Genomic DNA, 57,671 nt, shown 5'->3' on the forward strand with positions numbered 1-57,671 from the left:
ACTACTTGCTTCTTGTTAAAAGTGGGGCGAAACCTCTTTATTAGGAGTGATACGAAAATAGTAAAAACAAATGCTAGTTCATAGGCTAAAGGTGCCCATAGAAACAATCTCCCTTCCCCCATTAGCATCATCATAAAAAAGATTGGAGCCATCGCTATATGTAAAATACCATAAAATAACCATGAATCAGCCCCGTAAAAACCGCCGCTAATGATCATAAAAATCGCCCAAAATACAGCAGTATAAGCTAGTGGAAGGAAGAAAAGAAGACTGAGCCGGCTATTATCATCTGTTTTGAGCAGTGTTTTACTTGCAATCCCACCAGCAATACAGCCACCGATGATAAGCGGCGGAATAATATTAATTAAAAAATTGTCTGTTGTAATAAGCAGTGTGATAAACGAAATACCAAGTGGAACTACACCAAAATACAAAAACATTTGCAGCATATTTTTCCCCATAGAATGCCCCTCCAAGAAATCTTATTATATGTACTTAGTGTAACATTACACTTTTTTATATTATTTTACAACACTTCCGTTTAATGGAATTTTGGTAGCGTACTTGCTCCACTTATTCGGACAGCGCTAGCTGGATTTTGCCCTTAACTGTCTGAATGCACGGCTGATTCGGACAAGCCGGGCTTGGTTTTGCCCTTTACTGTCTGAATGCACCGCTGATTCGGACAGTCGAAGCTTGTTTTGGCCCTTGACTGTCTGAATGCACCGCTGAATCTAACAAGCCGAGCTTGGTTTTGCCCTTCACTGTCCGAATGCACACCTGATTCAGAAACAGCTAGCTTAATTTTGCCAATACTTGTCCGAATGAGGAAATCCTAAAAAAGAGTCCAATTCATATTTTTGAATTGGACTCTTTTTTATAGTGTTATTTACTTAAATGAAATTTTCACCGTATAACCAAGGTTTCCAAAGAATTCTTTTAAAACCTTTTCAGCGTTTTTTTCTGCTGTCTGCAGAAGTCCAATGGCTTTTGATTCTGCTAGGATTTCTTCTTGCGCTTCTGCAGCGAGGTTAAATCCTTCGTCCCACTTTGTTTCGCTTCGGAATAATCCTTCATCTGAGAAGGTTTTCACTTGATCCATCTGAATCGCAGGATCTTGAATGAAGGTGGCATGAGGAAGTATGATTTCCATTCGTCTTTCCTTTTCATCTATTTTCAAATCATCTGAGGTTACTGCTTTGAGATCAACTCCTGCAAGCACTGTAGCTGGAACAACTAGTAATAATTCTCGTTTCGTACCTGGGATATCGACAGAAATATCCTTACCAAATAACTTATTATCCTCTTGTTCCATAATCACCTTCACATGTGCTTCTGCCGTTGCTAGAACTGCTAAATCTTGCACCTGTTCTACGAAAGTTGTACTTTCTTTACTAAAAGTGCTGCCTGTAAATACCCACGCACCTGTTAGGATGAGTGCCAGTAATATAAGGATAATAAAAATATTCTTTAAACCTAGTAATCTTATGAATGATTTCCTTGAAAAAATAGAACTCTTGTATCTATTTTCAACAGCATACGCTGTCGCTGTTTCTTCTATACCTGCCTTCATTTCTTCCGCTGCACGTTCAATTTCTGATCTATTTGCCATGAAGTAAATCCCTCCTGAGATACCTATTTTACTATGTTTTCAAGGGGACTGTCATATCCAGCTTTTGTAAAAGAAGGATTTTTATATGAAAGATAGAATAATATAAATTCTAATCTTTTATTTGGAGGAAGAGCTTAGTGGTATTTAAAAGTAATTTATCTACAAAGGTAAGGCTGCGAGATCTGCAGTTACCGGAAGATTATACTCATATAGCTGTGCTGTTTAACTCAATTGAACCTGGTTCTGTAACCGTTGAAGCTCTAGAGGATGAAGATCGCCATATTCCTCAAAAATCTACTCTTACTTTAAATGATAATGGTCTTCTAATAGGTTTTGGGAGAATCAGAGTATTAGCGGAAAACACAAATGGACAGGTAATTGGTTATGGTGCTTCCTGGCGGGCTCCATGGAGTGATCCTGGTGAACTTGCGAGTTCTTTTTGCGTTCATCCGGATTTTCAAAGACAAGGTGTTGGAGAACTGATTCTTTCTCATCTCGAAAATTGGGCAGCAAGTCATAAAGCATCTGTCTTACTTTCTGAAGTAAAGGATTGGATTCCAGGTTCCCTTCCCTTTGCACAGAAGCATGTTTTTTTGCTGGATGCGCATATTTTTGAATTAAGGTTAAACTTGACCCAGCTAGACCTGACCAAATTTGCAAACTCCATAGATAGATTAATAGAATCTGGAATTACCTTTGTTACCTTAGCTGATATTCCAGGTGAGGTGTCAGAAAAGAAATTATATGATTTATATGTAGAAACATCTAAAGACAACCCAGGGCAATCCGGAAACCTTCCTGCTTTTCCGGAGTGGCGAATGGAGGCACTTCCAGAAGATTGTTCGAAAGGAAAATGGGTATTTATCGCTCTTGATGGAGACCATTTTGTTGGTGTGTCTACCCTATTTAGTACGGAGGAGACTGGGGTCATGTATAATGATTATACAGGGGTGAGCAGAAACTATCGTAGCCGCGGAATTGCCAAGGCGCTAAAACTGCTTTCCATTCAAGCAGCTCTAAAAGAAGGGTCTCATACGATCACAACGGATACAGAAGCGGGAAATGAATCCATGCAAAAGCTTAATAGAGGTTTAGGCTATTTGCCTGGTAAAGGACATTACCGTATACTCAAACCTTTACTACAGGAGGGTTGACTTATGGAGAAGCTGCAATTTTTATACAAGCTCAACCTTATTCCTTCATTATTAGATGAAGCCAATTGGACAGAAAGAGAAGAAGGTATTGTTAAGCATCATTTCGAGGTGCTTCAAGGGTTGTTGCAAGATGGAAAACTAATCTTAGCAGGCAGGACATTAAATATGGATCCATCCGGGATGGGTATTGTTATTCTCGAAGTGGAGTCTGAAGAAGAAGCAAGAGAACTGATGGAAAATGACCCGGCTGTAAAAGAAGGAATCATGGAAGCAGCACTTTTCCCGTACCGAACAGCGTTAATAAGAAAGTAATAAAAGGCTGGCGTTAGCCTAACCGGTTCAAATTAATCCAGCAGCCATTCAACCAATTACAAAAAAAAAACGAATCTCACATTATCTTTGAGAATCGTCTCTAAACAAGCTTACCATGTACTCTAATTCACTTTTAGTCCATTGTTTTTGAGCAAATGCTGCTACAGCCATGTATTTTCCGTAAGTATCCATAAATTTCCCAATTGCCTTTTTCATTTTATTACCACCTTTGTAAAATTTATATCCTTATTATTTACATAGGCGTCATTTTTTACAAAGCGACGGAAAACGGAAACATTTGCCATAAAAACGATAACATATTCAATGTAAGCGTGAATCATCACCTGTTTTCTTATCATTTCACTATTTTTCAATAGTTTACATTAAAAGGAAAATGACTAGGGAGCATTCCCTAGTCACTTATTTTGATGATATTGCCGAATTAAAAAGCTTTGTATAATGAAAAAGTAACCCTAGCAGCCCGCCAACAATACTTGGGAACAGCCAGCCTAATCCATTCGTGTAAAGCGGGATGAAAGTGAGTGCTGTCGAAATGGAAGCTGCTTCAATACCGGCAGTTGTTAAACCATCATATATACTAACCATTCCCGCACCAATGATTGCACCTATATAAACAGCCCTCGACACTGGTATATAAGATTGCAATAGTGATAATAAAATCAGGACAATCGCAATCGGATAAATACTGATTAGCAGCGGTATAGATACAGAAATTAATTGACTTAACCCTAGATTCGCCATTGTAAAGCTAAATAAACAAAGAATGGTCACGACAACAGGATAGGAAAGTCTAGTAAAACGTTGACTTAGATACTCACCACATGCAGCAACCAGACCTACAGAAGTGGTTAAACAGGCTCCGGTAATAACCAGCGCAAGAATGATCGACCCGAATGGTCCGAATAAAAGTGATGTCACAGAAGAAAGAATAGCCCCTCCATTATCCTGGATTCCAACACCCTCAACAGAGGTGGCCCCAATAAATGATAACGATATATAGACAAATGACAACCCAATCCCTGCAATGATCCCTGCCTTAATCGTATAAGAACGAATAACAGATGCTGTGGTTATTCCCATTTCCTGTACACGATTAATTACAACAACCCCAAATACAAGAGCAGCAATGGCATCCATCGTTAAATACCCTTCTACAAACCCACCAAAAAACGCTCCGTCCCTGTATTTTCCTGCCGCCTCACCAATGGAACCAATCGGAGAAGCAAATCCTCTAATTGAAATGACAACGATTAACAGTAAAAGTAACGGAGTAAGAACTTTTCCTACACGATCAACTAGCTTTGCTGGATTAAGTGCAAGCCAAAAGGTAATAAGGAAAAATATGAATGTTGAAATAAATAAGCCCATGCTGCTTTCGTTTGGCAGGAATGGAGCAACACCAATCTCATACGTTACCGTTCCGGTACGCGGTATTCCGAATAATGGCCCAATTGTTAAATAAATAATAACCGGAAAGACCTTTGCGAATGTGGGATGTACTCTATTGGATAAGTCATTTAAATCCCCGCCTGATCTTGCGATGGTAAAGACAGCCAAGACAGGCAGTCCAACACCCGTGACTAAAAAACCAATGATAGCTGATAATAGGGATTCACCCGCTTGCTGACCAAGTAATGGCGGGAAAATTATATTCCCAGCACCTAAAAATAAGGCGAACATAAAAAAGCCCAAGGCTATGATTTCTTTTAATGGTAATTTCCGTTCCATGTGATGCTCCTATCTATCAAATAATATTTCATAGTTCATTATTTCAGAAAAATAAAAAGTTAATTAAGTAAATTTCTATAACATTAACTATATTAATATACAAAATATCATTGCAAACTGCAAAGAATTTTTAAAATAGTTGTTCAATTCCTAATGGAAACTACTCCATAAAAAATACACTTTACAAATGTAATAAAGAGACACCAGGTCCATCACCTGGTGTCTTTGCAATTATTTCGATAACAATGCTAAAACAGTATCTAATAAGACGTTTACCCCTTTTTCACACTCTTCCCACGAGGTGAGTTCTTCTTCACAATGGCTTTTTCCATTAAAGCTCGGTACAAATAACATCGCGGACGGTACAAGGCTGGCAATAAATTGTGCGTCATGCCCTGCACCGCTGACCATTCTTTTATGGCTATATCCCAGCGACTGTGATGACTTTTCCAATTGGTTAACGATTTCAGTATCAAACCAAACCGTATCCCGCTCCCATAGTTTCGTTGTTGTTACCTCACAGCCTTCATTTAAGCCGCGATTTGGAAGATCTTCAACAAATTCTTTAAATGCCCCTACAATCTCAGGATTTTTGTGTCTCGCTTCTAAAGAAAATACTACCTTATTTGGAATCACGGTATGAATACTTGGGTACACGTTTACCCTGCCGATTGTAAATACTAATTCTTCATCTAATGGACCTAATACCGTGCGGATTTCATTAATTAGATTGTTGGCGCCAAAAAGAGCATCTTTTCTCATACTCATCGGCGTGGTTCCTGCGTGATCGGATTCACCTGTGATTTCAATATCATAGCATGCCATGCCGACCACACATTCGACTACACCAATCGACAAAGCTTCTTTTTCAAGGATAGGACCTTGTTCAATATGCAATTCTAAAAAAGCAGTACCCTCTTTTAGACGATTCTCAGCTTCCCCTTCATACCCAATCGATTTAAGTGCTTCCTCAAATGTAATCCCTGCTGAATCTTTCTTTTGCAGCATCACATCTTTATCAAATTTACCTGAAAGCACACCTGATGCCATCATCGAAGGCTCAAATCGAGCCCCCTCTTCATTCGTAAAATTAACAAGTGTTATCGGAATTTGAGGTATAATTTTATTTTCTACAAGTGTTCTAACTACTTCTAAACCAGCTAATACTCCCAGCACACCGTCAAACCTGCCGCCTTTTTTAACCGAATCCAAGTGGGAGCCAATCAGTATTGGAGGCAAATTCCTAGCACCTTCTAGTGTTGCGTACATACAGCCCATATCATCAACCTTGACGGTTAAGCCTAACTCTTCACAGCATGACCGAAAAAAATCTCTAGCTAAACGATCCTCATCTGATAATGCCAGACGAGTTACGCCATTATTCTCAGTCCTGCCAAAGTGCGCAAACCGTTCAAGCTCATTCTTTAATCTTTCCCCATTAATTAAAAGCTTTTGCCTCTGCATGTACATCTCTCCTTTTAAATGGTGATAGTGTAGTCAGGGAGCCTTGTATTGTATTATATTTATGTAAATATTCAGTTAATATTAATTATAACTATTCTATAATGTCTGTCATTAGACAAAGTATCAATTTATTTCATCTTTTTGTTTTATAGTTTGTAATGCGAAGTTGCAAAAAAATGTTTATATTTTACCTTTTATGTATAACCTATGTTCGAATGTGGACTAGAAGTATATATGGAGGTATGGTAATGTCAGAGTTAGAACCTTTAGAGTACCAAACAGGAGCACCTATACTGGATTACGATATTATTGAAATTAAGAACACGGCCAATGGGTTTGAGGTCCTGCTCGATATTAATTTAGACAGTGGCTATTCATTATCAAGGACTACCCTGGAAATTACTCATGAGGATTTACAAGGTTATGATACAAACGAAATTGAAGAGGGCGTTAAATATGCATTAGGTTTTTTTGAGAAAGAGGTCCAATAACCTTTCTCAGAAAAACGACTTGCAGCCTTTCTTCAACCATGATGGAGTGGTTATATGCCAAAAGCAAAAGCAAAAAGTGGAATAGGTAGAGGAACAGGTAAAAAAGGCTGGAATCGTTGGCAGGCTGGTGCAAACAAAGCAAAAAATGCTAAGCCATATGTCAGCAAAGGGACTAAAAGAGCGGACTCTAATAAGGCACCCGATCAAACCGACTGATGTCACCCAAGCAGTTAATCAAACGTTTGATTAGTTTACCAACTGATTTAATCAAACGTTTGATTAGTTTTTTTAACCCTGTTCAATTGTATACTGTTGATCCTTTATTTCATTATTGGAAAATACACGTTCCACATAATGTATTTCTTTTTCAGACATTAATAAAACGGTTGAGCTTCTTGTACCGTAATTTTCACTCTTTATAAACATTGGTGAAAGCATTCTCTCCCATTCCAATGATACGCCAGTACTAGGAAGGTTTTCATCTGGAGCTTGATCCGCCTTTTGAAGTAGATTTAAGAGGTCCTCTACTAAGTCGCTCTGTTGATTGTTTATAATCTCAGTTAACCCAGCTTTGCCCATTTGCACTTTCGGCCATTCCGTATTTAATAAATGATTGCTGACACCATATATCCCCGGCGTTAACTTCTTTACCTCCTGTCCGACATTGGAATAATAGTATAAATGATCTCCATCTCCCGCCAGCAAATTGTACCCAGGATACACGTCATTATTTCTTGCCAGACTCTTCATATATCCTATCATATCTTTGTACTTCAGTGCGTTTGATACAAGTTCTCCTCGTGAACGTTTTCCAGCGGTCACTTCATTTGGATCCCTATAATTCGTTAAAGCAGCAAACCTGCCTTGTTTAGTAATACCCATCCATGTACCGAATTTTTCTAAATCCCTTCCTGCGAGAATTTCAGGAGCATCCTCCCAAAAATGAGCAGGTGCTGTTGGTCTTTGATAAAACTCATCTCGATTAGCTGCAACTATTAGCTTGTATTCTGGATGGACATTATAAGCAAATAATATTAAACACATGCTATTCACTACCTTTACCCTGAACTGTTTATTCAATTCTATATCATTACATAAAAGGAATGAAGTTAAAAAACTCCCTTGACCTGAAACGCGTTTCATATAATATGATGATTTTGCTAGGCTCTGCAACGCCTAGTCGGCGTAACCATAAACGGGCGTAACGACTGCGTTGCATTTGCTTATGTTATTAAAAAACAAAAAGTAAAAACACCCCTCTCAGGGGTGCTCTCAAATAGTTATTTTTTCTTAGCATGTTTTCGCATATCGAAGGCAACTGCCACGATGATGATAGCGCCTTTTACGATAAATTGAATGTATGGACTTACGCCGAGGAAGGCTAATCCGTAGTTTATAACTTGGAAAATTAGCACCCCTGTGATGACCCCCGGTACAGTTCCAATCCCGCCTGATAATGAAACACCGCCAACTACACAGGCTGCAATTGCGTCTAACTCATACATATTTCCAGTATTATTCGTTGCACTGCCAACACGGCCTGCTTCTAATGTACCTGAGAATCCATATAATAAACCAGCGATCATGTAAATGATGATAATATTTTTTGCTACGTTAACGCCTGATACCTTTGCAGCTTCAGGATTTCCACCAATTGCATACATATTTTTACCAAGTTGTGTTTTATTCCAAAGCACCCAAATAATGATTGAAAATGCAATCGCATATAAAATCAGGTATGGGAATTCATATTGACCTAATTTAATTCCTTTTTGCGCAAATGTGGTAAAGCTTTCACTTAAACCGCCAATTGGCTGTGCTCCATATGGAGGACGGTCGAAGTAAATGGAGGTAATTCCATATACACCGATCATCATACCTAAGGTTGCGATAAAAGGCGGTACATGAAATTTTGAAACTATAAATCCGTTTAAAGTCCCAAATAACCCCGTTACCAACATTGCAATAATAATCGGAACAAATAAAGGTAATTCCGGTAAGTTCGGATACATTTTATAGGCATAATCCCCAGCTTGCAGTAAGGACGCTGAAACTACCGCTGCAAGTCCGACCATTCGTCCGGCTGATAAGTCTGTTCCGCCTAAAATTAAGATACCTGCTATACCAAGTGCGATAATGATCCTTGAGGATGACTGACTTAGGATATTAATTAAGTTCGTCATGGACAAAAAGTCAGGAGACGCAATCACAATCCCAATAACTAGCAGAATCAAAAATACATAGATAACATTATCAAATAGCCATTTTGTAATAGTAGATCTTTTAGTGGCCTGAGTATTCATTTTAATATCTCCTCCTAATACAACGCTGCCAATCGCATGATCTCTTCTTGAGATGTTGTCTTCGTTTCTACGATTCCAGCTGCTCTTCCATTACTCATTACTAAAATTCTGTCTGTTACGCCAAGCAGTTCAGGCATTTCAGAGGAAATCATGATTATCCCTTTTCCATCAGCTGCTAATTGATTAATCAGTTGGTAGATCTCAAATTTTGCACCAACGTCTATACCCCTAGTTGGCTCATCCAGCAATAATACTTCCGGTTTTGTAAGCAGCCAGCGTCCAATAATTACTTTTTGCTGGTTACCGCCCGAAAGACTTCCAATCGGAGTTTTTTGCGAAGGCGTTTTTACCTTCATTGAATCGATTACCCACTTCGTATCATCATGGACTTTGCTTTCTGATAGAAACAACCCTTTTCGATACTGAGGAAGGTTGGCAATAATTGAATTGAAGCTAATGCTGAGCTGCGGATAAATCCCCGTTGTTCTTCTTTCTTCTGTTACCAATGCAAAGCCATTTTTTATGGCATGCTGTGGTGACAGATTTTGAACAACTTTTCCATTTAATTCAATACTTCCTGATTTTACTCCTCTGATTCCGAACAGTGCTTCCATAACCTCTGTACGTTTGGAACCAACCAAACCGGCAATACCTAATATCTCCCCTTTTCTTAAATCAAAGTTGATAGTAGAAAATGACCCTTCTGTTTCGGCAGTTAAATCTTTAACTTTAAGGGTTACCTCCCCAGGTTGATTGATTTTAGCCGGGAAACGCTGTGATAAGTCACGGCCAACCATTAACTTAATGATTTCATCCGTTGTTAATTCTTTGGCACTTTTGGTTGCAATATACTGACCATCACGCATGATCGTCACTTCGTCGGAGATTTTTAAAATTTCTTCCATTTTGTGTGAAATATAGATAATCGCTACGTTTTCACTTTGCAATTTTTTTATAATCGTAAATAAATGATTTACTTCCTTTTCTGTAAGGGAGGAAGTTGGCTCGTCCATTACGATCAATTTGGAATGATACGAAACAGCTTTTGCAATTTCTACCATCTGCATTTCAGAAACAGATAAGGTACCTACCTTACTGCGAGGATCAATGTTAATATCTAGGCTTTTGAAAATGGCGGCAGTATCTTCATACATTTTCTTTTCATCAATAAAGATCCCTTTTTTCGGATATCTCCCCAGCCAGATATTGTCCATCACATTTTGCTGACGGACTTGATTCAGTTCCTGATGGACCATCGAAACTCCGTTTTCAAGTGCCTGCTTTGAATTGGCAAACGAAACTTCTTTCCCGTCCAACAGGATTTTCCCTTCATCCATGGAATAAATCCCGAATAAACACTTCATTAAGGTTGATTTTCCTGCCCCATTCTCACCCATTAAGGCATGTACTGTACCAGCCTTTACTTTAAGAGAAACGTTTTGCAGCGCAATGACGCCCGGAAACCTTTTTGTTAAATTAACCATTTCAAGTAAATTTGTCGTATTTGCCTTTGACATGCTTAAACCTCCTTGCCAAACCATTTAACATGCATTTTTAAATATGAAAACTTTGTCAGCCTTGCTTTTAATGGAGTCCTAAAATTATTGCCCCGAACGAAGGAAAAGCAAATTCTTTTCCTTCGTTCGAGGAGCGCCATAGGGGTTAGGTTATGCCCCCGGACAGGCGCTTCTGCCTTTCTACTTATATGCGTCTTTACCAATCTGGATATTGTCTTTTGTGATCTCGATATAAGGTACACGAACCGCCTTGGAATCGTCTAATTTCCATTCTGTTCCTTCTAATACGTCCTTACCGTTGGCTGCATTGGCAGCAAGTTGAACAGTTGCAGCACCTTGGTTTTTCGCGTCATTCAAGATAGAACCAACCATTTTTCCCTTTTCAATCATTTCAAGTGCTTCTGGGATTGCGTCTACACCTACAACTGGCATAAACTTATCACCTGAGAAGTAGCCTGCTTTTTCAAGAGAAGCGATGGCACCTAATGCCATACCATCGTTATTAGCAATAACAAATTCGATCTCATCGTTGTATTTTGCAATCCAAGCGTCCATTTTTTCAGTTGCTTTTGTCGCATCCCACATACCAGTGTCCATTGCTAATTCTTCTACTTCAATTCCTTTTTCCTTAACTGTATCAACAGCAAACTTCGTACGCGCTTCTGCGTCCGGATGACCCGGTTCACCTTTTAATAGAACGTATTGAAGCTTACCATCACCGTTTTTATCATACTTATCTTTATTTGCTTCCCAAGCCTTAGCGATTAATTCACCTTGAAGAATACCAGATTCAGATGAAGTCGTTCCTACATAGTAAGCTTTTTCATAGCCTTTTAATACAGATGCATCTGGCTCTTTGTTAAAGAAGATAACCGGAATGTCCTTCACTTTAGCCTTATCAATAATGGTTTGTGCTGCTTTAGGGTCTACTAGATTGATAGCTAAAGATTTTGCTCCTTTTGCGATAAGTGTATCGACTTGTTCAACCTGCTTTGCTTGGTCATTTTGAGAGTCATTCAACATTAAGTTAACTTTTCCGTCAGCTGCTGTTTCCATCGCACGACGAACGTAGGACATGAAGTTGTCATCGAATTTATAAATGGTTGCACCTACTGCTGGAAGGTCGCTGTCCTTGCCTTTTCCAGAATCTCCAGAACTGCTCGTTGTGCTGCCACAGCCTGTTGCTAATAGAATGCTAGAAGCAACTGTTAAAGATAGAATTAACCCTTTTTTCTTTTTAAACATGTCATCCTTCTCCTTTTGCTAGTTAGTAAAGACTCAGGTAAACTTCGCTTACCTTCACCTTCTTGAAAGCCCTTACACATATGTTAGCACCTGGAGTTTTCGTTCAGTAGCTGTAACCTATAGCACTAATTTGCGATTTACTAGATTTTTTTGTTACCTAGCAAAAAAGACCGATTCAGTCACGAATCCGCCTTTACAAAAATAAAACTATTAACTTACTGTTTCTTTCCGAAATTCAGTTGGGGATAGGCCCGTTTGTTTTTTGAATACCCGGCTAAAATAATTCGGATCTTTATAGCCGACTGAATAGCATATTTCCTTTAAGCTCTTTGAAGCATCCATCATTTCTATTTTTGCCTGCTTAATCCTTATTTCTGTTACATAATCAATGAAGGTCATCCCAAACCTGTCTTTAAATAATTTGCTTAAATAATAGGGACTCAGTTCCACATAGTCTGCTACTTGTTCCAGCGTAATGGAATTGGCATAATGTTTTTCAATAAAGTCCTTTGCCTTATGAAGCATTCCCTTTGCATGACTGTTTCTCCATACTTGAATATGTTGTACGACAGACAATAAATAGGCTTTACCCCTATCAAACATCGCACTAATATCCTCTGACTCTTTTATTGTTAAGGATTCTTCATACCTTATCCCTAAATCATGAAGCATTCTCGAAATAAGTATGAACAATTCATCAAATGATTTTTTTACCATAGGAGCTTTTAAACCTTCATTATCAATAAGCTTCGCTGTAAACGAGTCAAAAATAAACATGGCTTTGTTTAGATCTCCCTGTCGCAAGGCATCCAGCAGCTTTTTCTCAACTTCCAGAATATCCGAGGTTGATGGTAACACTAAGGCCCCTTGTTTACCTCCAAATAAATACTTTCGATTAGGTGTTTTTAATAGCTGATTTAGTGCCGCTGCCGCTTCATGATAGGATTTATTAAGTTCATGGACATGACAGTATGGAAGACCAATCCCTATTCTTAAATCTGCATTAACCGGACTCTTTTGGAATTGATTGAGTACATAGTCAATAACAGCTTGGGCATTCGTTTTAAAATGTGCTTTTTCAGTTGTTTGTCTGCATAAGAATAACACCGGCACTTGGCTTTCTTTCATAGGTCCCACTAATACTTCTTGGTTTTTATTGGAGGATTTAAAAACCTCCTTAAGCCACAAATACCAGTTTTGCTTTTCATATGTCAGGAGTTCTCCCTTTTCCGGCGGCAAAAGGGAGAAAAGCATAATATAACCAGAGGTTATCTCTACTCCTAACAGCTGGCTCCATTCATCAAACGTAATATCTTGAACGGGGTTCAAGATGAGTGATGACACCCACTCTTTTTGGGCAATTGACACAGCACGTTCTAGACTTTCCTTTAAGCTCAGCTGTTCTTCCATCTGCTTGCGTTCCCCTAAGATTTCAGAAGAAACCCGCTGTAAGCTTTCAAGAATGTCCTGTTTTCTGCTAGGTTTAAGGATATATTCTTTAACTCCCTGCTGCATAACTTCCTTTGCATATTCAAACGTATTAAAGGCTGAAACCATGATAAATCGGATGTTTTGATCACTGCTTTTGATTTCCTTGACTGCTTGAACACCGTCTATTCCGGGCATTTTTATATCCATAAAGATAATATCCGGTTTATGTTCTCTAGCCATTTCAATTGCCTTTCTGCCATTAGGGGCTTCACCGATTACCGTTACGTTCTCTGAAGAGTTGTTTATTATTTTTGTCAATGCCTTTCGCTCTAGTACCTCATCATCCACAATTAGAATTTTCAACAAGCTCTCTTCCCCCTATTACCGCGTCTGGAATAGTCAGTCTAAACTTTGTGCCTTTACTCAACTCTGATTGGATTTCAATAATGTCTTTTTGACCATAAAAAAGCTGAAGCCTGCGAATCACATTTTTTACCCCAATACCAGTCGAATGGCCCTGTGATTTATCCGACTTATACACTTCTTCACCTTCAGTTCCTGTCACATAGTTGAGCAATCTATTTTGAGTGATTTCATCCATGCCATCTCCGTTATCGACAATTTCCACATGAATTCTATGATTACTTTTGTAAATATGAAGCCGGATTTCTCCGTTTTCCTCATACGATTCAACACCATGTATAAAAGCGTTTTCAATTAAGGGCTGAAGGGTTAGACTAGGTATTTCTCGATCCAAACAATCCTCATCTATGTCTGTGATAAATTGAATCCGATCCCCAAACCTTGTTTGCTGTATAAAAAAGTATTCTTTAACAATCGCCACTTCATCTCGAAGGGTGGCAGCTTTATTCAAATCACCGCCCAGGTTATATCGCAGCAGAGTGGCAACAGATTCAATTAATCTCGAGGTATGCTCCGCTTCCTCAAGATATGCCATCTTTGAAACCGTATTCAAAGTATTGAATAGAAAATGCGGATTGATTTGATTTTGAAGACTTCTTAACTCTAATTCTTTTAAAAGCTTATCCAGTTCTGACTTCTGCTTAATTTCTTTTACATACTGCCTTAGGTTTGAGCGCATTTGGTTAAACGTTTCAGTTAATAGCTTGAATTCATCCTTGGTGGTTATTTTAAGATCCTGGCCAGATAAATTTCCCTTTGAAATTTGCTTGGCTGCTTGAGATAAACGTGTAATTGGTTTTGTAATCCCGCCAGATATCCACAGCGCAATTAAAGTACTCAGAAAAAAGGCAGCAGCAAAAAGGGATGCAGACATTAGCTTATAATAGTGATTTTGCCGTTCCATTTCATCATATAATTTTTGATAGTCGGTAAGTTTATTATTTAAGAGAGCAAGAGTGCTTTCTTGAAGGAATCCTGCTATTTTTACAGCCTCATTAAGATGGTGCGAATACTCATTAATATCATCTTTATGGAAAGCTGTCACTGTTGCATCACATTCTTCAAGGTAACTATCAATCATATTAAGATAATTTATCACAGTGATATCATTGGATTTCATTTCTTTTTTAAAGAGCATTTGGTCTTTAATTAACCTAGACTTTTCCCTGTTATAGGCTTTTAAATAGGAATTTTCCTTTTCTATTAAATATCCCTGCAAGTTTTCTGTAATCAAATTTGTCCTTTGAGAAATTTCATTTAACAAAAGAAACCGTTCAAAACTATCATCATATTCATTGACAAGGTTTTCACTGCTTTTATAAAAAAAGAACCCCACTGAAGTTAACAAAACAACCAGGACAATAAAATAAAGCAGCAATTTTGCTCTAATTCGAAATAACATTAATACCCTTCCTCCCGCCTGCCTAAATGACTTACAGGCAAATCCGCTGCTCTCAATATGCGAGTATTAGTATGCACTACCGGAGGAACCGTCTTACCTTCAATAAGATCAATCATCATTTGTACCGCTCGATAACCCATTTCATATGGTTCCTGAACGACAGTTGCTTTAATGGTGCCTTTTGATATGTAATCAAGTGTTTCAGGCAGCGTATCAAATCCAATAATATAAACTGTATCAGTTTTTTTATACTTATCTACTACTTGGGCTATTCCAATCCCATCTAGAGCACTTGTCCCATAGAAAGCATTAACCTCGGGATAATCCTTTAAGATTTGGTAAGCCTTTTCAGCAGCTCGAACTCTACTAATTTCTGATTCTTCCACCGTAATAATCTTGATTCCCTGTTCAGACTTCACAGCGTCCTGGAAACCTTGTACGCGCAGCTGCTGATGATTGGCATAAAAACTGCCTGTAATGATGGCAACATTCGCTTGACCCTTTGTATCTTCAATCAGTGCTTTACCTGCCAAATACCCTGAATAGTAATTATCTGTTCCAATATACGCCATGCGGCTGCTATTGGAAGCGTCCGTATCGATGGTAATCACGGGAACTCTTTCTACAACCCGATTAATGAGCGGGGTAAATTGCTCGTCGCTTAGGCCTTGAGTAATAATTCCATCCACTTTAGATGCCATTGACATTTCAATCGTTTTTAGGTGTTCGTCGATATTGGCTTGCTTTGGACCAGCATACTCCAATAAAACACCGTATTCCTTTGCAGCCTTCTGAGCCCCTTTTTCTACCATCCGCCAATAGTCATTATCCAGCTCCTCGGGAACCAGCACAAAATGATAGTTATATTCCACCATGTTTTTATCTTCTTCAGGCAAATCATGAGACATAACCCTATAACCATAAAACACAGAAAATGCACAGCTCACAAGAAAAAACATAACCCCAAACGTATACGCTGCCACCGTTAACCTGCTCATAAACAACCCCATTATCTTCACAATCTAGATAACTAAAATTATACGAAACATACCAATATTCGACAATGCCAAATGGTGCCTGTCACCATAAAAACACAAATGTCCACCAGTGGTGGACATTTGTGTTTTTATAGGCTGCTGTCTCTTATGATGAGTTGGGTGGAGATGGTGATTTTTTTGGCTATTTTTCTGCCTTCGATTCTTTCTACTAAGGTGTTGACGGCTGTTTCACCCATTAGTTCGGTGTAGACTTTGACGGTGCTTAAGGATGGAAAGACATATTTAGAAATGCTGATGTCGTTTATCCCAATAATGTTCACACGACCCGGGACTGGTATCCCTTCCTCCAATAATGCTCTAAGGGCTCCTACTGCAAGAGAATCATTTGCGGCAAAAAAAGCAGTCGGCAAGTTTTCGCCATGTTCGTGAATCGCCTTTTTCATCAGCGTATGCCCATCGGAAACAGTGAATTCCCCTACGTACATAAAGGATTCATTCAACCGGCCTTTTTCTGATAAATAGGATCTGAAGGTTACCTCTCTTGGATCTTCGATAGCCGATGTTTTATCTTTGAATACTTCTCTGCCGCCAATAAAACCAATATTCTCATGACCTTGCTCCAAATAATGATGAATGACCTTTTTCGTCGCTTTTTCAAAGTCGATCACAATCGAATCGAACCGTTCTTCATCAGGGGATGTATCCACAAAAACGATATGATTTGTTATCGAGGCCATATCTTTTATTTGTTTATCACTAAACTTTCCAATTGCGATAAGACCTTGGATGTCATCCTTTTTTATATCCTCATAATTGTCTTGAAAATACTTTGATACAGAAAAGCCCATTTGTCTGGATTGATTCTCGACACCCAAACGAATTGACATGTAATATAAATCTTCCAGTTCTTCTTTTTCTGTATACCACTGCACAAGCGCAATTTTTCCTGCCTCTAGTTTTTTAGGCGGTTTCTTTTTATATGAAAGCTGCTCTGCAACCTCAAATATCCTCTTTTTTGTTTCATCACCAACAGAAAGAGTACTATCATAATTCAAAACGCGGGATACCGTTGCGATCGAAACTCCTGCTAATTCTGCAATATCCTTTATCGTAGCCATATATCAAACTCCTATTGTATTCGAAAAAAACCGATACTTTGTTACAGCATGGTATACCTCGTCTGGATTTAGAACAATCGATGGGAAATCAGGCTTGTTAATGGCGTCAGGCAGACCCTGCGTTTCAAGGCACACGCCCAAGTGGTTCCTCGCTCGAACACCAGATATCGAATAAGGACCTTCTAAATGATTCCCTGTATAAAGAACGACACAGTGTTGATCAGTCGTCACCAACAAAGTTCTTCCGCTTTCCTTTTCGCTTAACGCTACTGTATTTTCTCCCTTTTTTGTAAAAAGCAGCGGATGGTCGTAACCATTGCCAGCAAGCACATTTTGTGGATGGGAGGAGTTCATTCCTGACTTCAGCAAACGGCCATGCTTAAAATCAAAAGGCGTATTTCTAGAATCAATCATTTTGCCCGTAGGTATCTTATCTAATCCAAGTTCTAAAAAGCGTTCACTATCTAATTGAAGAATATGTTGTGATACATCTCTTTTTAGATTACCGCTTAAATTAAAATAAGAGTGATTCGTTAGATTAACGATCGTTTTTTGATCTGTTCGGGCTTCATAGGTAATGGTGAGCTCATTTTGATTGTTTAAACGGTAGATAATCGACGTATCCAAATTTCCTGGATAGCCTTCTTCTCCATTTGGGCTGTGATAGAAAAATTTCAATCCAACTGCATTCTCATCTTGAAAAGGTTCGGTTTTCCAAATTACTGAATTAAAACCTTTCTTACCTCCGTGCAAGTGGCTGCGATCCTCATTAGGAGTCAGTTGATATACATGTCCATCCAGCTCAAACTGTGAGTTACTAATTCTACCCGCTACTCGTCCGACAACTGATCCAAAATACGGAGACAAATCTAGGTAATCATTGAAGTTTTCAAACCCAAGCACAACATTTTCAATTTTACCGCTGCGGTCAGGGACCATTATTTTTGTAATGATACAACCATAATTCAGGCATGAAACGGACATCCCTGCGTCATTAACCAGGGTATACTCCAACACGGACTCATCATTATAATGACCGAATAGGTTATCTATTATTTTCATTTATTTACCACTCCATTACTTCATATCAAAAAACAGGAGCACTTCCGCCTTTTTTTCATGCAGTAAGCTTTTTATGATAGTGACAAGATAAAGCGGTTGAACCCGGCTTTTCCTTCTTGATTTGTTTTAAAAACACCCGCATCTTCTAATGCCTTTAGAAACTTTTTCCCCGTCTCTTCTTTGACCAGTGCTTCAACATTTGACGGTGTTACTACCGATTGATAGCCCGCTTTTAGGCTTTTTGCCCATTCTAGATGATATTCAACAACAGAATCCGTTTTTCCAAGAATGAAATTTTCCACTTCCGAAAGTTCAGCTTTCAAGCGTGCAGGTAAAACAGCCAGCCCCATCACTTCGATTAGCCCGATGTTTTCCTTTTTTATATGATGAACGTCTTGATGAGGATGAAAAATCCCAAATGGATGTTCCTCGCTCGTCCGGTTGTTCCTAAGGACTAAATCGAGTTCATAAAATTCCTGATTTTTACGTGCAATCGGTGTAATGGTATTATGCGGGACATCGCCTGTTTTGGCAAAGATTCCTACTGTTTCGTCACTGTAGTTCCTCCAGCTTGATAAAATATGCGCGCCCGCTTCCACAAGTGGTCCAATTTCTTCCGAACGCAATCGAATGACAGACATTGGCCATTTGACAACCGATCCACGTACATTCGGAAACTGCTCTAATGAAAATGTCCAATCATCCTCCGCTTTGGCCATTGCAAAGTCATAATTTCCGCCTTGATAATGATCGTGTGAAAGGATGGAACCACCGACAATCGGTAAATCAGCATTAGACCCGACAAAATAATGTGGAAACTGCTCAACAAAACTTAATAAACGCTGAAACGTGACCGGGCTGATTTTCATATCCGTATGCTGCTCTGACAAAACAATACAATGCTCATTGTAATACACGTAGGGTGAATATTGTAATAGCCACTGCTTTTCTAATAGGTTTAATCGAATCATCCGGTGATTAGAACGTGCTGGATGACCGATTCTTCCCGCATAGCCTTCATTTTCAACACAAAGCAGGCATTTAGGATAATCTGTTTTCTCCGCTGCACGTTCCAGCTCTATACTTCTAGGATCTTTTTCCGGCTTGGATAGATTAATAGTAATATCAAGTTCACCGTATTCCGTACTAACCTTATACTCGATATTATTACGAATTCGCTTCATCTGAATATAGTTGCTATTTTTGCTTAACTCATAAAAGTACTCAGTGGCTTCCTTTGGATTCTGAGTATACTTATCGAAAAATATTTGATTAACGGTGGATGGACGTGCTATAAAGCAGTTCATGATCTTACTTGAAAATATCTCCTTTTGATCAAAGATATCACCAATAATCCCCTGTTCACAAGCGTAATCTACTATTTGTTCGAGCAAATCTGGTATCTCTAAATTACTTTCTGTGTCACATTCCTTAAAATCTACTAATTGCAAAAGGGAGAGAATTTGATTGCGGGCATAGATTTCATCCTCTGGCTCGATTAATTGAGCTGCAATAGCTCTATTCATTAATTGTTGGATGCGATCATATATCATACCCTTCACCTCCCATACCCATTTGGATGATGTTGATGCCAGTTCCATGCGTCACTAATAATTTGTTGAATCGAGGTCCTTGTGGGATTCCAGCCCAGCACCTTTCTTGCTTTTTCCGATGAAGCAATTAATGTACTAGGATCGCCAGACCGGCGTTGGCCGAATTGGACAGGAATATCAATACCCGTTACCTCTTTTGCACTCTCGATAATTTCCTTTACTGAAAACCCCTGGCTGCTGCCAAGATTGAAAACATTACTCTCTCCGCCATTCTGCAAAAACGCCAGCGCAAGTAGATGAGCATCAATTAAATCTTCAACATGGATATAATCACGCACGCAGGTGCCATCTGCTGTATCATAATCTTGACCAAAGACCGTCACAGCTGGTCTTTTTCCTAAAGCAGCTTCCAATACAACAGGAATTAAGTGGGTTTCAGGATTATGGTCCTCGCCAATCTGTCCGTCACTCCTTGCCGAAGCGACGTTAAAATAGCGAAGTGATACATATTTAAGATCAAATGCCTTTTCACACCAAGAGATCATTTTTTCCATGGTCAGTTTCGTTTCACCATAGGTGTTCGTTGGAATAGTTGGTGCCTCTTCCTTAATTGGCACCACCTTCTGTTCACCATAAACTGCCGCTGTTGAAGAAAAGACGATGTGCTTCACGTTAAATTCCTTCATCATTTCAAGCACAACTTGTGTACCGTACACATTGTTATCAAAGTATTTTAGCGGCTCTGTCATCGACTCGCCAACAAGGGAGTTGGCTGCAAAATGTAAGATGGCTTCAATGTTTTCTTTTTCAAAAACAGAGCGCATAAACTCACGGCTGCGAATATCCCCCTCATAAAATTGAGCCTGGTGATGGATTGCGTCTTGGTGACCTGTTTGCAAATTATCAATAACCACTACTTCCGAACCCTGGTCAATTAATTGATATACAGCATGCGAACCCACATAACCCGCACCGCCTAATACAAGAATACTCATTTAAATTGCCACCTCCAATTGAATTTCTTTTGCTCCATCACCAATACTTGCAACATAGAAATCTGCTTGATAGCCGATTTTGTCCTGATAAGCTGCACCAACCTCAGCTATAAAATTGTCTACCTCTGCATTTTCAACAATCGCAATTGCGCAGCCTCCGAAACCAGCTCCCGTCATGCGCGCGCCAATAACCCCAGGCTGCTTCCAGGCCGCTTCTACTAAACTATCAAGTTCAACTCCAGTCACTTCATAATCGTCTCTTAACGAGATATGTGATTGATTCATTAGTTGCCCAAACGCCTCTAGGTTCCCTGCCTTCAGTTCTTCCAAGGCTTTGATTGTTCTCATATTTTCATAGACTGCATGCTTGGCACGCTTACGGACGGTTTCACTAGCGATTAAGCTTTGATTTTCATCAAACTCCGCTTCGGTAAGCTGTCCAAGCGCTTCAATTAGCAGCTTTTGCTGAAGCTGCGCTAACGCTTGTTCACATTCTCCACGGCGCTCATTGTATTTCGAGTCAGCAAGCTCCCTGCGCTTGTTCGTATTCATAATTAAGATTTTGTAACCATCAAGCTGAATTGGAGCATACTCATATTTTAATGTTTGGCAATCGAGTAATATTCCTGCATCCTTTTTTCCCATGCCAATAGCAAATTGGTCCATAATGCCACTGTTAACACCAATGAACTCATTTTCAACTTTTTTACCAAGCTTAATCATATCAAGACGTGGAAGCTCTAATTTAAATAACCCGTCTAACAGCACCCCAGTTAGCAGCTCAATAGATGCCGAAGATGAAAGTCCTGCGCCATTTGGGATATTTCCTTCTATTACGCACTCAAAGCCCCCTGGAATATCGTATCCCGCTTCCTTAATATAACGAATCATTCCTTTCGGATAGTTAGCCCAATTATGTGTCTTATCATAATCTAATTGTGTTAACTCTAATTCAATGATTCCTTTGTCTGGAAAGTTCGCGGAATAAAGACGGATAAGGTTATCCTCCCTTTTCTTTGCAACGGCGTAGGTACCATATGTAATGGCACATGGAAATACATGACCGCCATTGTAATCCGTATGTTCTCCAATTAAATTAATTCTCCCCGGTGCAAAGAATGCTTGCTCCGGCTGGGCGTCAAATATTTCTCTGAATGTAGTAGTTAAGTTTGTGATGTTCATTGTCGTCCCTCCAACTATTTATGCTATATGTTTAGTTTAATTCATACCGTAAAATAATTCTATTGTTTTTACTAAAATTTTTACTAAAAAATTAAAAGCAGTGCATACACACTGCTTTTCCAAGAAATTAATTCACATTTTCATCCGTACTTTTTAAATAAAATATGTTTGATTGGAAGTCTCCTCTTCGTTTCGATGATTTTAAGTTTACTCCATTAAACTCTGTTGGAAGTTGAAGTCCTGCTTGCATTAGCTCATCACCGTAATAAATTCGGCCATCCAATTCATATGCTTTATCTGCTGATAGTCCACTTAGCAGTAATGTTTGCTGTTTTCGAGAGTTTGACGTTGCCAATACCTTATAATAGCCTACTAAAGCTTCCGATTTGTCTGGACTAACCACCATCCAAGCCGTCTCATTACCTGAGAACGGACTTAAAAGTCGGTAAAATTGGCCATCCCGGATCAAGCGGCGCTGCTCTTTATAAAAAGCAACCTGCCCTTTAATTTCCTTCCGTTCTTCTTCCGTTAATGATTGTGGATCTAGTTCGTAGCCGAAAGTTCCAAAGTAAGCCGTATTTGCCCGTGTAGAAAGCGGAGTCTCTCTAAATGTTTGATGATTTGGAACCGCGGAAACATGGGATCCCATACTGTACAATGGATAGGCAAAGGATGTGCCATATTGAATTTTTAGCCTTTCGACAGCATCAGTATTATCACTCGTCCATGTCTGTGGTGCATAATACAACATCCCAGGGTCAAAGCGCCCGCCGCCGCCAGCACAGGATTCAAACAAGACATGAGGGAACTCACTCGTTAACTTTTCATACAAAGAATACACACCTAAAATATAGCGATGGAAAAACTCTCCCTGCTGATTGGGTGCTAATTTTTGTGAAAAAGGCTCCGTTATGTTACGGTTCATATCCCACTTTATATATGATAGATTTGTTTGTTTAATAATCCCGGACATTTTTTCATAAAGATAATCAACAATTTCCGGTCTTGAGAAATCAAGTACCAGCTGATTTCGCCCTAAAGTATGGTGCTGGTCTGGCATCCCAACAGCCCAATCAGGGTGCTCTTTAAACAACTCACTGTTTGGACTGATCATTTCCGGTTCAAACCAGAGACCAAATTTCATCCCGGCATCATTAATCTTTTTTGCCAAGCTTTCTAACCCATTCGGAAGTTTAGTAAAGTCAACATGCCAATCTCCCAGCGAGGAGGTATCATCATTTCTTTTTCCAAACCAACCATCATCAAGAACTAACATTTCGATCCCTAATTCACTGGCAGACTTCGCAATATTTACAAGCTTTTCCTCGTCAAAATCAAAATACGTCGCTTCCCAGTTATTAATAAGTATTGGTCGCTCTTCCTTTTTCCACTGCTCTGGTATCAGATTCTCGCGGTAAAGCTGATGGAAGGCCTGACTCATCCCATTTAAGCCTTGATCAGAATAAACCATGACTACTTCTGGTGTTTGAAATGTTTCTTTTGGTTCGAGACCCCACTGAAAGGCAAAGGGATGAATCCCCACGGTTAACCTCGCCATGTCGTAGTGATCTACTTCAACCTGCATAATGAAATTACTGCTATATACGAAATTAAAGCCGTAGACTTCACCGCTATGCTCCGTGGCGGTTGGCCTTCTTAACGCTAAAAACGGATTATGATGGTGAGAGCTGGCACCCCTCAAACTGGAAATTGATTGTATACCCGTTTCTAGCTTACGTTCCTTCACATGCCTTTCGCGAGCCCATGCCCCAGCTAAATGATTAAATATAAAATTCTTATCCGGGAGGTCGAGTACCGCAGCCATTAATCGTTCAATGACAAGATTCTCTGTACCATAGTTTGTCAGGGTGGCACTTCTTGTAATCACAGGCTTATCAGGAAAAATTGAATAGTTTATTGTTAATTCTGCCTGAAGGAATTCATCCTTTAATCGAATTTGCAATGTACTTGCTTCATTGCCGTACGTTGCTGGAAGTCCCTCAAGACGGGGTTTTCCTTCTAACACAGAATAGGAGTCATATGTAAAAGTTGGAACACTGGATTCTTTTTCTTTCCGGACAGAAATGGCTGGTTCACGAAAATCTGAATTTCCGTAAGCAGGATATTCCTGTCTTAATGTTTCCAAAACAAATGCTGTATCATCTGCATATACATGACAACTTGCACCGGTTGGAACATCATAAACTTGCAGATGGGAAAAATCGTCCCTATGCCGTAACGCCTTTCCATAATAAAGATGGCCTAACTGTCCATTTTTCATCACGTGAAAAATATAACTTACCTGGCCATTTGTTAAATGAAACTGTTTTTTTTCTGAATTTGTATGTATCAGCATTATAAAATCACCTTATCCTAGACTAGTTTAGTAGCGTTATGCTTTAAATAGGGGAAGCTAATGAATGCCTCCCCCATAAATGAAGTAATATTAATTTAACTATTGACCTACTAAAGTACCTTCTTCATTAACAAATTTAATGGTATATCTTTTTTTCTGTTTCCCATCCTCAGATGTAACGGTAATAACAGCTTCTCCTGGCAGGGTCTCAGGCAGTTTAATTTCTGCCTTTGCTAAAATGTCGCTTGTAATTCCTTCAATCGTTAACTCCTTATGGATACGACCATTCATTTCTACTTGATAGACGAGAGTATCTGCTTTAAAGCCCTGAAGCTGCTGTCCATTAATCAGGATGTTTTCTAACGCGGCGTCCTCTCCAACTCTTGGGACAGAAGTTTGGCCTTCTCCCCATACCATTAGTTCGGAAATCGCAATACAAGTTCTTGACATAGCTGTCATCATTGCCCGAACTTTTGAAGTAACAATCGGTTCAAAAGAAATATTAACCTCTTTTCTAGCATCTACATTGGTTTGTGTTCCTTCAATGTCAACCCAGTTACTGCCATCCCTGTATTGCAGGTACAATGTTTCTGCTGGTCTTGTACCTCCGAAATCGTCATAGAAATGGAAATCAACTTTCGAGATTGTTTCTTCCGTACCTAAATCAATCGTTACCGAATCTTCTGGCCTCCACGCATTTGGATCCCAGTTAGTCCAGCGGACACTGGAAATAATTCCGTCAATCATATTTGCCGGCTTATCATACATTCCTGTAAAGGAAGCACTTGCCTTTGTTCCAGTCCTTAAGGACAGATTTTCCAAGGCATCTTCTGTGACTTGTATTTGCGCAATAGCTTTTATAGGACTATATGGATTTTTCCCTCTCACGGTAAATTTCCCATAATCAGCGTATAATGATGGGTCGATTTCATCCCAAAGGACTTCTACTTTCCCATCTGCCCCATTTGCTAATTTTACTGCCACTTCCTTTGGTAATTCCGGGGCTACTCCCGGTATCGTTTTAATTTTTACAGGCTCGAAACTTTCAATTTTTGATACCGTTACAGTAGCAATGGCTTTGATTTCCGTATTTTCTACCGTACCCTCCACCGTAAAAACATTTTCTTTATCATAAAGTTTTGGGTCAATATTATTCCAAACTACTTCTTTTAGAACCTCGTCACCATTTCCATAAACAGCTGTTACCGCTTGAGGAAGAACTGGTGTTGTCTTTTTCTTTGGTACCGTAACTTTAGTGTGTTCCACTTTGACGATTTCTGCTTTTACCAACTTCCAAACTTGATTGTTACCTGCATTTGGCTGCCATAGAGTGGCGTTTGCGTTCTCAGCGATCGATTGTCCGCCGATTTCAAGCAATTGACCATTTTCAACGTTAACAAAGGTAAATTCTCCATTACCATAGGTTGAAAGAATCCATTGTTGATGGAGTTGATCCTTATCATCTTGTAAAATAGCAGCTCCCTTTGATGAACCAAGGACCTTTCCTGTTGCAGGATGGAAAATTTGATATTGCTCCTTGTTGCTGTACCCATCGGTTACCTTTTGAATCTTCCAGCTCTGACTCTCTTTTTCATGAAGCGTTGTTTTCTGAACAACCGTCTGGTTGTCAGAGGTAATGTCGAGTACTTTACCACTGTGCTTGTTAAGCATTAAGTATTCTTCTTCGTTATCAACAACACTTTGATCTGGTTTTACACCTGAGACGTTTGATACAACAAAGGTTGTAATGGATTGCGGTTCTACCGTTGCAGATAATTTCTTATCAGCAATTTTGATTGCTGAACCTTGTGCAATATTTTTTGTTGCTGAGGTTACATGAGGAATCGCTTCTGCATATTCTTTTACCGTTTCAAACCCGGATAAGTCGAAGTTGAGTGCTTTTTCCTCAGTACTATTGTTTGTATAGACAATAACTACTGAATCATTCTGTTTATCAATTGCTGCCAATGTACTGGTGCTATTTGAATTAATTACTTGAGAACCAGGGCGGATAAACTTACTGTAGTTCCCCATTGCGTAATACTTTTTATTTTTATAAATGGTTACCTTACTAAAATCTTCTGGGTCAAAGTCTACTTGAATTAATCCCCAGTTCCCATTTTCGTGTTCCGGGCTCATATTGACTTCGTCTTCAATTGACTGCCAAAGCACCCAAGCCTCTGGCTCCAATTTCTGAATATCCGTGGTAATCCTTTCAGATAAGCCAAGGCCCGTGCGGATATCTTCATGATTTTGCCCAAAGCCGCCTGGGCTTAAGTCCACTTCTGACATCCACAGTGGTTTTCCTGATATTTTGGCAAGATCTCTTACACCCGTTTGCTCCTCCGGCCAATACGTATGTACATTTAATTGACCAATGTTTGCTCGTGTCTCGGAACTATATTGCTCCCAATTCTGCCTAAACTTTTGTGGATTTGTTTCATCCATTCCCGATACAACTGTACTAAGTTGCTTTTCTACTAATTGCTTTTTCACTTCATTAATAATTTTCTGTTGTGAAGCAGGTGACCAGTTCGAACCTTCTTGTCTGCCTAGTGCACGCCAATAGCCTGTGTTTGGTTCATTTATTGGAGACAATGTTTTAAATTCAATGTCCATATCTTTTTGTAAACGATCAACAACTGTTGTTAAATACGTTGCGAATTCTTCAAATTGATCTGGCTTTAAATTATCATTCCATGGATCCCAGTTACCAGATACATACCCGCTTTGAGTCATAAAGTATGGAGCGGAATTGGAGAAGGCTTCGAACGTATCGGCACCTCTATCTTTTGCGGCTTCAAGCCACCAGCGCTGATTCGCATCCGCATCCCAATTCCAGTGGTCTGGATTTTTTGGATTCCACCAATTTTCTATATCCGGATTCACATCTGCCGGCCGGTTCCAAAATCCAGGGATTGCTCCGCCTTTACGCATATATGGCTCGGTCTCAGGTGAATCACCGCCGCCAATATTATAACGAGCAATATTAAAATTTAATCCATTTTCCCCAAAAAGATCATCAGCTAATTGATTTCGAAGTTCATCTGGCCAGCCGCCAGTTATGTTGGCAAACCAAACGAGCGCTGTTCCCCAGCCATCAAATGGTTCATGCTGATAACTTGGATCTAATTTAATGGTTTCCGCGTTGGAGATTGCTCCAGCAACAGTTTCATTTGCAGCAGCTTTCTGTGGTACTGCTGGCGAAATAATCCCTACTAGAAGTAATACAATTAAACCGTAGATAAAAAACTTTCTTCCATACTCCCCTTGCAACATCAATATTTCCTCCCTTTTATAGGTAAACTCTTGATGTTCGTACTCTAAGATGGATGACGAAATCTTTTACTGCAGGTCATGCAGTAATCCCGACCAAGGAATCACCCCCTTAAATGAAGAGTTAAAATTACTTATCTTCTAGATATTCTAGTTCAGAATATTCAGATAACGAAAGACAAAACTATATCTTTTTACCTGCCAATTTAACTTTGTGAAGAGTCCGTTACCCGGTACTCTTCACAAACTATTAGACTCTATGAATGATAAATTCGAATTCTATATCCTGATCAGCCTTGATAAGGTGTTCGTCATGAACAGGTGCTCCCCAGCTGTCGTCCCCGCCAACACCCATCTGCTTACCGGCAACTGTTACCACGGTATAATGAACAGGTGGAAGTTCATAAACATGCTGAGCATTCTCAAGTTCAAATGCAGTATATGGACTAATATTACATTCCAGTGGTTTTGTTACCGAAGAAATTCTTATTCCCTGACCATTACGGTTTGTCAAACTGACACGGCGGACACCGGTTTTATTACCCGATTCCTGAGGCATAACATAACCTGATAGATTATCAAGTACTTGGTTTTTAAAGATACCAAGTTTAGCACCCATCGCCCGGTCAGAGTAGTTCTCTTCTGGTCCCATTGCATACCATTCTAATTGATCATAATCTGCTGGAACCTTGAAGGACACTGCAAAAGTCGGCAGCTGCGGCAGATTTTCTGCCCCTTTATAAACAGACTTAACCTTAACACTTCCATCTGGATAAACTGTGTAAATGGTCTTGACTTCGATATCCTGATTAATGGAGAATTTATAAGTAAATCCTACACTCATATAACTTTCTTTTTCTTCTACTTCAATATTTACACACTTTCTCGCCAAGCTCGCTGCATACCAAAGCCCGGAATGGAAACCTTGAGAATAACCTCGATCATTGTCAGTCGTGGCTCTCCAGAACAATGGTGCTGGTGGAAGTGAAATCATTTCTTTGCCTGCGTAGTTAAGAGAAACTAGACTGCCTGCACCTTTTGAGAACATTACCGTGAAGTCACGGCCATGAACTCCAATATTGACATCCCCATAGGCCAACCGTAAATCGCCGCTTGCAGGTGCTATTTCTTTTGTCCCCACTTGATAGACAAACTGACCGAATGCAATCTCATATCCTGCTTCTGCCCAAAGGGTGTTTTCCTTCAACACTAGTGATGATTGAACGCAATATTCACCTGTTTCAGCTTTGAACTCTTTAGGAATATCAAACTCAAAACGTCCCTTACTTTGCGGTTCAACCTCTGCAAGCAGTGAATTTCGGTACACTTCCTTTCCTTCACGGAATAGAACATACTCGAGCTCATAGTGGTCCGTATTAGAGAACAAACTTTCATTTTTAATGGTTACACCTGTCTGGTCTGGTACTAGTTTAAAATCTTGATATAAAAATTTCACTTCCTGCATTTTAGGAGAAAGTTCTCGATTCGCATAGACAATTCCATTTGTACAGAATCCATAATCCGTCGGACGATCACCAAAATCGCCTCCATATGCTAGGAATTCATTTCCGTAACGGTCCTTTTTATAGATGGATTGATCGATATAATCCCAAATAAACCCGCCCTGGTACATTGGATATTTCTGCTCTAAATCTGTATATTTGTACATCCCGCCTAGTGAATTCCCCATAGCATGCATGTACTCGCAGCTAATGTAAGGCTTCTCTGGATTGTCATTTAAATATTTTTCAATATCAGCTGGTTTCGCATACATACGGCTTTCCATATCACTCGTATCGTTATAATCACGGTTGTGGAAAACTCCTTCGTAGTGTACCAGTCTGCTTGGATCAACCTTTTTGAAATATTTAGAGACATTCAAAATGACTTCACCAGCGTATGATTCATTCCCACAAGACCAAATCAAGATAGATGGGTGATTCTTATCTCGTTCTACCATTGAAATAGCTCTGTCCATGACAATAGCTTCCCACTCCGGCTTATTACCTGGAATATTCCACGAAGGCTCTACTGCCCCCATCTTTTGCCATGATCCATGCGTTTCAAGATTCATCTCATCGATGACATAAACGCCATATTCATCACATAATTCGTACCAATAGGTTTGATTTGGATAATGTGAGGTTCGGACTGCATTAATGTTATGACGTTTCAGTGTTTTAATATCCCAGAGCATGTCTTCTTTTGTAATCGCCCGGCCGTGACGGGGATTGAATTCGTGACGGTTCACGCCCTTGAATACAATCCGCTCACCATTGAGGTGCATAATTTTATTTACGAGTTCAAATCTTCTAAATCCAACCTTCTGAGCTACAACTTCTACTAAACTTCCAAATTCGTTGTAAATTTGTATAAATAATTGGTACAAATAAGGATTTTCTGCACTCCAAAGCGCTGGCTGCTCGACCGGCATGATAATCGACCACTTGCCATCGATATTTTCAGCTGTGCCAGTTTGAACAAGAGCACCTTTTCTATCGACTAATTCTGCTGTAATTTTCGAAGCGACTGACCCTTGAAGCTTTAAGTCGACAGATAGAGTCCCTCTTGTAAAAGTGGAGTCCAGTTCAGGACGAACATGGAGGTCGGCGGCATGAATTTCCGGAACGGTGTAAAGGTAAACATCACGGAAGATTCCTGAAAAGCGCCAAAAATCCTGATCTTCAAGCCAGCTGCCTGTACTGCGCTGATAGACCTCCACTGCAAGTTTGTTCTCACCCTCAACTAAATAAGGTGTAAGGTCAAACTCTGCCGGAGTAAATGAATCCTCACTGTAACCGACAAATTCTCCGTTTAGCCATACATAAAAAGCAGATTCAACACCCTGAAAAGAAATATAAACCGGATGCCCTTGCATATTTGCAGGAACATCGAAATATTTCACATAGCTCCCAACAGGATTATGGTCAGTCGGAATCTCAGGCGGACGAAGCTCATGATGCCCATCCCATGGGTACATCGTGTTGACATATTGCGGCTGCCCATAGCCTTGGAGTTGAATATGCCCCGGAACCGTAATATCCCCCCAGCCTGCGCAAGAGTAATCTTTCTTAAAAAAGTTCACTGGTCTATGGTCTGGATTAATACTGTAGTAAAACTTCCAGTCACCGTTTAATTCATGACGCATTTTCATTGGGGAGGCGCTTTTTGCCTCCGCCAATGTTTCATAATAGACATGATCTGAATGGGCAGGAACACGATTCACTGCAAAAACATTCACATCTGTAAGCCAATTTAAACTTGGAGTGGTTGTCATCTCTATTACACTTCCTATCTACATTAATCTGAATCCGCTATTTTACAGAGCCCATCATACCCGCAACAAAATGCTTTTGCATAATAAAGAAAATTAGAGCTGCTGGCAGGGTCGCAATGACGATGGCTGTCATAATGACACCGTAGTCAGGAGAATAACTTGAACCTAGGACAGAAATCAGCAATGGAATCGTCTGATTTTCTGGAGACTGCAGCACGACAAGCGGCCATAGATAGCTGTTCCAGCTAGCCATGAACGTAATAATCGCAGCTGCAGCGTAAGTTGTTTTCATCGTTGGAATGTAAATTCTGAAAAACACACCCAACTCTGTTAATCCGTCAATCCTTCCCGCTTCAAGAATATCCTTTGGAAACATCTTCGTGCTTTGTCTGAAAAAAAAGATAAGAAAAGCGGTTGTAACCGTCGGTAAAATAACGGCAGAAATTGTATCAATTCCAATCATCTGCGCCGTCTGTGATATTGTCCCAAACATTCGGAATAACGGAACCATTAATGCTGCAAAGGGAATCATCATTGAAAGCAATAGGAAGTTAAACAAGTAGTCCTTTGCTTTACTCTGGTAAATTTCAAATCCGTAGCCCGCCAAAGAGGCAATAAGCATTCCAAGAACCGTAGTGATTATTGAGATTTTTGCTGAATTCACTAAGGCCGGAACGAGATCTACTGTATTCAGGAGATTCGTTAGGTTCTCTAGAAAATGACTTCCTGGCAATAACCTGCCTTTTGTAACGTCGACTGATTTATTCGTTGAACTGACAATCATCCATAAAAATGGAAAGATAGAAATGATAGCAGCGACTGTAAGAAATCCATAACCGAAGACTTTTTTAAGCATTTTTATCACCTGCCACTTTAAACTGAATGATTGAGAAGATCACAATTAGAATTACAATTGCGTATGAAACAGTAGCCGCATAGCCAAAATCCGGAGTATATTTAAACGATAGATTGTAAATATACTGGGAGATGGTCATTGTAGCATTACCTGGTCCACCCGCCGTAATATTCATTACTTCATCGAACAACTGAAGTGTTCCAATGGTGGAAGTAATCGAAGTAAACAAAATAATTGGCTTTAACATTGGAATGGTAATCTTGAAAAAGGTTTGGATCGGTGAAGCCCCATCTATTTTCGCCGCTTCATAAATAGATTGGTCTACGTTCTGCAGTGCAGATAGATAGAAAATCATATTATAGCCGGTCCAGCGCCATGTAATTGCGGCAATGATTGTGATTTTTGCCCAGAATGGATCTGTTAACCATTGAACCGGTTCTGAAATGAATGACAATTTCATTAACATAATGTTAACAATGCCATCTTGCCCAAATAAATATTTGAAAGTAACCGAATAAGCTACAAGTGATGTTACGCATGGTAAAAAGATTGCCGTACGGAAGAAGCCTTTAAACTTCAATGCTTTATCATTTAGTAACACAGAAATAAATAAAGCTAGAATAATCATAATTGGTACTTGAATCATTAAATAAACGACCGTATTTTTTACTGTCGTCAGAAATACCGGGTCTTTTAATAAACGTGCATAATTTTCGAGGCCGACAAATGTTAAGTTTATTCCCCTGCCGGATTGTAAGGACATAATGAAAGCTTGAACCATCGGGTAAAAATAAAACAAGCAGATCATCACAGCTGCTACAGTAACAAATGACCAGCCAATGGCCGCGTTTTTCATCCGAAGACCCCGTGTGGACTTAACTGTCTGCATAGGTGGGTTGGCTTTTGCAGGTATCACATCAAGTCAGCTCCTATCTTAGTTATGTTATTTCTGGTTTGACTATTTTAAAATAAAAGCCCCGTAACACTCGCCTGACACTAATCGCTCCACTTAACCGAAGGGAGAAGCCGGCGAGTACCCGAGGCTTGCTCTTATTTAATTATTTCACCTGTGTTTCAGCTTGACCTTGGGCATCTTCTAACGCCTTATTAAGATCTTTACCTTTAATAAAGTTTTGTGCTTCAACTGCAAGAATGTCTTCGATTGCATAGGTGTGTAAACCGAAGTTTACCTGTGGAATTTCAGCAGTCCATTTTGCGAAATCAGCAATGACCTTCTGTCCGCCAAAGTACTCGTCTGCAGCTTGGTACGCTTCACCTTCTGAGGCTGGCTTGTAAGTACCAATAGCACCGATTTCCTTATTGATAGTTTGGTAAAACTCAACGTTTGAACCAAAAGTTTTTCCTAGGAAGTCAGCTGCTTTTTCCTTCCCTGGTACATTTAGAACATACCAAGAGCTTCCGCCTAAGTTTGAAGCGTTAACAGAATCAGCTACACCAGGTAGTGTAGGGAAAGGTACAACCGCCCATTTACCAGATTGTGAAGCTTCAGCTTTAATGGAAGGAGTGATCCAGTTTCCTGTTGGTACAGTTGCCACATCACCGCTGTTAAAGCCAGCTAAGAATTGACTCCAGTCAGATACAGGTTTTACTAAATCCGCATCTAATAGCTTTTTATATGTTTCAAATGCTGCTTTAAGTGCTTCATTGTCAGCTAAGTTAGGTGTTACACCATCTTCTTCTAAGTACCATGAACCAGCAGTTTGGATCATCATACGAATCAATCCAAGGTCGTTAGGATCTTGTGTTAGCATTTGTTTACCAGTTGCTTCTTTTACCTTTTTACCAATTTCAATGTACTTGTCCCAGTCGATGTTTTGTAGATCTTCAACTGTGTAACCAGCTTGCTCTAAATAATCCGTTCTCACATATAATCCTGTTACCCCAGTATCAAATGGAAGGCCATAGTTTTTACCATCTAAGCTTGTTGGAGCAATTTTATAATCCGCAAAGTCCTCAGCTTTAAACGAACCAGTCAGCTCGTGGAACATATCAGGATACGCCTGAAGGAAGCTTTGTGCACGATAATCTTCAATTAAAACAATATTCGGAAGCCCTTTCGTAGTGCCAGAGCTTAAGCTTGTATTTAGCTTTTGAATAATGTCATCCTGAGCGTTTTCAATCACTTCAATCTCAAGGTCTTTATTTTCAGTTGCATAAGTGTCTTTTGCTATATTCATAGCTTTAATATTAAAGTTTGGATCCCAAGCCCATACGGTTATCTTATTGGTATCCTTTGCCTCTCCGGAAGTATCTTTTGTTTTTGACCCCGAAGAACAGGCAGTCAATAACAGTAAGCTTACTAATAATAGAGCAAGTACTTTTTTCATTGATATTCCCCCAAGTGATTTTTTGTTTGTTGTTGTAAGCGCTGTCTGCCTTACATTTCCTATGTTAGCACCAGCCCGGGGTTAACTGTTAGGACGATATTTTCAATATTTTGTACTATTTTCAGATAATTGGTCACGTTTACATTTTGGAATTTGTACTTTTTTTAGATACTAGGACTATTTTTGAATCGGCAGTGTTATTCGGACCTTTGTCCCTTCTCCTAGATTACTTGAGATGGTTACTCCATATTCTTCTCCATAAATTAATTGAATACGTTCATGCACATTTCGTACACCAATGCCTGAAAAATGCTGCTGTTTACGCTTCGTGTTTGGAAGTGTGTTATCCTCTGAAACTTCCATCCCGTCACCATTATCGATAACCTCACAAATTAGGGTATTCCCTTCCTGCCAGACAAGGACATTAATATAACCTGCCGGCTTGCGGATAAATCCATGGAAAAAGGAGTTTTCCATAAATGGCTGAAGAATCAGTTTTGGTATTTGCAGATCCATACAATCAGGCGTAACAAAATAATTTACTTTTATCCGGTTACCATAGCGTTTTTGATTAATTAATACGTAATTCTTTAAATTATCCAGTTCCTGCTTAACCGTAATGGTTTCACTGACATTGCCTATCGTGTTCTGAAGCAAAGAAATCAATGCATTAATGGTCGCTTCCGTCTCTTCTTTTCCGCCCTGTTGGACCATAAATTTTATGGATGTAAGTGTATTGTATAAAAAATGCGGGTTAATTTGCTGCTGCAGGGCAGCCAGTTCCGCATTCCGCTGATTTTTTTGTGAGACGACAAGCTGATCTACATACTCATGAAGCTCATCGAGCATCGAGTTAAATGCATGCCCGATTTGCCTTGTTTCATACGTGCCCGAAACGGTTACATACTTGTCAAACTCGTGCTTAGAAGTACTCTCAATTTGCTTTACCAACTTTGATAATGAATTGGTCATTCTTCTTGAGGCAAGGAAGACTATAATCAGCGCCACAAAGACGATACCCATTGAAATAAAGAGTATCTGCTTCTTATCGATCAAGGTGCCGAATGCTGTTTCTTTATCGATGATATTAAACATGTACATATCAAAAGATGGAAGGTACTCCATCAAGATTATTTGTTCCTTACCCCAAAAGTTTTCAATAATATAATCTTTGGATTCAGCCTCAATTTCTTGAGCATACCCAAGCAGTTCCTCCGATTTTTTACCGATAAGCTCTGATTGATCGCTCGACATAATAACCCCAGATTTGTTTACTAAGAAAACATGATTACCAGGACTAGTGTAGCTGGAGTAAAACTCTCTGAATTCATTTTCTTTAATAGCGAAATACATCGTTCCATAGACATTTCCAGAAGTTCGTTCCATTAACGCTTTCGAAGTGACAATGTAATTTCCATCCTCTTTATTAGGACGCTCATCGTATTGGTACATCAACCGCTTAGGTTCTTTAAGCGTATTCTTGGTAATGTCGCCCGTCTTCAACTCATCATCGGTAATTGGCCAATAGGTCCGGTCGGTCGCGTAAATGATTCCATTTGTACCCGTGACAATGATACCTGTCTCGTAAGTGTCCACACTAGACTCAATTCGGTTCATCTGTTGACCCAGAGTATAGTAAGCATTCAAGCGCTGAACATTGGTACCTTCTTCTGTAAGAATTCTCTTAATCGTACCGCTTTGCAATAAGTTGTTAGAAGCGATGACGACTGAATAATTATAAGTCTCAAAGCTATCTTTTACCTGATCCATTACTTTTGCGTTTGTGATACTGAATTTTTCAAAAAAGAATTCCTCTGACATCCGAATCGTAGTCCACGTTATGGTGACAGAAACGGTGATAATGATGATAACACTAATCAGAAACATGGTGATAAATAGGTTGTTATGTCTAAACCGTTCAGGAATTAATCTCATCTTCATACCATCTCTTATCTCGTGTTTTGTTTTCTTCTATATTGGCTTGGTGACAGACCAGTAATTTTTTTAAACACCTTGCAAAAATAACTGTGATCGGAATAACCGACCATTCCACTAATTTCGGAAATAGTTGCTCTTCCCTCAACAAGAAGCTTTGAAGCTTCTTCAATCCGAATCCGATTTATATATTCAATAAAACCTTCACTATTATGAGTTGAAAAATAACTTGATAAATAGGAAGGATTAAAGTGAAAATGCTTCGCAACATCTGTAAGGGTTAGCGGCTCCGCATAATGATTCTTAATAAATTCCATCAGTTTTTTCATATTCTGATTGTCGAGATGATTTTGGGAGGAAATTATACATTGATTCGCTTCCGTAATAAACTTGTTTAATTGCTCTATTACATCTTTTGCATTTTGTGCATCCTCTATCAACTTAAAATACGAATACTTGGCATGATCCAATTCCTTTACGTCGTAATCCATGTTTCCAAGTAGAACCGTAATGTTAAAGACTATGTTGCCGAAAAAAGCCTTATATTCGTATACATCCAATGTATAACAGTTAGATAATGCTGTTATATGTTCCTGAAGATAGTTAAAAGCAGCTTCAAAATTTTTCCGTTTAAATTCACCTGTAAACCAATCCAAATTGAATCCTTCACATACCGGCTCCGGATTAGGCAAGTTCTGTTTCATTAAAAGCGGCTGCTCGGAAAAATAGAAACGATAATTTAAAAGTTTTACCAGACTTTCTTTGTAAATTACCGCTAACTGAGAAAAATCCGTAAAGGTTTCACTAAGAACAAAGCCATAGCCTCCATTTGACTCTCCGAGCTGCTTAGCAAATTTAATAAAATTAGTAAAATCATTTCCGTTTACAAGAACGATATTTCGGTCGTAATAAAAGGAGTAATCCTCTTGTCCAAACTCAGCTTCAATTTTCCCCTTAATACGTTTAGGCAGGTCCGTTTCCCCACTTTTTAACACAATACCTAATAAACAAAATTCGCCATAAGGAAACACTTCAGAAAGCTTCTCGACATCATAATTAACTTCATAGCCTGAAATCAACTTCTGTATAATTTGTCCGACGGAAAGATCAACTGAAACATGCTTGTCCATCATTTGAAGAGACGGAATTCGGTCAGCTGCTGCCTTCAATGCATTTAACAGTCCTTTTGCATCCAGCTTAGGCTTAAGAATATAATCAACCACTCCACTTTGGAAGGTAGAGCGGACATAATCAAACTCTCCATAACTACTGAGGATAATAATTTCAATTTGAGGATAGCGTTCCTTAACAATTCTCGTTAGTTCTTCACCGTCCATAATGGGCATTACGATATCTGTTAGTATGATATGTGGATGTTTCATCTCAATTAATTCCAGTGCTTCGATACCGTTCGAAGCCTCTCCAACAATTTCGAACCCTTGTTGTTCCCAATTTAGATAATGCTTAATACCCTGTCTAATTAATTGTTCATCGTCAACAATAAGTACTCTTCCAAGTTCCCCAACTGTCAAACCCTATCCCTCCAGATGGTGAAAAAATTTGATATTCCCATTCTATTATACTTTTTCCGATTTGGGGAAGTTTGAAGATATTACCTATGGAAGTGTAATCCGCCATAAACAAAAATAGACACCACAATTCATTTAACAATTATGGTGTCTATTATCGGATATCCATTAAAAAAATTTGGGTCCTTAAGTGGTAACTGCTTCTTTTTGAATGACCACTGTTTCTGTACCTTGCCTGATAATAATCTCATCTTCGACAAACTCGACTTGGGGTATCATATCCCAGAGACTTAAATCCTGTTCACTTCCAGGTATCCCAAACACAGCATTTACAAGCCAGTGCGTGCCGGGTTTTAAGCTTCCTTTGACTGTCGGGATAACCGTCCTTGGGTTTAAGAGATTGGTGTTTGCATTTGGGTAGACCACATCCGGCTGGCCATTGCCATAAATACTTCGGATGCCGCTAGCACCCCAAGGTAATCTTGCGAAACTCTCTTGCTTGTTCAGACTAACTTCTTCCGTTTGACCTTTATATTCCTTGTTGCAAGACCTAGCGCAAATCCACCGTCTGCATAATCTAGGCTTCTGCTAGTTTCGATACAATGAATACGAATATGCCACGGCGCCCCCGCTACAAGCCATGTTTTAATTTCAACATCACAAAATGGCTTCCATTTGGTATAAACGACATTTTCAGAAACTGTATAGTCCACACAGGTTCTCTTACCTCTATAAATATTGTCACCTTCACTTACAGCTAACATTGAATCAAACGCACCTTGTGAAAGACCCCATTCTGCTTTCTGCACACTAAATCCAAACAGGTTTGAGTAAACAAATTTTTCATATTTGGCGGCTGCGTGAGGATGTTCATTTGTGTGCTTATACCCAGCGTTAAATGCTAGCGTATGACCTAATTCTTCTTGTCTGCATAAAATAAAACGCGGAGATTTTTGAACTACTTTTTCCTTTAAAACAGGAAGCGGCTTTTCCTCTGCCTGCCAAAATGGATGTTCCTCAGGGAGTGCTAATATTAAAAAGGTCTTAAGTGACCAATAAGGCGAACCTGGTGCATTATAGTTTTCCGCCATAACCAAACTCGGATAACAATAACCGATTGTCAGCAGTCCATTGGCGTCGAAAATTGGCTTTTTGAACCACCAGCGAAGGTTCCTTAAAATGAGCCCCTTCATCTCTCCTAAAGAAAACGGCTCAACTCCAGCATATACGAGCGCACTCCAAAAAGCTGATTGTGAAAATCTATAAGCTAAACTTCTGCCATAAGGGAGGGCGGAGCCATCACTAGCAAACCAATAGATAAAATCCTTTGCAAACGTGACAGCCCTATGTTTATACTTCATCGCTCTTTCAGGGTCTTCTTTATCCATTAGTTTTGCATAGAGCAAGCTGTAAAAATGGATGGCAAAGGGAACATAATAGTCACAGTGTGCATTAAGTCCGTCAGCATACCAGCCTTCCTCTAAATAAAACTCATCAATTCGCTCAAGATTCTTTTCTACCTTTTCCTGATCATAAGGTAATCCCACGGATTTAAATCCGAGGTTAACTATTACCGGGAAAAACAGCCAATTACAATCATAAACATTAATTTGATTGATTTGATTCAGCCAGGTAAATAGGTTATCTTTCTCCTGGTTATTAAGTGGTTCCCAAATTCTTTCTGGAGTTAACGCCAGAGCATAACCAAATGCCGCCATCTCAACGGCACGCTGATCAAAGTTTGAAATAACTCCCCAATATTCATCGTGAGTAGGATTAGTACCGTTCTTAATTCCTTGCAGACACAATTCCCAAACTTCCGAGCTGTCCCCGCCTGCAAGCATTGGGACAAGCCCCCAAAGCACCCGAGAGAATCCTTCCAGGCCAGCAATGTCATCAGAATAACTTGTGCCTGTGCTTCCTAGTTCAAGCTTAGCCTTTCCCTTGCTATAATACGGCTGCAAAGGATTAACGATTTGCTTTACTGCTTCTGCCAAATCCTCTCGAGACTGCATCGGATTTTTCTGAATTGGTAAATCGAGCTTCAGCATTCAACGACACCTGCCTTTACCAAAATAATTCCTTGTAACCTTTTAATCTAGCAAGACCTTCAACAAAGTAATAATCGCCATATATCAACGGGTTATTCATAAATTTTTGTTCTGGGAAATGGCTCGTTCCTTGTAGAACCAATCCCTCTTCCGACCCTTCCCAATCACCATAATTCTTGTATAACGATTCGAGAATTCTCTCCCCAGCTCTTTGATAAAGAGGTGATTCTGTTGAACTCACTTTATCTGCTAATAGCAGAAGCCCGCAAGCTGCAATCGCTCCTGCAGAAGAATCTCTAGGGGAATCAACACCAGCCGGCAGGAGGAAATCCCAAGCTGGAACAAAATCTTCTGGTAAATGGGAGATAAAGAAATGCGCAACTCTTTTAGCACTTTCTAAGTATTTAACATCTCTGGTATAGTGATAGCTCAAGGCTAAACCATAAATCGCCCAGGCATTTCCTCTAGACCATGCTGAATCAGGAGCATACCCCTGTCCGCCCAATGCTTCAACCCTTTCACCACTTTCAGGATCAAATCGGACAATATGATGGACGGCTCCATCACTTCGTACAAAATGGTTTAAGACTGTATCTGCATGTTTTCGGGCAACACCCTTGAACCTTGGATCACCGGTTTCTTCAGATGCCCAATATAATAGCGGCAGGTTCATCAAGCAGTCGATGATTGCCACACCACTGTTGTCCTCCCCTTCAGTCCAAGGATTCCAAGCACGTATATAGTTACCATTGACATTAAAGCGGCCCATTAAGAGATTCGCTGCAAGCAATGCACGTCGTTTAGAATTCTCTTCTCCCAGGAGTTTATACCGAGCAACGCTTGTCAGTGTCCACATAAAGCCCATATCATGGTCTAAACGATAATAATCATGCTGAACAGCGTCGAGCTTTGCTTCACACTCTTCTGCAATCTGCTTCAATTCTTCATTTTTCTGATCTCGATACAAAAGCCACAGTAATCCTGGCCAAAAACCGGCGGTCCACCAAAACGGTTCTGCAAGAACATATTGACCGTTTTCGCTTGCATGAGGGAAATTAGCCCCTATCCTTTTGCTAGTTTTATCTATTTTTTGATTCACTTTCTGCCAGGCTTCCCTTACCCATTGCGGTTGTCCTGTCATAATCTTCACCCTTCCTATTCAAATTGGAATATTAATTGAACATTACATTCTTTTACGGGGTTTAATACGGTAAAGTCGACCGCATAGTTTTCTTCCATATTCCCGAAATGATTGATAAAATTTAACTTTGTTACTTCCAAGTAAAGAAGTCTGCGATCATATAGGATTCTTAACCGCTGTTCCCCTTCTAGGATCACTTCATCATCTTCTTCCGTAATCCCTAAAGAAGGAATAACCAGCCTTTCGATAATGGATACGGGCTGTTCCGTAAAAGAATAGCTATCTTCTAGAATCAACTTAGGCAAATCCTCTTTTACCCATGTAAACTTTCGAATTAATCCATCGAGGGTCTCTAGTTCATAAGCCTTTGCTATATCTAATTCAAAGGTTTCCACTTTTTTGCCGACATCAACATGAAGAATTCTCGCATGCCGTGATGATCCTTCATCCTGAAATTGATGATTGATAATAGGAACTGAATGTCCTTGTGAACCATTACATAGAAATGTATAACGTTTCTCACTAAAATAATCTTTATTGTATAAACCACAGCCTAAATCCTTAAAAAACACTTCATTGTTTCCTTGCAGGATAAAATGGCCAATATCGTTATGGTTATGAGGTTCGTTGTTATTTCCGCCTTTTGCCGCGAAGGAAAAATGGCCAGATACTGTTTGGTGTCTTGAAATAAACCATTGTGAATCCTTGAAAAAGCTGCTCACCTGACTCCAGGGCTGATCCGGAAGTGTTTCATCAAACCAGATAAGATTTCGGATTGCGGGTGCCCATCTGCTGCAATGGTCTTCTGTGAATTTAGCACGAAGCTTTCTTTCCGGGATTTCAAAGTCAGCGTAAACCTTGCTTAAATAATGACTTAAACCTAGAAAAACAGAAGCAGTTGGATTCGCGTCCGAAAAGTTAACCACTATATTTTCATTCATAAAACATCTTTGTTGGAACAAAGCGATTTGGTGAACCTTTTCACCTTTAAATAAATCAAGTTTTCCATCACTTTTCTTTTTTACTAAATCCGCAAAATAGACGTAATAACCAAAACCATATTGCCAATAACCATAGCCTTCACGGCAAACACCATCATCGCTAAAGCCGTTTAAATAACACTGCAAAGCTGGCAGTACTTTTTCTAAAATAGCAGTAAGCTCTCCTGGGTCTTGGATTAAGTGGAGCGCTGCCGCTCCAATCGATCCTGCACATACAGCCGCCCAATTATGTTCCTGTGTTTCCCATTCATAACTTGACGTTTTAAATGGGTAAAAAACCCGTTTAAACACTTCCATGTAAATACGCTTACCTATTAATGGATCCAAAACGTCTTCTGTCAGCATGAGAATCTCTGCTAGGGAAAAAGCCGTTTCCGCTGAAAATAAATCAATCGTATAATTTTCCTCATTTGGTCTATCCAGTGAACAAATGATTGTCGCGGATGTTTCCGAGCTATTTTTTAAATGGGCAGGCAGGCACCAAGAATACTCATTGCATATGGTCCAAATCGTATTTTCCAGTGCCGTCACATACTCCTTATTCTCTGGTTCTAGCAAAACCATGATGGCAAAGGTAGTAAGGCGTCTTCTCTTTTGGAAATAGACTTTTTCGAATTCAATTCTGGACCCATTTTCAGCAAATAATCTGAACAGGGAATAGGTCAACTCTTGCTCCTCTTCCTGTAATAGCCGGTTTCCCTCTTCCCTGACTTCATCAAAAAGGAGTTTAAATTCTGGCTTATGTCTAGCGATTCTCCACCATTCTGCTTTTTCTTGTGTTGATGAAAATAATAGCGGAGACTCTGAAACCAGCAATTTTTTTAAATCAGTTGAAATCAACGATGTCGACCTCCTTAACCTTTTACTCCTCCTAATGCAATCCCTTCAATTACCTGTTTTTGCCCGATAATAAAGACAATGACTAAAGGAAGAATTGCAGATACGGCAGCAGCCATAATTAAGGAGTAGAACTCACCATTAATGGTCGTGAATTTCTGCATAGCTATTTGTATCGTTAATAAACTATCCGTACGTAAGAAAATAAGTGGATTTTGATAGTCGTTCCAAGTCCAAATGAAACGAAGAATACCATAAGTCGCAATGGCAGGTTTTACAATTGGCAGTGCAATTGACCAAAAGATTCTCCAGTGACCGGCACCATCAATTTTTGCTGCTTCAATATAATCATTATGAATGCTCATAAAAAATTGTCTTAACATAAACGTACCTAATACACTAAAGCTTCCAAGCAGGATTAGTCCGAAGTGGCTGTCAAATAAACCAATTTTACGGAATAAAATGAACTGTGGAACGAGAATCGCCTGTGGCGGAACCATATAAGTTGCTAAAACGATCATAAAAAGGAATTTACCGAATGGAAACTTTACTTTAGAAAAACCATAGGCAGCAAGAGCTGAAACTACAACGGAAACACATGTCGTGATAACGGTTACTTTAATGGTATTCCAGTAGTAAACGTAGAACGGATAGTCCCCAAACCATACTTCTTGATAGTTTTTAAAACCATTCCATCTTTCTGGAATCCATTGGATAGGGAATTTAAAAACATCTGCTTCAATTTTAAAAGATGTTGAAAGCATCCATACAAACGGCAAAAGGAACAGCACGCTGCAGACGAGCATAATAATGGTTATAATACTTTTTCTAATGACTAATGAATTTGCCATTGTTTTCCCTCCTTAATAATTCACCCATTTTTTCTGTCCGATCCATTGGAAAACAGTAATTCCGAATACGACGATAAATAGGACGACCGCCATGGCTGAAGCATAGCCAATCTTCAGATTCACGAATGCGGTATCATATAAGTTCCAAACAATCATGGAAGTGGAATTCATTGGTCCACCCTTTGTTAATACAGCAATCAAGTCAAACACCTTAAAGGTAGAAATAATACCAGTGATAAATAAGAAGAAGGACGTCGGTGAAATCATCGGCAGCGTAATATGTCTAAACTTTACCCATGCATTCGCCCCATCAATATCAGCTGCTTCATATAAATCTCTTGGAATCGATTGTAGACCTGCTAAATAGATGATCATGTTAAAGCCAATTGAAATCCAAATTTGGATAATCATGATTGAAATAAGTGCGAAGTTAGGATCTGCAATCCACAATGGCGGGTTTTCAATTCCTAACGACATTAACACTTGGTTGATTGGACCTTGTGATGGATGAAACAGCACTTGCCAGACAACCGCAATCGCAACGACACTTGAGATATACGGCATGAAAAATGCTACTTTAAAGAATCCTTTTAAATATACATTTCTGTCAATTGTTACCGCTATCAATAATGAGATTGCCATACATATTGGTACTGTTAGGACGAAAATGGCATTATTTCGAAGTGACTTTAAGAAAACAGTATCTTCAAATAACCTAGTGAAGTTATCAAAACCTACCCACTTTAGCTGTGAAAGGGGGGTAATGAAGCTCCAATCTGCGAAACTTAAAGCAAATGTTGCAAAAATGGGGAGTAAAACAAGGACTGAAACACCTATGAGCATGGGGGATACAAATAAAATACCTGCTAAATTTTCACTTTTTTCCTTGGCGATTTTTTCTTCTTTTTCTACAACCTTTACGGGTGTGGTGAGTTCTGTTTTCGCACTCATTTGATTCACCTCAATTTTTAGTATATTTTTATTATAAAATAATAATAGATTTCCCTTTTAACGGTATTTTGCTCTATATAACTACAATTTTGACTTCTTAAAAGCGGCTGTGTTATTAAGTCTGTTGATTGGAGCTCCAGGCGCTATGCTTTCCGCGGGCTCGCCCGTGAGCCTCCTCGTCGCTACGCTCCTGCGGGGTCTCACTCAGCTCGTTCATCCCGAGGAGTCAAGCGCCTTCCGCTCCAATCAACAGAGTGCAAAAATAAAGTTAGGTTTAACACAGCCAACAAATAAAAAGCCCAGTACCACAATGGACTGGACTTGATAAATCTATTCATCTATTATGAATACCTACGCCTTGCCTCCTCGATATTCGATAGGTGTAACTCCGACGTAGTTTTTAAATATCTTGATAAAGTAGCTCTGGTTATCGTACCCTAGCCGTTCACAAATTTTCCCTACTGAGTCTGTAGTTTGTTCGAGCAGTTCTTTTGCCCGATTAATCTTCATTTTTGTTACGTATTCTACAAACGTCTCACCCACTTCTTTTTTAAACAAGCGGCTGAAATAGCTTGGGTTTAAATATAAGTGGCTTGAAACCTCATCGAGGGTGATTTTCTTTTCAATATTCATCGTAACATATTTAAAAGCGTCTAAAATTTCTTTTCGTTTTGTCTGCTCATATACCTCTTTAACAAAAGTTAGAATCGACTTAAAGTAAATTAGCAGCCACGTTTTCAATTCATCTAAAAATTGGATCTCAAATATCTCATTATGCATGTATTCAACATTTTGCTGTGAACGAAATAATTGTAAGGCATGAAGCTTTACCCTTAAATCTAGTAATAATTTTAACACCCAATCCTTTACTAACTCTGGGGCGAATTGTTTATCCTCCAGAAAATTCACCCATTTACTAACGTACTCCGTGATTCTTGCTTCGTCTCTAAGCATAATGAGTTCCCTCATTTCTGCAGCAGCCTCATCGTACCTAGAAAACAGATCTTCCGTTGGTGTTTCCTGAGGTTCCTTCCGTTCAACGATTGAGCCTGGCTTCAGATAAAAACTCTGATGGCTGCAATTAATTAATTGTAATAATTCTTGCTTAACCTCTGGTAAATTCGTACAGCCATCACCGGTTATAAAAGAAAGTGAGATGTTTAATGAGCGTTTTAATGCGTGTTGAATCCTTTTCATGCTTTCAATCACTTCCGTAAGAGCACTTCTTTTTAAAATTAAGGATGAAGGGAAAAAGACAAATAGTTCCTTTACTCCATGTTGAAAATGGACTGCACCTGGATAGCATCGCTCTATTTCCTCTGCCACGACATTATTAATCGCAAAGTTCAACGTATCCTCTGATAAATATAACTCTTTTACTATACCGTAATTATGAATCATACCCAATGAGCCTATATATGCGCTTTGGTCTAGGTGAAGACCTAACGACTTGGCCTCTGGAAGCCAATTATCCTCATTAATATCTGGTTGTTCAATCGTTTTCTTAATGAACCTTTCTTTTACACTTTCTTTGTTTTGTATAAACAAATTCTGGATTTGAAGGTGCTTGTTCAGTTTATTATTCTGTTCATCCAGTGTATCCTTAAATTTCTTGATTAATATACGAAAATCAGCAGGATCAAAGGTGTCTTTGATTAAGTAGTCCTGGACTTGTAGTTTTAATGCCTGCTGTGCAAATGCAAAATCAGCATGGCAGGATAATATAGCAACCTTTAGATTTGGGTTTTTGTCTTTTAATCTTTTTGTTAGTTCAATCCCATTCATTTTAGGCATTCCAATATCCGTTATTAAAATATCAGGCATTTCACTCATCGCTTTTTCAAAGGCACTGGCACCATTCTCGTGTGTACTTTGAAGTGATACACCGAGCTGTTCCCACTCTATCGTCTCAGATAACAGCTGTATTACTGGATAATCATCGTCAACTAGCATTACTTTGTACATCAGAAATATTGCCCCCTTTTTGAATCGTCAATATCACCTTTGTGCCTTCACCGGGCAAACTCTTTATATCCATTCTAAAAGCGCCTCCAAAGGTTATAAACATTCGTTCATACACATTGGATAACCCTAAAGAGGAAAATCCTTTGTTATTTGTTTGATGGTTATCCTCCGTACCAATGGATTGCCCTAGCTTTCTTTTTAATTGACTTAATGCAGCCTCGTCCATCCCCTGACCATTATCTTCAATCATAATAACCAGTTGATTGTCCCTTAATTCCGTTCTTAGCACGATGGTTCCGGCACTTTGATTGAGACCGTGGATAATGGAATTCTCGATAATGGGCTGCAGGATAAAGCGCGGAATTTGAAGCGTATACGCTTCTTCGTGAACAGAAATTTCAACCTTTACTTGTTCTTTTTGCCTCATATTCATGATGTTAATATAATCTAAGACAATTTGGACTTCTTCACGAAAGCTAATGATTTCTTTGTTTTTATCGATGGTCATTCTCAATAATTTCGACAAGGAACTGATCATATTTGCACTTTCCTGGTCACCTTTTACTAATACCTTCATGCGAATAGAATTGAGGACATTGAAAAGGAAATGTGGATTTATTTGTGCCTGCAGCATATCAAGTTCTGCTTTTCGTTTTCTTTCCTGTGTATGTGTAATTTCCTTGATCATTTCATTTACGCGGTCAAGCATAAGGTCGAAAGATTCAGATAGCCTTCCCACCTCATCCCTGCTCCGAAGGCGGGAACGAATCGCTAGATTTCCGCGTTTAACTGCCTCTGCTATTTTTCCTAAATGGACAAGTGGTTTCGTAATGGTTCTCAATAGAGAGGCCATTAGAATAAGAAACATGGTAAATGAAACAATCTGTACGGTAAAGACTTTACTAAATATTGAATTAATTTGGTTTACAGCCTGCTTATAGGGAACGAGGGATACAAGCTTCCATCCCGTAAATGAAATATCGTGTTCAGCAATCAAGTAATCCTTATTCGATACCTCAAAAATATTGGAAGAATTATTCTTTTTTAGCTGGTCACTATATTGGAAAGTTCCACCAATTTCTTCATGATCACGGTGTGAAAGGATTTTATTGGATGAATTTAAAATCATCATCTCTTCATGTCCCTTCATATTCTCAAAGATTTGGTTAATCTTATTTTCCATAATTGTAACAATTACATATCCATAGATATCCTGATTCTGATCTCTTAACGTTCTTGCCACGGATATTTGATAAGGATTATTCCTTTTATCCGACCTAAACACGGTTGGCTTGCTTTCAATCCAAATAGATTCATATCCTTGTAATGTATTTAACTTCTTAAACCAGTCTTCACGAACTAATTGGCTGGGGTCAAAATCATAGGTAGCGTAATTTTTATATGATTTACCATTCTTTAGAAGAATGGTTACATACGATTTCTCTCCTACTAGCGTGATATTTTCAATGGTTTTATTGATTTTACTATCATCCATGTATTGTTCATAATCAGTGTTAGTTACAGTCTTACTTTGCGCTTTTTCCTTTAAAATGGTATTCATTTCTGCATCTAGCTGAACAAAGTTGGTAATATAAAGCATATCTTCTAATAACTTCTCGACATATTCATTGGCTATCGTAAGCTCTCTGTATGCATTTGTAAGCGCCTGTTCCTTCAACGTATCTTTTGTTAAATAGTTATAGATAGATAAGGAAATCGTAGCGGGAATAATTAAGCAAATAATAGAAATGAAAATAACTTTAAAACGAAAAGAATGGGGCGCCAGCATACGCTGTTTACCCTCTTTCATATGCAGACCACCCTTCTAATAGAAAGATGGGGTTGTAAGCATTTACAACCCCTTTTCTTTCCATTATTCTATTATTCTGTCATAATGTCCATACTATTTGTTGCTGTCAATAACTTCCTGGAATCTTTCTTGAGAGGCCTTAATTGTTGCATCGATATCCTGCTCACCAAAGATTAGCTTTTCGTATTCCTCATTTATTACTTTATAAAGCTCAGACTGATACGAAACTGGTGAAATGATTTTTGATGATTTTGCATTGGTTAAAACATTTACTAGAGAATCTTTATCAACCTTCTCAGGATTTTTTGTTCCACTCAGAATCTTGTCAATAATATTTGTTAATTCACTATCACTTACTTTATTCCATGAAGGAATATTCTTCCCTTGAACAATTTGCCCTTCTGTTGTGTACCAGCGAATGAATGTATATGCAGCTTCTTTATTCTCTGACGTGTTTGCAACTGACATAAAGTCTGTGGTTACTGGTGTATAACCGCCCTCATCGCCGCTTTTATTTTTTGGATATGGAGCAACTGCCACATCAAATTCTAATGGGAACTGGTCAGTACCGCCAAGTTCAGTATTCATCCAGCTTCCGATAAGAATTGAACTTGCATCTTGACCGAAGAACTGGTTACGGTAATGAAGTTTTTGAGATAAGATATCTGTGTATGGAACAGAAGACTTGTCTTCTTTTTCCATTTGTACTCTTAGTTCAAGAGTCTTCTTGAATAACGGATTGTCTAGATTTGATTTACCATCGGCAGTCGTAAATTCAGTGTTATCCGCTTCACTAGCAAGTGCAAGCTTCATAAACTCCATCCAGCCGCCGCCTTGTGGTCCGTGGAAGTAAGTTCCATAATGATCTTTTGTTGTCATAGCCTTTGCATATTCTGCGAATTCATCCCATGTCCATTCTTTTGGCACCTCAAGACCAGCTTCAGTTAAATGGTTCTTATTAAGAAGAACGTACCATGGATTAAACTTACCTGGCAGTGCATAATACTTTCCATCAATCTGTGTATCAACTTTATATTCTTCCGTAACCTTGAATTTAATAAACTCATCAATTGGTGCAACCATTCCCATGCTTACACGCTGTGCATAACTTGCTGGATCACTGAACATAAGTACGTCTAATTGTTCTCCAGAAGCTGCTGCTAAGTCTAGCTTTTTAAGTGATTCCTGTGTATCTCCCTTTTCACTGAGGATGACTAATTCTACTTTGATGTTAGGGTACTTTTCTTCAAATGCTGCGATAGTGCTTTTCCAGTTGTAGGAAGCTTCATTTCCATGAGTGTGGAATTTGATGGTAACTTTTTCGTCCTTTTTTGGTTCTGACGATGTTTTCTCCTCACTTCCGCCGCCGGAACAGCCAGCTAGGACTAAACAAAATAACATAGTAAAGATTAATAACGACCAAATCTTTCTCTTCATTCCTTTTCCCCCTCAATGTTTTAACTATCAATTATCTGAAAACCCTTACACTGAAAGTTTAACAAATTCAAATTTATAACTAATACCAATAAATTTACTCATTATAATACTTTTTTGACTACTACATTAAAATCCTTGGCTATTTTACTAAATAATAAATTAGAAATATACATTAGTACATAACTTAAACCGCTTCCGAAAAAAAGAAGTCCGATGCCATGGAAGAAAATACTGATAACAAAAACACAAATCGCTGCTGAAATCATGACCATTGTGTATAGTGGATAGGAAATTCCGAGCAAAAAGGCTGCTTCAATATATTGCAGCGTTTTATATTCATATTGAACATAAACCGGAAAAATAAATAACATTACAGTCATAAATAGAAAAGCAGCACCTATTAAACAACCTATTAAAATGGGATATAAAGATCCTTGTATTGAGCTGATTAGACGCCAATCTAAGAATAAAACAATACTAATTCCCAGCAAGATAAATCCCAGCTGATTTGCCTTCCAGAACTCTTTTTTATATGTTGCCATGAAGAATGAGAATACTGGTAATTCCGTTTCTCCTTTTAACCATTTACGAATGATTGTGAACATGGTTACTGTGGAAGGGGCAGCCCCAAAAACAAACAAACCAAGCCCCATAAATAGCAGCCATAGAAGATTAATATAGGCAAGTCGAGTAATCCATTGGCAAATTCCGTGGAATCTCCCCATCCATACTGATGATTCCATACCTTGTATTCTCCCCCTTTTAAATTCACTTTCAACATTTCTTATAGTTTAATAAAAAAAATTTGATTTGTTTAAACACTTTTTTGACCTCTTTTGCGAAATTCTTTACATCTTTACTTTTTTTAGTTACTTTACCTCTAAAAAAAAGCAGCCTCCTAAGTAGGAAACTGCCCTAATATCAATTAATATCATGTATTCTGCATTTCTCGTAAAATCTTGTTTTGCCTATTTCTAGTAACCTTGCCGCTTCCTGCTTATTTCCATTGGTGACCGACAGTGCATTTAGAATGGCTTGTTTCTCCACTTGTGCAAGTGTTTCTTTCAATGGCTGGATAGGTATTTCAGCTGCCTTTCCTAACTCATTCTCATTCAATTTTTCAAGATTACTGCCGGTTTCCTGATCCCGTAAATATAATGGCAGGTGTGCTACTTCTATTGTGTCTCCGTCTAAGACATTGATAGACCTTTCTAGAACATTCTCGAGTTCCCGTATATTCCCTGGCCACTTATGCTGATTCAGTCTCTCTACTACTTTAGCAGATAGTTTAATACCTTTACGATAGAATTTTCTTTCTAATTTTTCTAATAGATTGTACGCTATTAACTCGACATCGCCATTACGCTCCCGAAGTGGAGGGATTTCAATTTTAATTACGTTTAACCGGTAATATAAATCTTGACGGAATGTTCCTTCTTCTACCATTTCCTCTAGATTCCGATGTGTAGCTGCAATAATGCGGACATCTACCGCAATTGATTTTTGACTGCCGACTGGCAGTATTTCACGCTCCTGTAAAACTCTCAAAAGCTTACTTTGCATCGCGAGGGGCATATCACCGATTTCATCGAGAAAAATCGTCCCACGATTGGCTATTTGAAAATGACCCTTCTTACCGCCCTTTTTAGCTCCAGTAAAGGCACCTTCATCATAACCAAACAATTCCGATTCAAGTAAGTGTTCGGGAATAGACGCACAATTTATTGGCACGAAAGGGAAAGGTGCACGCATGCTGTTATTATGAATGGCAGAAGCAAATAATTCCTTACCCGTACCCGATTCTCCAAGTAATAAAACCGCTGATTGACTGCTAGAAACTCTTTCAGCTAATTTTTTGACTGCCTTGAAATTAGGACTATTCCCAATTAGGTCACTGAAGTAATATTTACTTTTACTATTTTTTTCAGCTTTTGTTTTATAATAGTTCACTTCTTCAACAAGATGCTGAATTTTATTTTTGTATAATAACCAATCCTCAGGATTGCGAAACATGACGGTTCCGACAGCTCCTACTAATTCACCATCAATGATAAGCGGATATCGGTTTGCAATCATTTCACTGCCGTTAATGGGCTGCACGGCGGCCAGCTCTTTTTGTCCGGTTTTCGCGACGATATGCATCCTTGAGTTCTCAATTACATCTTGAGCAGGCTTTCCTATAGCTTTTTCAACCGTGGTGCCAAGAAATTCACAATAAGCTGCATTGATATAAAGAATAATACCCTCACGATCAACAACAACAATCCGTTCACCTGCAAGATTAATAATTTCTTCAATCCAATGATGTGGGATTTTTTCCGTTCCTAGTTTCATATCTTTTCACCTTGGCAGATTAGTTTTATCTTCATTATATCAAAGAGGCTTGGTTAATCATCAAAAAAGAATAAAAGAATCCTGTTCGGTAAACCGAGCAGGATCTCTTTTCTATTGAACCGTATAACCGCCATCAAGAATAACGGCCTGACCTGTAACTCCTCGTGCTTTGTCACTAGCCAAGAAAGCAGCGTAATCGGCTATTTCAGATACCGCTAACAGCCTTTTTTGAGGTACAAGCGTAAGAAGGACATCATCAATGACACGTTCAAGACTAACATTTCTTGTGATAGACAGGTCTTTAAGCTGGTTTCTAACTAATGGTGTATCAACATAACCCGGGCATAATGCATTGACAGTGATTCCATGTTGAGCGCCCTCTAAAGCCGCAACCTTTGTTAATCCAATCACTCCGTGCTTCGCACTATTGTACGCTGCCTTACCGGCAAAACCAATTACTCCGTTAATCGATGCCATATTGATGACTCTTCCAAAGCCCTGTTGTTTCATGATCGGGAACACATGTTTAATCCCAATAAACGGAGCCGTGAGCATGACCTTTATTAAAAATTCGAATTTTTCAGTAGGGAATTCCTCAATTGGTGAAACGTACTGAAGACCAGCATTATTCACTAAAATATCAATTCTTCCAAATCTGCCATGTGCCGATTCCAACGTATTCTTGAATGCCTCCTCGTCCGTGACATCACAAGGAGCAGAAAATGCTTCATACCCTTGCTCTCTTAGTTCATTTGCAACCGAATCACTTTTTTCTTTATTCAAATCAGAAATGACCACTTTTGCTCCCTCTTGTGCAAAAGTCTTAGCAATTTCTAAACCTATTCCACTTGCAGATCCAGTAATAAACGCTACTTTTCCTACTAACATGTTGACCCTCCTAAAATAACTAATTACTAATTTAATAATCTATGCTCTGTTACTTCCTTTTATACAAGTCCTAAGAAAGTATAGATGGCAATAACGAAGAAAACAGCTACTGTTTTAATAATCGTAATCGCAAAAATATCACGATACGACTGTTTGTGAGTTAATCCTGTTACAGCTAAAAGTGTAATAACCGCACCATTGTGTGGAAGTGTATCCATACCGCCTGACGCCATCGCAACAACACGGTGCATAACTTCAGGTGGAATATTGGCTGCGGCAATGGCCTGATTGTATTTATCAGCCATTGCCCCTAGCGCAATGCCCATACCACCAGATGCTGAACCCGTTACACCTGCAAGTGCACTAGTTGTAACAGCACCGTTTACAAGCGGATTGGAGAAAGTCGTTGAAATTCCATCACTAATTTTTGCAAATCCTGGAAGAGCAGCAATAACCCCGCCAAAACCATATTCAACACTAGTGTTCATAGTTGCAAGTAGTGAACCGCCAATACTTTGGTTAAGTCCTTCTTTAAACTTATGTGTTACCCGCTTCCAGTCATATAGAAGAGATGTGATGATTCCAACAACCAATGCCATTTCAATAGCCCAGATGGCAGCACTAGCTGCGACGTCTACTGTGTATGGTAAACCTATCGCTTTAAAATCAAACCCATTTGGATACCATTTCGGTATAAAAGTAATGAATAGTTTATTGGTAACACCTACAAGAATAAGTGGAACGAATGCTAAAACTTGTCTTAAAACAGATTGATTTGAAGTTAAATCAGGTGCTCCTTCTTCTTTTTCTTGAATTAAGTCTTTTGCCAACGCAGCGGCATTCTCAGCACCGAAGCCATAATAGCCTTCTCCTGCTTTTTCTGCCTTTTTCCTTCTCATTTCCAAGTACAATAAGCCAAGAGTTAAGACGAAAATCGCACCTATGATACCAAGGATTGGTGCCGCATAAATGTCTGTTTTAAAGAAAGCAATTGGAATAACGTTTTGAATTTGTGGCGTTCCTGGTAGGGCATCCATGGTGAATGTGAAAGCACCAAGTGCAATGGTTCCAGGAATAAGTCTTTTAGGGATATTTGCTTCTCTAAACATTTGAGCTGCAAACGGATAAATAGCGAATACGGCAACGAATAAACTTACTCCGCTATATGTTAAGATTGCTCCTAGTAAAACGATGGTAAGCATGGCACGCTTTGCACCTAATATACGAACAATAGTCTTCGCAATGGATTCGGCAATCCCTGACATTTCAACTACCTTCCCAAAGATCGCACCTAGTAAAAATACTGGGAAGTAGGATTTGATGAACCCGACCATTTTTTCCATAAATACACCGGAGAAAAACGGCAAAACTTGACTTGGATCAATAAATAAAACAGCTAAAATTGCACATAATGGAGCGAATAAAATAACCGAAAAACCACGGTAGGCGGCGAACATTAGCAGTCCAAGCGCCAAAAGAATAACAATTAAATCCATTTAAATCCCCCTAAACCTTTTATTTTGCAAGCCTCAAACAAAATACCCCTTATCGTAAGCGTTTTCATCCAATGCCAACACTTATATAAATGCAAGTTCCATGCCAATTTTATTTTTTTAATTCTAAATAATAATAATATTCTTTCTTATCATACTATTTAATACTATTATCCAGTTGGTTACCATCATAAAACTAGCAACATAATTTGTTGTTTTTTCCGGAAATACGGAATAACGAGAATTGAAGATTCCGGAATTCCGGAAATTTTCCGCAATTCCGGAATCAACTTTATTATTTCAGTTCCACTATATGAAAGAGGTACGCCATCAAAATAGCGAAGCCCTCTGGAGCTGGACAATTGAAAAAGAGGAACACCTTCCCTGCCGGAAAGTGCTCCTCTTTTTTAACCTGCCAAAGGTAATTTTATTTCAACTAACGTTCCCTGTTTTGCTTTACTTTGATAGGTAATACTTCCATGGTGCTGTTTAATAATTTTATTACAAATCATTAATCCAAGTCCGGTTCCCTTTTCTTTTAAACTATAAAAAGGTTCACCTAAACGAGGCAAAATTTCTTCTGGTATACCACAGCCTTCATCTTGAAAAGAAAGAACACATTGACCATCTTCTCCTTTTTGAAGATTAATCCTAATATTTCCTCCTTCAGGCATGGCCTCTATTGCATTCTTTAGAACATTTAGGAATACCTGTTTTAATTGATTCTTTTCTCCGATTATAAAAAATGGCGATTCCTCAACATATAGTTGAAATTCAATATTTCCCATATGCGCTTGCGGGGAAAGCAGCTCAAGAGTATTCTCCACCAATTCTCTTAAGTTCGTACGATGAAGTTGTATAGCCTGGGGTTTTCCTAAAGTTAGCATTTCACTGGTGATCGTTTCAATTCGTCCAAGTTCACTTAGGAGCAGGTCATTTATTTCATCAGCACCGTTTTCCCATTTATAAAGCTGTATAAAGCCTTTAATCGTGGTAAGGGGATTACGGATTTCATGGGCCACTCCTGCTGCTAACTCACCGACAATCGATAATTTCTCAGATTGCAAGAGAATTTCTTCTGCCTTTTTACGCTCAGAAATATCACGGCTGATAATCACAATATGTTCAACTTCACCATTTTCGCCCTCTACAGGGACGCACCTGGACTCAAATTCAATCCATTGACCTTGTTTATGGTTGAGACTAAATTCAATTGATTTCAACTCTTTATTTTCAAACATTCCGTCAATGGTTTTTTTAAACAACTCAACATCATCAGGGTGAATGAACCTGCATATTTTAACCGCTTCCAATTCATTGGCTTGATAGCCTAAAACTATTTCATGAGATGGAGAGAAATAAGTAAGATTATGACCTTTATCCATGACCATAATTAAGTCGGATGTATTTTCAGCAATCAGCCTGTACTTTGATTCACTTTCCTCAACCATCTTATACATATCTGATAATCTATTGTTCAGTCTATAGAGCTTTAAGTAGGATTCAATCAGTAATACCCCAATAACTACGCCTAAGATCACAAAGAATACATATTGAAGATGGAAGAATGGTTTATCTCTAAATACATTAAAAATAACAGGAACGGTAACAAAATAAATGAATAAATAAATCCCGGATAAAATAACCGTTCTTTTTATAGATGAAAGTTTTTTTATATACATATGCATAAGGGAGAAACCTGACATCAAACATATCCAGCCGATAATAGCTGTGTCCCAATGACCGCTTGAGAGCAGTCTTGCCAGTAAACCAAATGCTCCTGTAATAATTCCAGCGATTGGACCTAAGTAGGCAAATACCAGAATCACAGGTGCATAGCGAATATCGTAGGTATACCCCTGCTCCTGAATAGACAGCATAATGAGAATAATGGCAACAATTCCTCCATAACAGCCTGCCCACAGACGGAAATTTTTTAGGGGTTTATGATTAATGAAAGAACGTATTACTAATGGTGTACTAACCAAGAGTGAAAAAATGGACAGATTTACGATATAATCTATTAAAAACAATGAACTCCCACCCAAGAAATCATACTTTTCACTCTATAATAAACTAGAATTTTCTCTATTACTATATGTAATTTTTTATTTTAAATGGAATTTAACCCCAGAAAAAAGAGTACCAAAGATAGGGATTCTTTGGTACTGCTTTTTTTAGTGAACTTCCTGTGCTGCTTCTGGTTTATCTTTTTCAAATAAGACGATCAGAGCTGGTAAAAGAATCCCTCGTATTAGGAACGTATCTAATATAATTCCCACTGCGACAATGAAGCCAAATACAAACAATAATTGGATTGGCTGGGTCATCAACACAGCAAAGGTTGCTGCTAGAATGATTCCCGCAGATGAGATCACCCCGCCTGTATTGGCCACAGCAATCTCTACTGCCTTTTTCACAGAATGCTTTCTCCTTTCTTCCATAAATCTCGAAATGAGAATGATATTGTAATCAATGCCAAGTGCGACTAAAAAGACAAATGAATAAAGCGGCACACGATTACTGATCGTATCAATATCAAAGAATAGACTGCTTAAGAACATACCCAGTCCGACAGCTGCCAGGAAGGATATGAGAATGGTCCCCATCATATAGATTGGCATTCTAAATGACTTTGTCAAAATAATCAACATGACAAAAATCAAAAGTGATTCGAGCAGAACAATCACAATTAAATCCCTGTCATTCGTGGCACGGTCATCCACTTTTTTTGCTGTTTCTCCTGCAAAATAAAGTTCTCCGTCCAGATTACTTTCTGCCGCTAATTTATCTGCATTGTCTCGCATTTTCTCCAATGCATCCATTGTTTCTACGGCATATGGACTTTCCTCAAATGTGAGGCTATATTGAATCACTTTGTTATCAGAAGTGTTTCCATTTAGACGGACGTTACTGACAAGATTTTGATCTTGAAGCTTTTCAAGCAATGCAGCTTGCTGTTCAGGTGTAACTTCTTCAGTAGCTTCTAACAATGCTGTTGTTTGAGCTAGATTACCTTTTTCAAACTTTTCTTCTAATATTTCATAGCCTTGTCTTGAAGGCATATCCTTTGGAAATGACTTCATGGTATCGAATTCATAATTCAGATTCAGCATATTTAGGGCAGATGCTAGAAGTATGATCCCAATCACGGAAGCTGAAACCACTGGTTTTTTTACGACAAATTTGCCAATATTACTCCATGAAGAGCTGGATTTAACTGTTTCTTCACCCACTCTTGGAATCTTTGGCCAAAAGGATTTTCTCCCAAACAAGGTAAACAAGGCTGGTACTAGTGTAATGGACGCCAGCATAATAACAAGC

At 38.9% G+C, this 57,671-nt stretch carries 44 protein-coding genes (2 of these 44 cut by a window edge); 4 read left to right on the plus strand and 40 right to left on the minus strand.

All coding sequences use genetic code 11. The annotated features are described in order from the left end of the window. On the minus strand, nucleotides 1–461 hold the beginning of the coding sequence (locus tag ACIQAA_RS20900; protein WP_402623128.1) for a PstS family phosphate ABC transporter substrate-binding protein. It extends 982 nt beyond the left edge of the window; only the first 461 of its 1,443 coding nucleotides appear in the window; it begins with the start codon at nucleotides 459–461; its stop codon lies off the left edge, out of view. A 428-nt stretch (nucleotides 462–889) separates the two neighbouring features. Then, nucleotides 890–1,612: a DUF4230 domain-containing protein gene (locus ACIQAA_RS20905; protein WP_402623130.1), complete on the minus strand. Its 723-nt coding sequence runs from the start codon at nucleotides 1,610–1,612 to the stop codon at nucleotides 890–892. Nucleotides 1,613–1,749: 137 nt separating this feature from the next. On the opposite strand from ACIQAA_RS20905, the gene ACIQAA_RS20910 reads away from it, so the two are divergent. Both ACIQAA_RS20910 and ACIQAA_RS20915 read left to right on the plus strand, forming a co-directional pair. Further along, nucleotides 1,750–2,766 (plus strand): GNAT family N-acetyltransferase, encoded by a 1,017-nt coding sequence (locus ACIQAA_RS20910; RefSeq protein ID WP_402623133.1) that lies wholly within the window; start codon nucleotides 1,750–1,752, stop codon nucleotides 2,764–2,766. A gap of 3 nt (nucleotides 2,767–2,769) precedes the next feature. Next, a complete protein-coding gene (locus ACIQAA_RS20915) occupies nucleotides 2,770–3,078 on the plus strand; it encodes a YciI family protein (RefSeq protein WP_402623136.1) in 309 nt (102 codons plus the stop codon). 81 nt (nucleotides 3,079–3,159) lie between these two features. Here ACIQAA_RS20915 and ACIQAA_RS20920 read toward each other — a convergent pair whose 3' ends face one another. From ACIQAA_RS20920 to ACIQAA_RS20930, 3 genes are all read right to left on the minus strand, one after another. Continuing rightward, nucleotides 3,160–3,294, minus strand: coding sequence for a hypothetical protein (locus ACIQAA_RS20920; protein ID WP_402623138.1), 135 nt, complete (start codon nucleotides 3,292–3,294; stop codon nucleotides 3,160–3,162). Between the two features lie 204 nt (nucleotides 3,295–3,498). Then, nucleotides 3,499–4,827: a branched-chain amino acid transport system II carrier protein gene (gene brnQ, locus ACIQAA_RS20925; protein ID WP_402623141.1), complete on the minus strand. Its 1,329-nt coding sequence runs from the start codon at nucleotides 4,825–4,827 to the stop codon at nucleotides 3,499–3,501. Between the two features lie 231 nt (nucleotides 4,828–5,058). Then, complete coding sequence (locus ACIQAA_RS20930) at nucleotides 5,059–6,291, minus strand: Zn-dependent hydrolase (protein ID WP_402623144.1); 1,233 nt, start codon at nucleotides 6,289–6,291, stop codon at nucleotides 5,059–5,061. Between the two features lie 248 nt (nucleotides 6,292–6,539). Between ACIQAA_RS20930 and ACIQAA_RS20935 the strand changes: the two genes are divergently transcribed. After that, nucleotides 6,540–6,782, plus strand: coding sequence for a hypothetical protein (locus tag ACIQAA_RS20935; RefSeq protein WP_402623147.1), 243 nt, complete (start codon nucleotides 6,540–6,542; stop codon nucleotides 6,780–6,782). 54 nt (nucleotides 6,783–6,836) lie between these two features. Then, a complete protein-coding gene (locus tag ACIQAA_RS20940) occupies nucleotides 6,837–6,998 on the plus strand; it encodes a DUF3934 domain-containing protein (RefSeq protein ID WP_402623150.1) in 162 nt (53 codons plus the stop codon). A gap of 72 nt (nucleotides 6,999–7,070) precedes the next feature. Here the strand turns inward: ACIQAA_RS20940 and ACIQAA_RS20945 are convergent, their stop codons facing one another. The 35 genes from ACIQAA_RS20945 to ACIQAA_RS21115 form a co-directional block, all read right to left on the minus strand. Further along, the gene (locus ACIQAA_RS20945) at nucleotides 7,071–7,826 is read right to left on the minus strand and encodes an NRDE family protein (protein WP_402623153.1); all 756 of its coding nucleotides are present in this window, start codon (nucleotides 7,824–7,826) and stop codon (nucleotides 7,071–7,073) included. Between the two features lie 236 nt (nucleotides 7,827–8,062). Continuing rightward, entirely contained in the window at nucleotides 8,063–9,085 is a 1,023-nt protein-coding gene (gene mglC / locus ACIQAA_RS20950; protein ID WP_402623156.1) for a galactose/methyl galactoside ABC transporter permease MglC, read from the minus strand. A gap of 14 nt (nucleotides 9,086–9,099) precedes the next feature. Continuing rightward, on the minus strand, nucleotides 9,100–10,602 hold the full coding sequence (gene mglA, locus ACIQAA_RS20955; RefSeq protein WP_402623159.1) for a galactose/methyl galactoside ABC transporter ATP-binding protein MglA: 1,503 nt from the start codon (nucleotides 10,600–10,602) through the stop codon (nucleotides 9,100–9,102). A gap of 180 nt (nucleotides 10,603–10,782) precedes the next feature. Beyond that, the gene (gene mglB / locus ACIQAA_RS20960; RefSeq protein ID WP_402623162.1) at nucleotides 10,783–11,847 is read right to left on the minus strand and encodes a galactose/glucose ABC transporter substrate-binding protein MglB; all 1,065 of its coding nucleotides are present in this window, start codon (nucleotides 11,845–11,847) and stop codon (nucleotides 10,783–10,785) included. A gap of 210 nt (nucleotides 11,848–12,057) precedes the next feature. After that, a complete protein-coding gene (locus tag ACIQAA_RS20965) occupies nucleotides 12,058–13,644 on the minus strand; it encodes a response regulator (RefSeq protein WP_402623165.1) in 1,587 nt (528 codons plus the stop codon). Next, nucleotides 13,619–15,103 (minus strand): sensor histidine kinase, encoded by a 1,485-nt coding sequence (locus tag ACIQAA_RS20970; RefSeq protein WP_402623168.1) that lies wholly within the window; start codon nucleotides 15,101–15,103, stop codon nucleotides 13,619–13,621. The genes ACIQAA_RS20965 and ACIQAA_RS20970 overlap by 26 nt, the downstream gene beginning before the upstream one ends. Next, the gene (locus ACIQAA_RS20975; RefSeq protein WP_402623171.1) at nucleotides 15,103–16,101 is read right to left on the minus strand and encodes a sugar-binding protein; all 999 of its coding nucleotides are present in this window, start codon (nucleotides 16,099–16,101) and stop codon (nucleotides 15,103–15,105) included. The genes ACIQAA_RS20970 and ACIQAA_RS20975 overlap by 1 nt, the downstream gene beginning before the upstream one ends. A gap of 128 nt (nucleotides 16,102–16,229) precedes the next feature. After that, nucleotides 16,230–17,219: a LacI family DNA-binding transcriptional regulator gene (locus tag ACIQAA_RS20980; RefSeq protein WP_402623174.1), complete on the minus strand. Its 990-nt coding sequence runs from the start codon at nucleotides 17,217–17,219 to the stop codon at nucleotides 16,230–16,232. Nucleotides 17,220–17,222: 3 nt separating this feature from the next. After that, the gene (locus ACIQAA_RS20985; protein ID WP_402623177.1) at nucleotides 17,223–18,281 is read right to left on the minus strand and encodes an aldose epimerase family protein; all 1,059 of its coding nucleotides are present in this window, start codon (nucleotides 18,279–18,281) and stop codon (nucleotides 17,223–17,225) included. 71 nt (nucleotides 18,282–18,352) lie between these two features. Beyond that, a complete protein-coding gene (galT, locus tag ACIQAA_RS20990) occupies nucleotides 18,353–19,834 on the minus strand; it encodes a UDP-glucose--hexose-1-phosphate uridylyltransferase (RefSeq protein ID WP_402623180.1) in 1,482 nt (493 codons plus the stop codon). 5 nt (nucleotides 19,835–19,839) lie between these two features. Further along, on the minus strand, nucleotides 19,840–20,829 hold the full coding sequence (gene galE, locus ACIQAA_RS20995; RefSeq protein WP_402623183.1) for a UDP-glucose 4-epimerase GalE: 990 nt from the start codon (nucleotides 20,827–20,829) through the stop codon (nucleotides 19,840–19,842). Further along, nucleotides 20,830–22,011: a galactokinase gene (locus ACIQAA_RS21000; protein ID WP_402623186.1), complete on the minus strand. Its 1,182-nt coding sequence runs from the start codon at nucleotides 22,009–22,011 to the stop codon at nucleotides 20,830–20,832. Nucleotides 22,012–22,138: 127 nt separating this feature from the next. After that, on the minus strand, nucleotides 22,139–24,367 hold the full coding sequence (locus ACIQAA_RS21005) for an alpha-galactosidase (protein ID WP_402623189.1): 2,229 nt from the start codon (nucleotides 24,365–24,367) through the stop codon (nucleotides 22,139–22,141). 99 nt (nucleotides 24,368–24,466) lie between these two features. Next, entirely contained in the window at nucleotides 24,467–27,646 is a 3,180-nt protein-coding gene (locus ACIQAA_RS21010) for a glycoside hydrolase (protein ID WP_402623192.1), read from the minus strand. A 247-nt stretch (nucleotides 27,647–27,893) separates the two neighbouring features. Next, nucleotides 27,894–30,920, minus strand: coding sequence for a beta-galactosidase, LacZ type (lacZ, locus tag ACIQAA_RS21015; RefSeq protein ID WP_402623195.1), 3,027 nt, complete (start codon nucleotides 30,918–30,920; stop codon nucleotides 27,894–27,896). Nucleotides 30,921–30,957: 37 nt separating this feature from the next. Continuing rightward, nucleotides 30,958–31,776 (minus strand): carbohydrate ABC transporter permease, encoded by an 819-nt coding sequence (locus ACIQAA_RS21020; protein ID WP_402623198.1) that lies wholly within the window; start codon nucleotides 31,774–31,776, stop codon nucleotides 30,958–30,960. After that, on the minus strand, nucleotides 31,769–32,632 hold the full coding sequence (locus ACIQAA_RS21025) for a carbohydrate ABC transporter permease (protein WP_402623201.1): 864 nt from the start codon (nucleotides 32,630–32,632) through the stop codon (nucleotides 31,769–31,771). Before ACIQAA_RS21025 ends, ACIQAA_RS21020 begins: the two co-directional genes overlap by 8 nt. Before the next feature lie 202 nt (nucleotides 32,633–32,834). Beyond that, on the minus strand, nucleotides 32,835–34,124 hold the full coding sequence (locus tag ACIQAA_RS21030; protein WP_402623204.1) for an ABC transporter substrate-binding protein: 1,290 nt from the start codon (nucleotides 34,122–34,124) through the stop codon (nucleotides 32,835–32,837). A gap of 177 nt (nucleotides 34,125–34,301) precedes the next feature. Next, nucleotides 34,302–36,059, minus strand: coding sequence for a cache domain-containing sensor histidine kinase (locus ACIQAA_RS21035; RefSeq protein WP_402623545.1), 1,758 nt, complete (start codon nucleotides 36,057–36,059; stop codon nucleotides 34,302–34,304). A gap of 14 nt (nucleotides 36,060–36,073) precedes the next feature. Next, nucleotides 36,074–37,591, minus strand: a complete 1,518-nt coding sequence (locus ACIQAA_RS21040; protein ID WP_402623207.1) for a response regulator — start codon at nucleotides 37,589–37,591, stop codon at nucleotides 36,074–36,076. 183 nt (nucleotides 37,592–37,774) lie between these two features. After that, on the minus strand, nucleotides 37,775–38,149 hold the full coding sequence (locus ACIQAA_RS21045) for a DUF2264 C-terminal domain-containing protein (protein WP_402623547.1): 375 nt from the start codon (nucleotides 38,147–38,149) through the stop codon (nucleotides 37,775–37,777). Next, on the minus strand, nucleotides 38,092–39,639 hold the full coding sequence (locus ACIQAA_RS21050) for a DUF2264 domain-containing protein (RefSeq protein WP_402623210.1): 1,548 nt from the start codon (nucleotides 39,637–39,639) through the stop codon (nucleotides 38,092–38,094). Before ACIQAA_RS21050 ends, ACIQAA_RS21045 begins: the two co-directional genes overlap by 58 nt. A gap of 16 nt (nucleotides 39,640–39,655) precedes the next feature. Next, nucleotides 39,656–40,780 (minus strand): glycoside hydrolase family 88 protein, encoded by a 1,125-nt coding sequence (locus tag ACIQAA_RS21055; RefSeq protein ID WP_402623213.1) that lies wholly within the window; start codon nucleotides 40,778–40,780, stop codon nucleotides 39,656–39,658. Nucleotides 40,781–40,794: 14 nt separating this feature from the next. Then, entirely contained in the window at nucleotides 40,795–42,621 is a 1,827-nt protein-coding gene (locus tag ACIQAA_RS21060) for a heparinase II/III family protein (RefSeq protein WP_402623216.1), read from the minus strand. Between the two features lie 14 nt (nucleotides 42,622–42,635). Further along, complete coding sequence (locus ACIQAA_RS21065) at nucleotides 42,636–43,469, minus strand: carbohydrate ABC transporter permease (protein ID WP_402623219.1); 834 nt, start codon at nucleotides 43,467–43,469, stop codon at nucleotides 42,636–42,638. 12 nt (nucleotides 43,470–43,481) lie between these two features. Further along, entirely contained in the window at nucleotides 43,482–44,420 is a 939-nt protein-coding gene (locus ACIQAA_RS21070) for a carbohydrate ABC transporter permease (RefSeq protein ID WP_402623222.1), read from the minus strand. 351 nt (nucleotides 44,421–44,771) lie between these two features. Then, nucleotides 44,772–46,385 carry a response regulator transcription factor gene (locus ACIQAA_RS21075; protein ID WP_402623224.1) on the minus strand — a complete coding sequence of 538 codons (1,614 nt, stop codon included), beginning with the start codon at nucleotides 46,383–46,385 and terminating at the stop codon, nucleotides 44,772–44,774. Then, nucleotides 46,363–48,195 (minus strand): sensor histidine kinase, encoded by a 1,833-nt coding sequence (locus tag ACIQAA_RS21080; RefSeq protein ID WP_402623225.1) that lies wholly within the window; start codon nucleotides 48,193–48,195, stop codon nucleotides 46,363–46,365. Before ACIQAA_RS21080 ends, ACIQAA_RS21075 begins: the two co-directional genes overlap by 23 nt. Before the next feature lie 93 nt (nucleotides 48,196–48,288). Then, on the minus strand, nucleotides 48,289–49,632 hold the full coding sequence (locus tag ACIQAA_RS21085) for an ABC transporter substrate-binding protein (RefSeq protein WP_402623228.1): 1,344 nt from the start codon (nucleotides 49,630–49,632) through the stop codon (nucleotides 48,289–48,291). 101 nt (nucleotides 49,633–49,733) lie between these two features. After that, entirely contained in the window at nucleotides 49,734–50,375 is a 642-nt protein-coding gene (locus ACIQAA_RS21090; RefSeq protein WP_402623230.1) for a YesL family protein, read from the minus strand. Nucleotides 50,376–50,553: 178 nt separating this feature from the next. Next, nucleotides 50,554–51,966: a sigma-54 interaction domain-containing protein gene (locus ACIQAA_RS21095; RefSeq protein WP_402623233.1), complete on the minus strand. Its 1,413-nt coding sequence runs from the start codon at nucleotides 51,964–51,966 to the stop codon at nucleotides 50,554–50,556. A gap of 111 nt (nucleotides 51,967–52,077) precedes the next feature. Continuing rightward, a complete protein-coding gene (locus tag ACIQAA_RS21100) occupies nucleotides 52,078–52,854 on the minus strand; it encodes a 3-hydroxybutyrate dehydrogenase (RefSeq protein ID WP_402623235.1) in 777 nt (258 codons plus the stop codon). Between the two features lie 59 nt (nucleotides 52,855–52,913). Beyond that, nucleotides 52,914–54,350 carry a GntP family permease gene (locus ACIQAA_RS21105; protein ID WP_402623238.1) on the minus strand — a complete coding sequence of 479 codons (1,437 nt, stop codon included), beginning with the start codon at nucleotides 54,348–54,350 and terminating at the stop codon, nucleotides 52,914–52,916. 404 nt (nucleotides 54,351–54,754) lie between these two features. Next, complete coding sequence (locus ACIQAA_RS21110; protein ID WP_402623240.1) at nucleotides 54,755–56,380, minus strand: ATP-binding protein; 1,626 nt, start codon at nucleotides 56,378–56,380, stop codon at nucleotides 54,755–54,757. A gap of 144 nt (nucleotides 56,381–56,524) precedes the next feature. Next, nucleotides 56,525–57,671: the 3' portion of an MMPL family transporter gene (locus ACIQAA_RS21115; protein ID WP_402623243.1), read on the minus strand. The gene runs 962 nt beyond the window's last position; 1,147 of the gene's 2,109 nt are visible here — the last part of the coding sequence; its start codon lies beyond the right edge, outside the window; it ends in the stop codon at nucleotides 56,525–56,527.

The sequence above is a fragment of the Neobacillus sp. NPDC093182 genome (assembly GCF_044754045.1).

Excerpts from the sequence above, each read along its gene's own strand:
- lacZ (WP_402623195.1), bottom strand. The coding sequence starts at position 30,920 with ATGACAACCACTCCAAGTTTAAATTGGCTTACAGATGTGAATGTTTTT.
- mglB (WP_402623162.1), bottom strand. The coding sequence starts at position 11,847 with ATGTTTAAAAAGAAAAAAGGGTTAATTCTATCTTTAACAGTTGCTTCT.
- ACIQAA_RS21085 (WP_402623228.1), bottom strand. The coding sequence starts at position 49,632 with ATGAAGAGAAAGATTTGGTCGTTATTAATCTTTACTATGTTATTTTGT.
- ACIQAA_RS21100 (WP_402623235.1), bottom strand. The coding sequence starts at position 52,854 with ATGTTAGTAGGAAAAGTAGCGTTTATTACTGGATCTGCAAGTGGAATA.
- ACIQAA_RS21055 (WP_402623213.1), bottom strand. The coding sequence starts at position 40,780 with ATGACAGGACAACCGCAATGGGTAAGGGAAGCCTGGCAGAAAGTGAAT.
- brnQ (WP_402623141.1), bottom strand. The coding sequence starts at position 4,827 with ATGGAACGGAAATTACCATTAAAAGAAATCATAGCCTTGGGCTTTTTT.
- ACIQAA_RS21095 (WP_402623233.1), bottom strand. The coding sequence starts at position 51,966 with ATGAAACTAGGAACGGAAAAAATCCCACATCATTGGATTGAAGAAATT.
- mglA (WP_402623159.1), bottom strand. The coding sequence starts at position 10,602 with ATGTCAAAGGCAAATACGACAAATTTACTTGAAATGGTTAATTTAACA.
- ACIQAA_RS20970 (WP_402623168.1), bottom strand. The coding sequence starts at position 15,103 with ATGTTATTTCGAATTAGAGCAAAATTGCTGCTTTATTTTATTGTCCTG.
- ACIQAA_RS20930 (WP_402623144.1), bottom strand. The coding sequence starts at position 6,291 with ATGCAGAGGCAAAAGCTTTTAATTAATGGGGAAAGATTAAAGAATGAG.
- ACIQAA_RS21000 (WP_402623186.1), bottom strand. The coding sequence starts at position 22,011 with ATGAACATCACAAACTTAACTACTACATTCAGAGAAATATTTGACGCC.
- ACIQAA_RS20975 (WP_402623171.1), bottom strand. The coding sequence starts at position 16,101 with ATGAGCAGGTTAACGGTGGCAGCGTATACGTTTGGGGTTATGTTTTTT.
- ACIQAA_RS21030 (WP_402623204.1), bottom strand. The coding sequence starts at position 34,124 with ATGAAAAAAGTACTTGCTCTATTATTAGTAAGCTTACTGTTATTGACT.
- ACIQAA_RS21010 (WP_402623192.1), bottom strand. The coding sequence starts at position 27,646 with ATGTTGCAAGGGGAGTATGGAAGAAAGTTTTTTATCTACGGTTTAATT.
- ACIQAA_RS20940 (WP_402623150.1), top strand. The coding sequence starts at position 6,837 with ATGCCAAAAGCAAAAGCAAAAAGTGGAATAGGTAGAGGAACAGGTAAA.
- ACIQAA_RS21075 (WP_402623224.1), bottom strand. The coding sequence starts at position 46,385 with ATGTACAAAGTAATGCTAGTTGACGATGATTATCCAGTAATACAGCTG.
- ACIQAA_RS20945 (WP_402623153.1), bottom strand. The coding sequence starts at position 7,826 with ATGTGTTTAATATTATTTGCTTATAATGTCCATCCAGAATACAAGCTA.
- ACIQAA_RS20985 (WP_402623177.1), bottom strand. The coding sequence starts at position 18,281 with ATGAAAATAATAGATAACCTATTCGGTCATTATAATGATGAGTCCGTG.
- ACIQAA_RS20980 (WP_402623174.1), bottom strand. The coding sequence starts at position 17,219 with ATGGCTACGATAAAGGATATTGCAGAATTAGCAGGAGTTTCGATCGCA.
- ACIQAA_RS20905 (WP_402623130.1), bottom strand. The coding sequence starts at position 1,612 with ATGGCAAATAGATCAGAAATTGAACGTGCAGCGGAAGAAATGAAGGCA.
- ACIQAA_RS21065 (WP_402623219.1), bottom strand. The coding sequence starts at position 43,469 with ATGGCAAATTCATTAGTCATTAGAAAAAGTATTATAACCATTATTATG.
- ACIQAA_RS20915 (WP_402623136.1), top strand. The coding sequence starts at position 2,770 with ATGGAGAAGCTGCAATTTTTATACAAGCTCAACCTTATTCCTTCATTA.
- ACIQAA_RS21050 (WP_402623210.1), bottom strand. The coding sequence starts at position 39,639 with ATGCTGAAGCTCGATTTACCAATTCAGAAAAATCCGATGCAGTCTCGA.
- ACIQAA_RS21035 (WP_402623545.1), bottom strand. The coding sequence starts at position 36,059 with ATGAGATTAATTCCTGAACGGTTTAGACATAACAACCTATTTATCACC.
- ACIQAA_RS20920 (WP_402623138.1), bottom strand. The coding sequence starts at position 3,294 with ATGAAAAAGGCAATTGGGAAATTTATGGATACTTACGGAAAATACATG.
- ACIQAA_RS21025 (WP_402623201.1), bottom strand. The coding sequence starts at position 32,632 with ATGAAAAACGCGGCCATTGGCTGGTCATTTGTTACTGTAGCAGCTGTG.
- galT (WP_402623180.1), bottom strand. The coding sequence starts at position 19,834 with ATGATATATGATCGCATCCAACAATTAATGAATAGAGCTATTGCAGCT.
- ACIQAA_RS21020 (WP_402623198.1), bottom strand. The coding sequence starts at position 31,776 with ATGCTTAAAAAAGTCTTCGGTTATGGATTTCTTACAGTCGCTGCTATC.
- mglC (WP_402623156.1), bottom strand. The coding sequence starts at position 9,085 with ATGAATACTCAGGCCACTAAAAGATCTACTATTACAAAATGGCTATTT.
- ACIQAA_RS21070 (WP_402623222.1), bottom strand. The coding sequence starts at position 44,420 with ATGAGTGCGAAAACAGAACTCACCACACCCGTAAAGGTTGTAGAAAAA.
- galE (WP_402623183.1), bottom strand. The coding sequence starts at position 20,829 with ATGAGTATTCTTGTATTAGGCGGTGCGGGTTATGTGGGTTCGCATGCT.
- ACIQAA_RS20935 (WP_402623147.1), top strand. The coding sequence starts at position 6,540 with ATGTCAGAGTTAGAACCTTTAGAGTACCAAACAGGAGCACCTATACTG.
- ACIQAA_RS21080 (WP_402623225.1), bottom strand. The coding sequence starts at position 48,195 with ATGAAAGAGGGTAAACAGCGTATGCTGGCGCCCCATTCTTTTCGTTTT.
- ACIQAA_RS21090 (WP_402623230.1), bottom strand. The coding sequence starts at position 50,375 with ATGGAATCATCAGTATGGATGGGGAGATTCCACGGAATTTGCCAATGG.
- ACIQAA_RS21105 (WP_402623238.1), bottom strand. The coding sequence starts at position 54,350 with ATGGATTTAATTGTTATTCTTTTGGCGCTTGGACTGCTAATGTTCGCC.
- ACIQAA_RS21005 (WP_402623189.1), bottom strand. The coding sequence starts at position 24,367 with ATGCTGATACATACAAATTCAGAAAAAAAACAGTTTCATTTAACAAAT.